Genomic DNA, 53,719 nt, shown 5'->3' with positions numbered 1-53,719 from the left:
GTGACCGGCAGCATCATCCGCAGCGGCACCACCGCCACCCTGAAGCCGGCCGACAACCCCTCCGTCAAGGGACTGGTCTACCGCACCGGCTCCTCCGGGACGACGGGCGCGTTCTTCGCGACCAGCACCTTCGGCAGCGGGCGCGTCGCCGTGTGGGGCGACAGCTCGCCGGTCGACGACGGCACCGGCCAGTCCGGCAACACGCTGTACGACGGCTGGAACGACCCCGCCGGGACGAACGCGGCGCTCGCCCTCAACGCCACCGACTGGCTGTCGAAGGCGACCACCGGCGGGGGCGGCGGGGGTGGCGGCACCTGCACCGCCGGCCAGCTGCTCGCCAACCCGGGCTTCGAGTCGGGCGACACCTCCTGGACCGCCTCGTCCGGAGTCATCACCAGCGACACCGGGCGCCCGGCCCGCACCGGCTCCTCCAAGGCATGGCTGAGCGGTTACGGCGTCTCGCCCACACCGACACGCTCGCCCAGACGGTGACGATCCCGGCCGGCTGCACGACGGCCGCCCTCACCTTCCACACCCGCATCGACACGGCCGAGACCACCACGACGACCGCGTACGACACGCTGAAGGTCCAGGTCCTCGACAGCGGCGGCACGGTGCTGTCGACGCTCGCGACCTACTCCAACCTCCACGCGTCGAGCGGTTACGTCCAGCGCTCCTTCAGCCTGGCCGGGTACGCGGGCCGGACCGTGACGCTGAGGTTCACCGGCACGGAGGGCTCCACCCTCCAGACCTCCTTCGTCATCGACGACACCGCGCTGACCGTGGGCTGACGCCCACCCCGCGCACCCACGACGGCACCGCACCACCCGCCCCCGAGAAAGGACCCCCCATGTCCGTTGCGCAGATAGGCAGATGGAAGGTGTGGGCAGCGCTGTCCGCCGCCCTCGTCGGCCTCACGCTCCCCACCCTCGCCGCGACCCCGGCGAGCGCCACGACCACCGCGTACGACAGCACGTACTACAAGAACGCGGTCGGCAAGACCGGAACCAGCCTGAAGTCCTCGCTGCACACCATCATCAGCAGCCAGAGCAAGATCTCGTACGACGCGGTCTGGAACGCGCTGAAGGTCACGGACCAGGACCCGAACAACACCGCGAACGTGATCCTGCTCTACAGCGGCACCTCGCGCAGCAAGACCCTCAACGGCGGCGCCGTGGGCAACTGGAACCGCGAGCACGTGTGGGCCCAGTCGCACGGCGACTTCGGCACCGCGGCCGGCCCGGGCACCGACCTGCACCACCTGCGCGCGGCGGACGTCCAGGTCAACAGCATCCGCGGCAACAAGGACTTCGACAACGGCGGCAGCGCGGTCAGCGGCGCGCCGGGCAGCTACACGGACAGCAACTCCTTCGAGCCGCGGGACGCGGACAAGGGCGACGTGGCCCGCATGATCCTGTACATGGCCGTCCGGTACGAGGGGGACGACGCCTGGGCCGACCTGGAGCCCAACGAGTCGACCAGCAACGGCAGCGTCCCCTTCATGGGCCGCCTGTCGATCCTGAAGCAGTGGAACGAGCAGGACCCGCCGAGCGCGTTCGAGGAACGGCGCAACGACGTCATCTACACCAGCTACCAGGGCAACCGGAACCCGTTCGTCGACCACCCGGAGTGGGTCGAGGCGATCTGGTAACCCCGGATCGGGCGCACGCCGGGCCCCCAGGGTCCGGCGTGTCCGCTTGGACGTTCCACCGAGCCGGTCCGGCATCCCTGGTCCGGACAGCGCATTGCCTCCGGGGGCACGACGGGCCTGGAATGCCCGGGTAACCGGCACCCCCGAAGGAAGCACATGACCTCCCTGCTTGACGGCTGCGAGCCCTGGCCCGAGGAATTCGTCGACCACTACTGGGCCGCCGGGCACTGGCGCGGCAACACGCTCGACAACCTGCTGCGCGGCTGGGCCCTGGACCACGGTCCGCGCACCGCGCTCGTCCACGGCGACACCCGTCTCACGTACGCGGCGCTGAACCGGCGCGCGGACCGCATGGCCGCCGGGCTCCGGCTGCGCGGGCTGCGGCGCGGTCAGCGGGTCGTGGTGCAGCTGCCGAACGTGCCCGAGTTCGTCGTGGCGGTGTTCGCCCTGCTGCGCGCCGGGGTGGGTCCCGGTCCTCTGCCCGATGACGCACCGCACCCCGGAGATGTCCCGCCTCGCGCGGCTCACCCAGGCGGTGGGCTACATCGGACCGTCGACGTACGAGGGCTTCGACCACACGGCGATGGCCGCGGAGATCGCCGCCCAGGACCCCTTCCTGCGCCGGGTGTTCACCTACGAGCCGCCGGGCACCGCCTCCCCCTACGGCGGCGGCCTGACCACCGACCCGGCGGGCTGCCACTACAGTCCGCTGGACTCGATCGACGCCCCGCCCGAGCCGGCGCTCGCGCAGGGCGCGGACCAGGTGGCGCTGCTCCTGCCGTCGGGCGACCGGCTGGTGCCGCGCACCCACGACGACTACGCCTACCAGGCGCGGGCCGCCGCCGAGCTGGTGGCGCTGACGCGGGACGACGTGTACCTGGCCGCGCTCCCCGCCTCGTCCAACTTCGCCTTCGGCTGCCCCGGCATCCTGGGCACCCTCACCGCGGGCGGCACCGTCGTGCTGACCGACACCGCGGACCCGGCGGAGTGCCTGCCGGTCATCGCGCGGGAGCGGGTGACCGTGACGTCGGTGACCCCGTCCATCGCCCGGAGCTGGCTCGACGCGCACTCCTCGTCCGGGACCGCCGCCGACCTGAGCAGCCTGCGCCTCGTCCAGATCGGCGGGGCCCCGCTGCCCCGGCCGACGGCCGAGCGCGTGGCCCCCGAACTGGCCTGCCGCCTGCAGCAGGTGTTCGACCTGCCCGAGGGCGTCCTCGTCCTCACCCGCCCCGACGACCCGGACGAGACCGTGCTCACCTCGCACGGCCGCCCGCTCTCCCCCGACGACCGGCTCCGCATCGTCGGCGCCGACGGCGAGGACGTGGCCGACGGCACCCCCGGCCACCTCCTGGCCCGCGGCCCGTACACCCCCCGCGCCCACTACCGCGCGCCCGCCCCGGAGGCCTTCACCCCGAACGGCTACCTCCGCACGGGCGCCACCGCCCGCCGCACCCCGGACGGCAACCTGGTCGTGACGGGTCGGGAGGGCTGACGACCCGTCCCGTCAGGCGCCTTCGACGGCATGCTCCTTGAGGAAGGCCCCGGCATGGGCGGCGGCCTCCTCCGCACTCCCGTGGAGCACCCCGTCGACGGCCGCACCGGACACCCCGTCCGCCCCCTCCCCGGCCCAGCCCCAGCCGCCGGACGGCTCCTGGACCAGCCGGGCGGTCCCGCCGAAGAGTTCGAGCGTGCCGGCGCGGGCCCCCGGACGGCTGACGGCGTCGGGCCACTTCTTGCGGGCACCCTGCCGGGTGATCCCCCAGACGGCCCCCATCTGCTCATAGCTGGCCCCGTACGACCCGGCGGTCGCGGCCGCCTCGGCGGCCAGCCGCCTGACCTCCGCGTCCACCACCTTCCACGCGGCCAGCACGGACAGGGCGACGTCGACGGGCTCCGCGTCCCACATCCGCTCCACGGAGAGCCCGGTCTCCCGGGACCGGATGGCCGAGGCCAGCGGGTTCAGGGCGTCGTACAGGGCCTTGTCGAGTGCGATCTGCTCTTCTCGGGTGATCTCATGCAGCACCATGCGACAACCATAGTTCACGTGGCCGCGTTTGGAAACTAAAGTTGTCACGACTGACTCGGGGGTACGCGTCATCGGTGGGGGGCCATGCGGGTGATCGGGCCGCCGACCTCGTGACCGTTGGCGCGGCGTGCGATCGTTCCGCCCGGGGAGGCGAGACAGTGGACGCGCTTTCCGGCCGGACCGACCCGCGGCTCCGCCGACGTCGGCAGCCGGGTGTGGCACCGCCCGACCAGCCACTCGTCCGCAAGGGGACGCATCGATGACCGACACCACCACGTCCTACCGCGATCTCCGCGCCCTGGTGATCAACTGCACCCTCAAGCGGTCGCCGGAGCGCAGCCACACTCAGGGGCTGATCGACATCAGCACCGGCATCATGGAGCGCCAGGGCGTTCAGGTCGAGGTGCTCAGAGCGGTGGACCTCGACATCGCGACGGGTGTCTGGCCGGACATGACGGAGCACGGGTGGGATACGGACGAGTGGCCGGTGATCTACTCGCAGGTGATGGCCGCCGACATCCTGACCCTGGCGGGGCCCGTGTGGCTGGGAGACAACTCCTCGGTCATGAAGAAGGTGATCGAGCGCCTGTACGCCTGCTCGTCGATCCTCAACGAGCGCGGCCAGTACGCCTACTACGGTCGGGTGGGCGGCTGCCTGATCACCGGCAACGAGGACGGCGCCAAGCACTGCGCGATGAACGTCCTCTACAGCCTCCAGCACCTCGGATACGTCATCCCGCCGCAGGCCGACGCGGGCTGGGTCGGCCCGGCCGGTCCCGGCCCTTCCTACCTCGACGAGGGCTCGGGCGGGCCGGAGAACGACTTCACCAACCGCAACACCACGTTCATGACCTGGAACCTGCTCCACCTCGCCCGCGCGCTCAAGGACGCCGGCGGCATCCCGGCCCACGGCAACCAGCGCTCGGAGTGGGACGCCGGCTGCCGGTTCGACTTCGAGAACCCCGAGCACCGTTGAGCGCGGGCCGCGACGGCCGGAGGCCCGGTGGCCCGTCTCCGAGTCCCGTCCGGCGGGCGCAGGTGACTCGTTCCCCCACGGCCTGAGGGCGGGCTCCGGGCATGCCTCTCGTGTGCGTCGCCGCGCCAGGGCTTCAGACGAGGTCGCGGTGGCGGCCCACCGTGGTGGAGAAGAGGTAGAGCGGGGGCAGGAAGGCGGCGGCGCAGACGGTCCAGAGAGCGGTGTGGGCGCCGGTGAAGGTGGCGAGGAGTCCGGCGGCGAGCGCACCGAGCGGCAGCGCGCCCCAGGACACGAAGCGGACCGTGGCCATCACGCGGGACAGCAGCTCCGGGGGCGACTGCGTCTGCCGGTAGGTGCGGGTGGTGATCGAGCCGATGACGGTGCCGAAGGCGAAGCCCGCGTTGCCCAGGGCGAACCAGTACGCGTCCCCCGCCGACGTGGTGAGCGGGGCGAGCAGGAGCAGCGCGCCGCCGGCCAGGTCGGCCGCGATGACGCCCCACGCGGTACCGAGGCGGGTGGTCACCCGGACCGCGACGGCCGCGCCGGCGAGGGCGCCGACCCCGTCCATCGCGAGGACGAGGCCGAGCTGCACGGAGTCGAGACCGGCCTCGCGGACCAGATAGAGGGGGGTGAGGGCGACGAGGGCCGCGTTGAGGAAGTTGGCGGCGGTCGCCCAGATCATGCAGGGCCGCATGACCGGGTGCCCGGTGACGTACCGCCAGCCCTCGCGCATCAGCCGGAGCGCGCCCTCGCCGGTGCGGGGCGCGGGGCGGCTCTCGGGGAGGGTGCGCAGGAGCACGGCGGAGGCCAGGTAGCTGGCGGCGTCCACGACGAGCGCGCCGACCGGGCCTGTCGCGCCGATCAGGACGCCGCCGAGGGAGGGGCCTCCGGTGTCGGTTACGGCGTGCGTGCCCGACATGACGCTGTTGCGGGCGGCGAGCTGCCGGGCCGGGACGACGGCGGGCAGGAAGGTCGAGTTGCCGATGTCGAACAGCACGGTCGCCGAGCCGGTGACCAGCGCCGCGAGCAGCAGGTGCGGATACGTGAGGGTGCCGATCCACCAGGCGAGCGGCAGCGACCCAAGGGCCGCGAACCGTACGAGGTCGAGCGAGACCTGGAGTCGGCGCAGCGGTACGCGCTGGGCGACGACGCCCGCCGGGAGGCTGAGCAGCAGCCAGGAGACCTGCCCGGCGGCGGCGAGCAGGGCGACCTCGAAGGCGGTGGCGTCGAGGACGGTGAGGGCGACGAGGGGCAGGGCGAGGGCGGTGACGGCGGTGCCCGCGCCGCTGACGGTGGCGGCGGCCCAGAAGCGCCAGAAGACGCCCGGCGGCGAGGTCTCCCGCTCGTCGTCGCGTCGGTCGTGCTCCGGGATCGCTCGTGTCCCGCTCATACGGCGCCCACCCCCTGGGTCTCGTTAGTCTCTTTTCGGAACTCACTTGTTCCGGGTGAGTTTCTATCGGGAACCGACCTGATGGCGCAAGATGGTCACGATGAGCGGCCGCCGTGCGCGGAGGAGTGGAGACGCTGTGATGAGGTCGGTTCCCGAGCGGGACGCGGCGTGCGCGATCGCGCACGCCGCGACGGTGGTCGGCGACTGGTGGAGCCTGCTCCTGATCCGGGAGACCGCGCGCGGGCACCACCGGTTCGACGCACTCCAGGAGGAGCTGGGCATCTCCCGGAAGGTGCTCACCGAGCGCCTGGCGCACCTGGTGGAGACGGGGGTCCTGGAGAAGGTTCCGTACCAGGACAGGCCGGTGCGGCACGAGTATCGACTGACGGAGAGCGGCCGGGGGCTGCTGCCGGTGCTGCTGTCGATGCAGGACTGGGCGGACCGCTGGGTCTTCGGCGACGGCTCACTCAGCGGCACCGCCGACGCGGCCGGCGCGGAGGCGCGGCGCGTCGCGGGCCTGGCGGGCGAGCGGCTGCCGCGCCTGGAGCTGCCAGGCCATCAGGACGGCGTGCCGGTGGACCCGGTGACCGGCGGCGCGGCCACCGTCCTGTTCTGCTATCCGGCGACCGGGACCCCCGGCCCCCTGCCGGACGGCTGGTCGGGCATCCCCGGCAGCATCGGCTGCACGCTGGAGAACCGGCTCTTCCGAGACGCGTACGAGGACTTCCGCTCGGCGGGCGCGGAGGTGCGCGGCGTCAGCACCCAACGCCCCGACGAACAGAGGGTGTTCGCGGTCGAGGAGGGCATTCCCTTCACTCTCCTCTCGGACGTCGACCTGCGCCTCGCCGCCGCCCTGCGACTGCCCACCTTCCGCGCCGGGCAGCTGCTGAGGCTGAAGCGGGCCGTCCTGGTGGTGGACCGCGACCGCGTGGTGCGGCACACGCGCTTCCCGGTGACGGACATCCCGGCGGCGGTGGACGAAGCGCTGACGGAGGTGCGACGCCTGGCAGCGGAGGACTGACGACACCCCCCACGGGCCCCTGCCCGGCCCATCCTCGCCCATGGACGGAGGACCGGCCAAGGCCCCCGATCGACTCAGGGGAGAAACCCAGGTCAGCGCACCCGGCCCCGGGACCTTCAGCCGGGTCGACGGGGCCTCAGGCCGAGAAGAGGAGGCGCATCGCCACCGCGCGGTAGTGGCGCACGTGGTGCAGCGCGTGCTCCGCCGCCGCGTCCGCGTCGGCCGCCGCGACCGCCTCGTACAGCAGGCGGTGCTCCTCCCACAGCGGCCCGGGGTCGTCCACCTGCTGGAACAGCCAGCGCAGCCGCCCCTCCAGCGATTCGAGGGCGGTGACGAGCAGTTCGTTGCGCGACATGCGCACGATCTGGCCGTGGAACGCGGCGTTGGCGCGCGAGAGTTCCTCCGGGCCGCCCGAGTCGGTCGCGGCGCGGGCCCGTGCGAGCAGCCGGGCCAGCACGTCGAGCTCGGCGAGCGTACGGCGTTCGGAGGCCCGGCGGACGGCCAGGACCTCCAGGGCCTCGCGCATGTCGAAGAGGTTCTCGACGTCCTGCCGGGTCAGCTCGCGGACGACGATCCGGCGCTGCGAGACGGTCTGCAGGAAGCCCTCGCCGATGAGGATGCGGATGGCCTCCCGCACGGGGACCCGCGAGACCCCGAAGTCCTCCGCCACGTCGCGCTCGACGAGCCGGTCACCGGGCTTGAGCCGGCCCGTGATGATGCGGTCGCGAAGCCCCTCGCAGACCTGGTCGCGGAGCCAGCCGCCCTCGGGGGCGGTCGCACCCGGCCCCGTGTCCGCGGGTGCGCGCGCGCCCGCAGGTGCGCCCGCGCCCGCTCCTGCGTCCGTGCCCATGTCCGCGCCTGCGCCTGTGCCCGCACCAGCACCAGCACCCTCGTCCATGCCCGGCACCGTCCCGGTCATACGTCCTCCCGGTGTTCAGGGCTTACCGTATGCCACCCGCGCCGCCCCCACCGGCCCAGCCCCGGCACCCTCCACCCTCCCTGACCTCCCGTGATCCACTTGACGTGCACACAGAGGACACTTAGCTTCGCCTTACCTAAGTTCGCCCCGCCCTCCGTACCCGTCAGCCGAAAGGCTCCCGCCATGCCGAGAACCCTGCCGCACCCCGTCCGCACCGGCGGCACCGCGACGGCCGACGCGGCAGCACAGCACGAGCTCACCCCCGGCTGGCTGCTCGCCGCGGTCGGCGCGCTCGCCGCCGCCCTCCTCGCCGCCTCCCGCTGGACCTCCGGGCACGTGCACGCCGGCGTCACGCTCCAGACCGCGGCCAGGTTCCTGCACGTGGCGAGCCTGGTCGTCGGACTCGGCGCGGTGCTCGCGGTCGACTGGCTGGCGGTGCTGTGGCTGACCGGGCGGCGACCGCTCGCCGGCGTCCTCGACACGGCCTGCGCCCTCCAGACCCCGATCTGGGCCGGTCTCGGCGGACTCACCGTCACCGGCCTCTTCCTCCGCCCCGACCTCGGCTCGCCGCTCACCCTGGTCAAGCTGGGCCTGGTGCTCGCCGTCACCCTCAACGGCCTGTACGCGCACCGCCTCGGGCAGCTCCTGGAGCGGTACCGCGGCGAGGGCGAGGTACCGCGCCGGCTGTTCGCCCGCTCGGCCGCCGCCGCGACCGTCAGCCAGGCCGGCTGGTGGGGCGCGAGCTTCATCGGCTTCCTCAACAGCCAGTCCTGACCCCTTCGACCGGGCCTGCCCCCTCCTGACCCCCTTTCACCGGCCCCGGTCCGGCCCGGTTTTGGATTGACGGACGATCATCCATACGATCCTGCGATGATCACGAGAAAACGGCTGGCGACCGGGGCCTGCGGCGCGCTGCTCGCCGCCCTGGCCGTCGGGCTCCTCCCGACGAGTGCCGCGGCCGACGACGGCCCGACGGCGACGGACTCCCCCAAGGAATCCCCCAAGGTCGAGCTGGTGCTCGACGTCAGCGGCTCGATGCGGGCGCGCGACATCGACGGCCAGTCCCGCATGAGCGCGGCGAAGCAGGCCTTCAACGAGGTCCTGGACGCGGTCCCCGAAGAGGTGCGGCTCGGCATCCGCACCCTCGGCGCCGACTACCCCGGCCAGGACCGCCAACGCGGCTGCAAGGACACCCGGCAGCTCTACCCGGTCGGCCCGCTGGACCGCACCGAGGCCAAGACCGCGGTCGCCACCCTCGCCCCCACCGGGTGGACGCCCATCGGTCCGGCCCTGCTCGGCGCCGCCGAGGACCTCAAGGGCGGCGAGGCCACCAAGCGGATCGTGCTCATCACCGACGGCGAGGACACCTGCGCCCCGCTCGACCCCTGCGTGGTCGCCCGGGACATCGCCGCCAAGGGCATCCACCTGGTCATCGACACCCTGGGGCTGGTCCCCGACGCCAAGACCCGCCGCCAGCTGATGTGCATCGCCGAGGCCACCGGCGGCACCTACACCTCCGTGCACCGCACCGAGGAGCTCTCCGGGCGCGTGCGGCAGCTGGTCGACCGCGCGGCCGACCCGGTCGTCACCCCCATCGCCGCCCAGGGCGCCGAGCGATGCGCCGACGCCCCGACGCTCAAGCCGGGCCTCTACACCGACCGTCAGGTCATCGGGCGGCACCGCTGGTACCGCGTCGACGTCCTCCCCGGCCAGGAGCTGCGCGCCTCGGTGAGCGTCTCGGCCGACCGGGCCGTCAACGACGACTACGGCGTGCTGCTGCGCGCCGTCACCGTGCACGGGCGCGAGATCGTCCGCGGCAGCGAGGCGGGCGACGGGCGCACCGACGTCGTCTCGACCGGCCTGCGCTATCCCAAGGCCGAGCTCGACGAGGGCTTCGGAGACGGCGACGCGAAGCCGGCCGCCGAGGTCGTCTGCCTCCAGGTGAGCAACTCCTTCTCCGCTCCCCCGTCGGTGAAGACCACCCCGGGCATGCCGGTCGAGCTCGCCATCGACGTCGTCGACGGTCCCGCCTCGTCCTCGGACGTGGCCTCCTTCGGCCTCGGCCGCGGCTGGTGGCTGCTCGGCGCGCTGGCGCTCGCCGGCTTCCTCGGCGGTCTGCTCTGGGGCTGGCTGTCCCGTTGGCGCGTCGCGGTCTGGAGGACCCACTGATGCCGATCACCCCGCGCACCTTCGGCCGCCTGACGGCGGGCCTCGCGCTCGCGGGCGCCGCCCTGCTCGGCCCGGCCGCCCCGGTCGGCTCCGCCGACACGCCCACGCCGAGCCCGAGCGCCTCGGCGACGGAGGCCGGGCCGACCGAGGCCGGCACCTCGTTCCGTACCGCCGCCTTCTTCCGGCAGGGCCAGGAGGCCACGGCGCAGGCGTCCACGGGTGACTACCTGTACTGGGTGTTCCCCGCCGACTCCGGCCAGCGGCCGACCGTCTCGGCGACGGTCACCCTGCCCGAGGCCGCCCTGCGGCACGGCTCCTCCGCCTGGCGGATCGACGTGTACGACGGGCTGCGCAGGCGCCAGCCGTGCATGTACGGGATGCAGAACCGGGTCGCGGGCAAGGAGGCGGCGACCGTGCAGCTCGCCTGCACCCTGCGTCCGGTCCGGGCCGCCGCCGACACCTGGTCGAACGACCCGCTGCCCGGCAGCTACTTCGTCCGCCTGACGGTGACCGGGCTCCCCGAGGAGGACCTGGGCCAGCCGTTCTCGGCGCGGCTCGCTGCGACCTCCCTCGACAAGGGCGGGGCGTACGCGACGGACGGCTCCCTCTCGGTGCCGCTGGTGCCGGGGGCGAGCACGCCGGAGACGGTCGAGGCCCGTGCGCCCGAGGACGGCTGGTCCTCGGGCTGGTGGTCGGACCGCTGGATCTGGACGGCCGCGGGCGGCGTGCTCGCCGCCCTGGCGGGGATCGGCGGCTACGTCCTGACCCGCGGCTCGGGCCGCCCCGGCCGGGTCCCTCCGGCCGCCTGACGCTCCTCCGGTCGCCCTTCGGCCCCCGCCGCCCGTCCACCCTCCGGTGGCGGGCGGCGGGGGCCTCGTGCCGTCCGCGGTCAGAACCCGCCGGGACGCACCAGCCCCGTCTCGTACGCGTGGACGGCGGCCTGGGTGCGGTCGCGCAGCGAGAGCTTGGTGAGGATCCGGCTCACGTAGGTCTTCACGGTCTGCTCGGCGACCACGAGCCGGCCGGCGATCTCGGCGTTGGACAGGCCCTGGGCGATGAGGGTCAGCACCTCGGTCTCCCGCTCCGTCAGGGCACCCACCCGGTCCATGAGCGGGGCCCGGGGCACCGGGTTCAGCCGGGCGAACTCGGCGATGAGCCGCTTGGTGACATTGGGGGCGAGCAGCGCGTCACCGCGCGCCACGACCCGTACCGCCTGGGCGAGTTCCTCGGCGGAGGCGTCCTTCAGGAGGAAGCCGGAGGCACCGGCGCGCAGCGCCTCGTACACGTACTCGTCCAGGTCGAAGGTGGTCAGGACGAGGACCTTCACGGTGGCGTCGGCGGGCGCGGTGAGGATGCGGGTGGCTTCGAGACCGCCGGTGCCGGGCATGCGGATGTCCATCAGGACGACGTCGGGGGCGAGTTCGGCGGCCTTGGCGACGGCGTCGGCGCCGTCGACGGCCTGGCCGACGACCTGGATGCCGGGCTCCGCGTTCAGGAGCACGGTGAAGCCCTGTCTGACCATCACCTGGTCGTCGGCGATGAGCACCCGGATGTCGTGGCCGGAGCCGCTGCCGTCGGTCATGAACCGTCCTTCGTACGGGGTGGGGAGGGGAAACCGGAAGGGGAAGGGGAAGGGGAAGGGGAAGGCGAAGGAGTGGGGGTGGGGGCGAGGAGCGGGGCGGGCAGGGTCGCCGTGACGTCCCAGCCGCCGTCGGGGGTGGGGCCGGCCGCGAGTTCGCCGCCCAGCATGGCCGTGCGTTCCCGCATGCCGAGCAGCCCGTGGCCGGGCTCCCGGACCCCGCCCGAGGGTACGGGCCCGGGCGGGCGCGTCGGGGTGGTGTTGGTGATCCGCACCGTCAGTCCGTCGGCGTGGTAGTGCGTGGCCACGGCGGCCCGGGCGCCGGGCGCGTGCCGCATGGCGTTGCTCAGCGCCTCCTGGACGATGCGGTACGCGGAGAGTTCGGTGCCCGGGGAGAGCGGCCGGGGTGCGCCGACCGTCTCCGCGGTGACGTCGAGGCCGGCCGCGCGGACGTTGGCGAGGAGTTCGCCGAGCCGGTCCAGGGTGGGCTGCGGGGCGTGCCGTACGCCCGCCTCGGCATCGTCCGCCGACCCGTCGCCACGCAGGACGCCGAGGACGCGGCGCAGTTCGGTGAGGGCGTCGACGGCGTTCTGCCGGATGCCGGCGAGGTTCTCGCGGAGCTCCGGGGACGGGTTCTCGACCAGGTGGGGGGCGACCTGGGCCTGGATGGAGATGACGGACATGTGGTGGGCGACGACGTCGTGCAGTTCGCGGGCGATCCGGCCGCGCTCCTCCAGCAGCGCGCGCCGGGCGCGCTCCTCGGCGGTCAGCTCCTCCTGCTCGACGAGCCGGGTGCGCGAGACGCGGGTGGCGCGCAGGGAGGCGCCGACGACGGTGGCGGTGGCGAAGGCGGTGGCGCCGGACCAGAGCGTCGGCAGGTGCGGGACGCCGCTGGGGGTGAGGGCCCCGATCCCGGTGAGCAGGGTGATCCCGAGGGCGGCGGCCGCGGCGACCGGCCGGACGCGCAGGGAGAGGAGCAGCATCACGAGGGTGTGCAGGGCGATGACACCGGCGTTCCAGGGCCACTCGGCGCCGAAGACGGAGGAGGCGACGTTCGCCGACACCATGAGCGCGGCCGTGGAGAGCCACCAGCCGGCGGCGGGCCGGGAGAGTGCGAGGACGGGGGCGGCGCACTGGGCGACGGCGAGGAGGGTGACGCTGCCGGGGGTGGGGTCCATGTACCGCGTGTAGAGGTTCAGGTTCCACACGCCCAGCAGGACGGTGAGGAGCACGAGGTGGGCGTGCGGCAGCCAGTTGAGCCAGCGGTTGCGCGGCAGCGGGTCGCGGCGCGCGGTCCACAGGTCCGCCCGCACGATGCCCGGTGCGGCGCGCAGGGCCCCTTCCCACCGTGTGGCGTCCTTCACCGTGCTCCCCCTGGCGTGTGCGTGGTCGTGTGCGTGTGCGTGGTCGTGTGCGTGTGCGTGGTCGTGCGCGTGCGCGTGTGCGTGGTCGTGTGCATGGTGCGGATGGGCGGGAACATCGAGATCGTGGTGCGGATCCGCGGGAATTTCAAGATCGTCGTACCGTCGCCACAGCCTAGGCACGTCGCGCCTCCTCCCGTACGCCGGGCCGCCGGACCGAAGGGCGGGCCCGCCGCGCGGTGTTCCGCTCGTACGCGTGGAACGCGGCCCCGCAGACCGCCAGGGCGCACCCGAACAGGGGCAGCCAGCCGAGCCGGGCGAGGACCCAGCCGTAGCCGTCCGGGACGGTGTGGAGTCCGGTCAGCGGCCCGTGGCCGAGGAACCCCGCCGCGAGGAGTCCGCCGGCGGTGACGGCGATCATCGCCGTCTGGTGCCAGAGGAAGACCGTCATGGCGCACAGGTTGAGCAGGGCGACGGCCGCCCACGCCGCGGGCCGGCGCAGGACCCGGCGGAGCGGGCCGAGCAGCAGCAGGGCGGCGCCGGACTGGGCGAGGCCGAAGGAGACGGCGGCGAGGGTGGGCGGGTTGAGGTTGGAGACGGGCGCCCCGGGCACGCCGACCATGGAGCCGGGGTAGCCGGCGAAGGCCACGAGGAGCCCGGTGGCGGCGGCCCCGCCGAGCAGCAGCGCCCAGGCGGCGCCCCGGGTCAGCGGGCCGCGGCGGGCGAGCAGGGTGCCCAGGCAGTACGGGACCAGCCAGCCCGCGGGCAGGTTGAGCCAGCCGAGCGCTTCGGGCCCGTCGAACCCGAAGCGGACCACGTCGACGTGGAGGACGACGGCGAGCGGCCACAGCGGGTGGATCCGGGCGACGAGCGGCGTGGCGGCGGTGAGCGCGGCGAGGACCAGCAGGAACCACAGCGGGGAGAGCACCAGTTTGCCGAGCGTGTGCAGGGTCTGCCAGGGCACCCCGCAGCCGAGCATGACGGCCGTCGCTGCGGTCCAGACGGCGAGCAGCGGGACCACCGGACGGAACAGGCGGCGCAGCCGGGCGGCGATCCAGCGCCCGTGGCCCTCGCCGCGGGCGCGGGCGGCGGCGTGGCCGCGGGCGGCGACGTACCCGCCGACGAGGAAGAAGACCGCGAGGGTCTGGAACACCCAGGAGACGGGGGTGAATTCGGGCAGGTGGCCGAGCGGGCTCTCGGCGCGCAGGGTGCCGCTGTCGGTGACCAGGGCGGTGACGAGCCAGTGCCCGAGGACGACGCCGAGGATGGCGAGACCGCGCAGCGCGTCGAGGGCGCGGTCGCGCCCGGGCGGGGTGGCGGCCTCCACGCGGTCGGTGAGGGCCCGGAGGGAGGCGCGCGCGGAGCCGCGGGGGGTGCGGGCGGGCTCAGGCATGCCCGGGCTCCCGTCCGTCGGTGATCCGCGCGATGTTCGCCAGGGATACGGAGCCGGCGACGAGGTAGTCGCTGTGCCCGCCCCCGCCCGCGTCGAAGGTGCGCGCGCCGAACCCGGGGTCCAGGGGGTCCGCGCCGAAGCCGAGTTCGGAGCCGGGCAGCAGCGGGAGGCGGACGTGCGGGACGTCGCCGATCCAGTCGGCGGCGCCGCGTCCGGCCCAGACCGCGGCCCGGGTGTGCAGGTCGGCGACGGAGTCGGAGCCGGTGCCGGGGCTGCCGTAGAGGACGAGGGCGTCGGCGGGGAGACCGGTGGCCGCGCGGGCGCATACCGCGGAGCCGTAGGAGTGGCAGAGCAGGGTGATCCGGGCGCCGGGCTTCGCCCTCCGCAGCTCGTCCACGAAGGCGCGGAGCGCGGGGGCCGCCTGGTCGGCGCGGCCGGGGGTGAGCGAGGCGGTGCTGCCGGTGGCGGGGGTGCGGTAGCCGAGCCAGGCCACGACGGCGGCGCGGGCGCCGAGTCCGTCGCGCAGCTCGTCGTGCAGGGCGACGGCGCCGGCCCGGAAGCGTCCGTAGCGGTCGAGGTCGGTGTCGGCACCGGGGACGAGCACCGCGATCCGCTCGGCCCCTGCGAGGTCGCCGACGACCTCGGCGGCGCGGCCGCCGTCCCGTCCGTCGAAGAAGAGGAAGCTGCGGCGTGCCGCGGCCATGGCGTGCAGCGAGACGGCCCGCTTGTGCGCCCCGTACTCCTCCGCGCTCCGCTCCGCCGCCCGCACCGCCTCCCGCCCGGCCGCGTACCGCGCGGCGAGCTCGGCGGACGTGGCCGAGACCAGCGGGACGACCTCTGCCGGGGCGGGCGCGGGCACGTCCGCCGGCCGGGCGGCCCCCGCGACCGGCACCGCGACGGCGGCGGTGACGAGCGCGGCGAGCAGGGTGCGGCGCAGTCGTCCGGGAGAGGGTGCGCGGCGGGGGCCACGCGGGAGGGGCGCCATGGGAGTTCCTTCCGTACCGGGGTTCGATCCGGTCCCGAAACTAGGCAGCGCGTCCTGTGGTCGGCGTCCCGCCGGGGAGCCAAACCCCGGGGTAGCTCTCAGGTATGACGGGTAGTCCGCGAGGCTCCGGACCTCCCCCTCCCGGAGTGCGCCCGGCGACGGGCGGGGGCCTGACAGCCGTGGGGCCCGGCGGGTAGCGTCACCCCCATGACCGACGAGATCACGGCCAGGGCGGGCAGAGAGTTCTACACCTTCGACGGCCGGATCCTGGAGATCTTCAGCAGCCACCCCAAGCGGTTCCACATCCGGAACACGGACCTGCGGGTCACGGGCCCCGACCGGAAGGGGCGGCGGACCGTCGAGGTCTTCACCGGCCCGCCCGAAGCCCGGGCGACGCAGCACACCTGGCAGCTCTCGGCCGAGGAATGGGAGCGGGCCGAGGGGCTGGAGGCGCTGTTCGAAGCGGTACGGGCGGCCGTCGCGGCGAGCCGGGAGCACGGAGCCTGAGGGGTTCCGGCGAGCGGGAGGACAGCGGACCGCGACGTCGGCGGACCGTGACGTCGACGCACCGTGACGTCGACGCACCGGAAGGTCAGAAGGCGCCCTCGCGCCGGTACCGCCACGGATCGTCGAGGATCGCCCGCAGCCACGGGGCGCGGGCGGCGGGCAGGCGTGCCAGCGTGTGCTGGAAGACGTGCAGGTCGGGCCGGAAGCGGCAGTGGGCGCGCGGCAGGGCCGGTTCGTCGCGGAGCACCTCGCGGGGCATGCCGCCCGACTGCGGGAGGCGCGCGTCCCGTTCGGGGGCGACCAGCCATCGCCACACCCCGAACGGCAGCGGCACGACCCGGGCCGCGGCCCCGGCCGGTCCCTCCGGGCGCCACGCCTCCCCCGTCTCCGGATGGGCCGGTACGAGGAGGACGTCCGCGTCCGCGTCGGGGGCGGGCGCTCCCGGTCCGGCCAGGACGGCACGGACCGCGGGCGGACCGGGAGGGACCAGGGCGTCGAGGGTCCGCTGGAACACCTCGGCGGCCAGCCCCTCGGGCACCTGCACCGGCCGGCCCCGCCCGGAGACCAGCAGGTGGGCGAGCGCCCGGCCCACGGCGGCCTCCCAACGCGGGCTCCACCGCCACTGGGGCTGCTCCACCATGCCCATGGACCACCGCCCGATCGCTTCGACCGGTGGCGTGCCCGAGCCCAGCGCCGTCAACGCCGCCCACGGCCGCGGAGCGGTGTCGGCGCCGTCGACGGGGTGGCGGCGCACCGCGTCCGGGGCGAACCACACGGCCTGCCAGAGCGAGCAGTCGTCGATCCGGCTCGCCACGGGGAGGCCGCAGTCGACGCAGGCCATGTTGGGGCCGTCGCCCCAGTCGAGGCCGCAGCAGTAGCCGCCCGCCCGCTCCGGAATCAGGCGGGTGCCGCGGGCGTCGCCCGGCGCGATGACGATCGCTCCCGGCACGCCGTCGGAGACGTACGGCACGGGTGCGTGGAAGCCCCGGGCCGCCGCCTCGCCCGGGCCGAGCTCCTCCCAGGGCCGCCAGGGGCGCCCCCAGGGCTCCGGGTCCACGGCGAACGTGCCGGGTTCCATGAGCACGGGGAGCTGGACCCCGTTCCCGTAGGCCTGGCGGGCGTGAGCGGGCAGGACGACCTCGGCCAGGGCGTCGGTCAGCGGGGCGTCGCACCCCGCACACACGATGACGAACAAGCTTCCTCCGTCGGCGGAACGGAGGCATCGTCGCATCCGTCGGCGGGCGGCTCATCAGGTTTTCCGCTTCACGGACCCGCCGTCAGTGACCCGCCGTCACGGAACCGCCGCATCACACCCGCCCTCACGGACCGCCGTCACGGAACCGCCGCATCACACCCGCCGTCACGCGCCCCGTTCCCGCTCGTACCGCAGCAGCACCACGCCGTTCGGGAACGCGCGCGTGGTGTCGAGCCGGAGGTCGGCGGAGGAGTCCATCGGGGTGAGGAGCGGGGTGCCGCGGCCGATCACCACGGGGTGGACGTAGATCTGGTACGCGTCGATCAGGTCGTGTTCGCGGAAGCTCGCGGCCAGGTCGGCGCCGCTGAGGGACAGGTCCCCGCCGGCGGCGGCCGCCAGGGCGCGGACCTCGGCCGGGTCGACGCGCGGGACCACGGTGGTGTTCCAGTCGGCGTGCTCCAGGGTGGTGGAGTAGACGTACTTCGGCATCGAGCGCCAGATCCCGGCGAACTCCCGCTCTGCGGGCGAGCTCGCCGGGTCGGCGTCCGCGGTGGGCCAGTAGTCGGCCATCAGCAGGTGGGTGCGCCGGCCGCTGATGAAGCCGCCCATGCGGGCCAGCTCCGCGTTGAAGTGGAGGTGCAGTTCCTCGTCGACGCGGTGCCAGTCGATGTCGTGGTCCGGCCCCTCCATGAAGCCGTCCAGGGAGACGGAAGCGAACAGAACGATCTTTCCCGGCATCGGCGGCACGCCCTCTCGTTCGGGAGGGCCCCGGCCGCGTCAGACCATGCGGCGGGCCCCCTCCTTGATGGCCTCACGGATACGGTTATAGGTTCCGCAGCGGCAGATGTTGCGGATCTGGTCGAGATCGGCCTCGTCGACCTCGCGGCCGGCCTCGTGGGCGCGCCGTACGGCCGCCACGGCGGTCATGATCTGGCCGGGCTGGCAGTAGCCGCACTGGGCCACGTCGATGTCGAGCCAGGCCTCCTGCATCGGGTGGAGGTCCCTGCCGACCGTGGCGGGCAGGCCCTCGATGGTGGTGACCTCGTCGGCGGGCGCGAGGTCCTTCACCGGGACGGAGCAGGGCGTGAAGGCCCGGCCGTTGAGGTGGCTCGTACAGGCCTGGCAGACGCCGACCCCGCAGCCGTACTTGGGGCCGGTGACGCCGAGGACGTCCCGGAGCACCCAGAGCAGGCGGACGTCGTCCTCGACCTCCGCGGTGACGGCCTTGCCGTTGAGGATGAAGGTGTGCTGGGGCACGGTGGTTCCTGTTCTCGGTCGGGGTCGGAGGGTCAGAGGGCGCGGGCGCGGCCGTCGGTCGGGGCGGCGGGGATCGGCGGGACGGTCGGCAGCGGTGTGAACGCGAGCGGCTCGTCGTGGTTGACCGGGAAGCTGGTCGGCATCGTGCCGGTGGCCCGGCCGTAGGCGCAGGCGACGGCCGCCGCGGCGGCACCGACGGCCAGCTCGCCGGCGCCGCCGGGCCTGTCGCCCGTCGGGGGCATGACGATGATCTCCAGCTCGGGCGGGGTGTTCCACTGCCGGGTGTAGTAGTAGTTGTCCCAGCTGCTCTCCTGGAAGTGCCCGTCCTTCAGGTGCAGGCCGGAGGTGAGCGTGAGGGCGATGCCGTCGATGATGCCGCCCATCATCTGGGCCTCCAGGCCGCGCGGGTTGACGGCGAGGCCGACGTCGACGGCGCACACGACCTTGGTGACGCGGGGGCCGGTATAGGCGTCGCGCACCCTGCGGCCGGTGGTGGCGGGCCGGCAGTCGATCTCCGCGAGCACGGCGACGAAGGCGTGGTACTCGGGATGGACGGCGATGCCCTGCGCGGTGCCGGGCGCCATCTGCCGCCCCCAGCCGCCCACTTCGGCGACCTTGTCGAGCACGGCGCGCGCCCGCTCGTCCTTCAGCAGCCGGCGCCGGAACGCGAGGGCGTCCTGCCCCATCCGCCGGGCGAGCTCGTCGAGGACGAGCTCCTGCGCGCAGCGCACGTTGGGCGAGTAGATGTTGCGCATGGAGCCGGTGTTGAAACCGGTGTCGACCTCGTTGAGGAGCTGGGTGGTCACCCCGAGGTGGTACGGGCTCGCCTGGGTGAGCTGGAACATCGTCTCGGAGAACGCCAGGTTCGCGACCGGCAGTTGCGCGGCCTCGGAGGTGATGATCTCGCCGATTCCGTGCCCGAAGTCGGTGGCGACGGAGGTGTGCCGCTGCTCGTACGTGAGGACCTCGCCCAGGGCGTACGTGGCGCGTACCCGGGAGGTGGCCATCGGGTGCGTACGGCCCTGGCGGAAGTCGTCGGTGCGGTGCCACATCAGGCGGACCGGCTTGCCCAGCGCCTTGGAGATCTCGGCCGCCTCCCCGGCGGCGTCGTGGAACAGCTTGCGGCCGAAGGAGCCGCCGCCCTCGGTGACGTGGACCGTGACGGCGCCGATCGGCAGGCCGAGCTGGAGCGCGATCTTCTCCTGGGCGACGATCGGCGACTTCAGGCTCGCCCAGATCTCGGCGGAGCCGGGACGGACGTCGGCGACGGCGCAGTTCGTCTCCAGGGCGCCGTTGCTGGCGAAGGCGAAGGTGAAGCGGGCGTCGACCGACTTGGTGAGCAGGTCCAGCGGCGGTACGACGAGCGGCAGTTCGGCCCTGCGGAGCTTCTGGAGGACGGTGGCGTCGGAGGCCCCCTCGGCCGTGCCGGGGCCCCAGGTGACCTTGAGCGCGCGGACGGCGTCGATGCACTGGCCGAAGGTGCGGCCCCGGACGGCGACTCCGGTGGAGACGGCGACGACGTCGGTGATGCCGGGCATGGCCTTCACCGCGGCGAGGTTGTCCACCGAGCGCACGGTGCCGTTGATCGTCGGCGGGCGGCAGACCATCGTGGGCAGGGCGCCGGGCACCTGGACGTCCATCGCGAACTTCTTGCGTCCGGTGACCGCTTCGAGCGCGTCGACGCGTCCCCGCCCGGTGCCGATGACCCGGAACTCCTCCGGGTCCTTGAGCGTGACGGAGACCTGGGTGTCGGTGAGCGCGGCGGCCTTCGCCGCGAGTTCGCCGTAGGTGAGGCGCACCCCGGCGAGGGAGGTGATGACGCCCGCCTTGGCGGTGAGGGTGCCGACGGCCTCCCCGAGTTCGAGGGCGGCGGCCCGCAGCAGCCGGCTGCGGGCGACGGCGGCGGCGACGCGGATCGGGGTGAAGGTGGAGATGGTGGTGTTCGAGCCGCCGGTGAGCTGGTTGAAGAGCAGCTCGGGGCGGGCGTCGGCGAGCGTGACCCTGACCCGCTCGACGGGCAGGTCGAGCTCCTCGGCGATGATCATCGCGGTGGAGGTGGTGATGCCCTGGCCGACCTCCGCGCGGGGCAGCGCGAAGCGGGCGGTGCCGTCGGGGTCGATCCGGATGGTGATGAGGTTCGCCGTCGGGAGGGCGGCGTGGGTGAGCATGTCGTTCAGGTCGTAGATGTCGGCGGGCCCGGGCAGGGACGGCACGACGGCCGGGACCGCGGCCTCGGCGTTCGCGGGCGCGAGCACGTCCGCGCCGACCTGGGCGGCGACGGTGAGCGTCGGCGCCGCCAGTACGTACCCGAGGAAGCGGCGCCGGCCGATGCCGCGGGGCGGCGCGGCCTCCTGCTCGTACTGTGCGGCGCGGTCCTGCGCTGTCATGCGCTGCCCTTTCGGTGAGGGGTGGTGAGGGGTCATGGGTCAGGGGTGCGGGACGGAGAGGGGCGTGCGGGGTGCGGGGGGGGCTGGGGCGGAATCGTGCTGGGCGTGCTGGGTGCGGGAGGGCGTGCGGGACGGACGGGGCGGGCGCGGAGGGGGATGCGCCCAGTGGATCATCACCCGTTCGGGCCAGCCGCGGGGCCGGAACGCTCCTGCTTTCACCCGGGGCACGCCAAGCTCTCACGTCCCCTCAGGGGAATAGCGGGCGGGGTCCCTCCGTTGCGGACTCCCATGACGGCGAACCGCGCCACCCGCTCGGAAGGAACCACGACATGAAGATCGGCATCATCGGGGCAGGCAACATCGGCGGCAACCTCACCCGCCGCCTCACCGCCCTCGGACACGAGGTCGCCGTCGCCAACTCCCGCGGCCCGCAGACGCTCGCCGCCCTCGCCGAGGAGACCGGCGCGACCCCCGTCACGGTCACGGAGGCCGCCCGTGGCGCGCGGATCGTCGTCGTCACCATCCCCCTGAAGGCGATCCCGGACCTCCCGTCGACCGGTCTGTTCGACGGGGCGGAGGAGGGCTTCGCCGTCCTCGACACCGGCAACTACTACCCGCGCGAGCGCGACGGCCGCATCGCCGCCATCGAGGACGAGGGCCTCACCGAGAGCCGCTGGACCGAGCGCCACCTGGGCCACCCGGTCGTCAAGGCCTTCAACGGCACGTACGCCCAGGACATCCTCGACCGTCACCGCCCGGCCGGCGACCCCGAGCGCATCGCGCTGCCGGTCGCGGGCGACGACGAGCAGGCGAAGAAGGCGGTCCGCGAACTCATCGACGAGCTCGGCTTCGACACCGTCGACGCCGGCGGCATCGACGACTCCTGGCGCCAGCAGCCCGACACCCCCGTCTACGGCCTCCGCGGGGGCGTCGAGGAGGTCGAGCGCGCCCTGGCGGAGGCGTCGCCGGAGCGGCCGGAGTCCTTCCGGGGGTGACGGGCGCGACGGCGCACGGGCTCCGAAGCATCGGGCCTCAGGCTCCGGGCCTCGGGCTCCGGGTTCGGAGCTCGGGCCTCGGAGCTCGGGCCTCGGAGCTCGCGGTTCGGAGCTCGCGGTTCGAGGCTCGCGACTCGGGGGATCCGTCGGGGCCCGGGCCGGGGCGGGCCATGACTCCTGCGATCATGGACGCGTACGCCGACACCGCCCTCGTTCGTGATGCGGAGTGATGCTGCCGTGAGTCCCGTCCCGCCGGACCCGTCGACGCTCCACCCGATGCCGGAACAGCCGCGCGTGGTCCTGCTGAAGCCCCTGGTGACGTCGCCTCTGATCGAGATCGGCGCGTACTCCTACTACGACGACCCGGACGAGGCGACGGCCTTCGAGACGCGCAACGTGCTGTACCACTACGGTCCCGAGAAGCTGGTCATCGGAAAGTTCTGCGCGCTGGGCACCGGGGTGCGGTTCCTCATGAACGGTGCCAACCACCGGATGGACGGCCCCTCGACCTTCCCGTTCCCCATCATGGGCGGCAGCTGGGCCGAACACGTCGACCTCATCACCGGCCTCCCCGGCCGCGGCGACACGGTGGTCGGCAACGACGTCTGGATCGGCTACGGCGCCACCGTGATGCCCGGTGTCCGCATCGGCCACGGCGCCATCGTCGCGTCCGGCGCCGTCGTCGTCGACGACGTCCCCGACTACGGCATCGTCGGCGGCAACCCGGCCACGCTCATCCGTACCCGCTACAGCGAGTCCGAGGTCGCCCGGCTGCTCGCCCTGGCCTGGTGGGACTGGCCGGTCGACCACCTCACCCGGCACCTGCGCACCGTCATGTCCGGCACCGTCGAGGACCTCGAAGCCGCCGCGCCGAGCACGTGACCGTCGCCGCCCGTGGCGGGCGGCGGGGGATCCGGGCGCGTGCGCGAGAGAGCCGAGTAGGGTCCCGATCCATGATCGATCCCGCACGCCTCACCGCCACCCGCACCTCCTACGACACCGTCGCCGCCTCCTACGAACGGCTGCTCTCCGACGAGTTGGCGGGCAAGCCGCTGGACCGGCTCATGCTGGCGGCCTTCGCCGAGGAGGTACGGGCACGGGGTGCGGGTCCGGTCGGGGACCTCGGGTGCGGGACGGGACGGGTGACGCACCACCTGCGGGAGCTCGGGGTGGAGGCGTTCGGGGTGGACCTGTCGCCGGGGATGATCGCGGTGGCCCGCGCGACCTACCCCGGGCTGCGGTTCGAGGTCGGTTCGATGACCGGGCTCGACCTCGCGGACGGGTCACTGGGCGGGGTGCTGTCCTGGTACTCGACGGTCCACATGCCGGCCGCCGCATTCCCCTCGGTCCTCACCGAGTTCCGGCGCGTACTGGCGCCCGGCGGGCCGCTGCTCCTCGCGTTCAAGGCGGGGGACGGGTGCGTCCGGCTCGAGCAGGCGTACGGCCACGAGGTCGACCTCGACGTCTACCGCCACCCCGTCGACCGCATCGCCTCGCTGCTCGCCGACGCGGGCTTCGCCGTGACCGCGCGCCTGGTGCGGGAGCCGGACCCGGCCGAGACGACCCCGCAGGGCTTCCTGCTCGCCCACCGGGTCGACTGACCCCACGCGCCCCGCGCGGTCGCGAGCGCCCTGCCCCCGCAGCCCCGGAGCTGCGACCGGGACAGCCGCGCCCGCTGTCCGCCGCCCGCGATCAGGGCGTTCACCGACACCATCGGGTCTCCCCCGGCGGTCCGCGCCACCAGCGCGCCGACCACCAGCGGCAGCAGCGCGACCGCGAGGGCCGAACCGGTGGCGGTCGCCGTGGCGGTGACGTTGCGCAGGGGGCGGGGGCCCTGGGTGCCGGGGCGCGGGGTGAGCGTGTTCATGGCGACAGTTCACCAGCACGGGCGGGGGCTGAGCACCGTACGAGGTACTCAGTCGGAGGGGCACCGGGTACTCATCCTCGGCGCTCGACCCCGACCCCTGGCCGGCGGAGGCCCCGAACATCGTGCGCGACCTCGCCGAGGACGGTTCGACGATGCTCCTCGCCACCCGCGAGACGGGCTTCGCGAAGGCGGCGGCCCACCGGGTGTGCGTCCTCCACCAGGGCACTGTGCTCGAACAGGGCCCGCCGGAAGGGATTTTCGGCGACCCTCGGGAAGAACGCACCAAGGCGTTCCTGCGACGCATCGTGGAGGCGGGACGACTGTGACCCTCACGTCCGCACACCCTGTCCTGGTGATCCAGCACGAGCCCGACACCGGACCCGGCCTGGTCGGCGAGCGGCTCCGCGAGGCCGGACTCGACCTGCGGGTCCACCACCCCTGGCGCGGCGAGGAGTTGCCCGCCGACCTGTCCGGCTGGGCGGGTCTGCTCGTCCTCGGCGGCGCCCCCAACTGCGAGGACGACGCGGCCGCGCCCTGGCTGCCCCGCGTCCGGCGGCTGATACGGGAGGCCGTCGGCGCCCGCCTCCCGGTGCTCGGCATCTGCCTCGGCGGCCAGATACTCGCCCACGCCCTCGGCGGCCGGGTCGTCCGCCGCCCACAGGGGCCCGAGGTCGGGGCCGTACCCCTGCGCCGACTGCCCGCCGCCGACGCCGATCCGGTGCTCGGCGCGGTGCCCGAGGGGGCGCTCGCGGCGCAGTGGCACTGGGACCAGGCGGAGACGCTGCCGCTCGGCGCGGTACCGCTGCTGACCGGCGACGACTGCCCGTACCAGGCCTTCCGGATCGGGCCCCGGGCGTGGGGCGTCCAGTTCCACCCCGAGGTCCTCTCCGGCGCGATCGCCGACTGGGCGGACTCCGACGGGCCCGCCGTGCGGGCCGTCGGCGGCGACCCGGACGGTGCGGTCGCCTCCGTACGGGAGGCCGAGCCCGGGCTGCGGGCGGTCTGGGGGGGCGATGGCCGAGGCCTGGGGCACCGTCGTGCGGGAGGCGGCGGAGGCGGAGGGCATCCGCGTTCCGGTGGTGGCGCCCGGCGCGCGCGAGCGCCCGTGAGGGCGAACCCCGGGGCGCGGGAATGATGGGATGGTCCGTGCGCACGCGTCCGTGTGCGCACGGACCGCAGTGAGGAGCAGTGCCGCCCATGGCCGACTACCGGATCGAGACCGTCCGCACCGGATACCGCACCTGGACCGCCCGCAACGACCGGGGGGCCGAGGTGAGCATCGGGGCCGCCGACGACGCGGACGCCCAGCCCTCGTTCACGCCGGTGGAGCTGCTGCTCGCGGCGATGGGCGGGTGCGGCGGCATGGTGATCGACCGCACGGCGCGGGCCGTCGACCACGACGACCTGCGGATCGTGGTGAAGAGCGTGTCCGGTCCCGAGGACGACGGCCGGATCGGGCGGATCCGGGTCAGCTACGAGTTCGAGCTGCCGGACAACAATCCGCGGGCGGCGGACGTGTTCGCCCGCGGGGTACGGCTCACCCACGAGAAGTTCTGCACGGTGAGCCGCACGGTCGAGCACGGCGCGGAGGTCGAGGCGATCCTGCCGGACGGCACGGTCGGCTTCCGGGCCGGATGAGCCCCCGGGGCCGGATGGGCCCCGGGGCCTGTTCGGCCGGGTCGCCCGGTCCTCCGCGCTCGATCCCCCGCACGGCTCCGGCGGGGTTGGTTCCGCTCGGTGCGGAAGGCTCCCGGGACGTCCGCAACCGCCCCCGGCTACTCCTCGATGGCCCCACCGATCCGGCGCAGGTGCCGGCGGAAGGTGTACGACGGGTCCTGGGCGCGCTGTTCCAGGTAGACGTCGAAGCGGGTCTGGTCGCGCAGGGTCTGCCCGGCCCGGATCAGCCGGGCTTGATTCCGCTCGGTGCGGAAGATTCCCTCGGCGGTGTCCAGGACGGCCTCGGCGCGGTCCGCGGCCACGAAGAGCACGCCGTCGTCGTCGGCGAACACCACGTCGTCCGCGCCGACCGTGTGCGCGCCGACCCGGGCGCTGCTCAGCGCCTCGGGCCCGCGCGGGTCGAGGCGCACCGGGCCGGGCGCGTGCGCCCCGTACGAGAAGACCGGCAGGCCGATCTCGACCAGGTCGGTGGTGTCCCGGTGCAGCCCCCACACGACGACGGCCGCGATGCCGACCGTTCCGGCCTCCAGGACGGCGAGGTCCCCGACGCAGGCCTCGTCCGTGCGGCCCTCGTTGTCGATGACGAGGACGTCGCCCGGGGCGGCCCGGGTGTAGGCCTCCAGGAAGACGTCGACGCTGCCGTAGTGCCGTACGGGCAGGGCCCGGCCGGCGATCCGGCGGCCGGGGAGCACGGGTCGGATCCCGGCGGGCGCGGCCCGCAGCGGCTCCCCGAGCCGGACGCAGGCGTCGGCGATCAGCGGGGTGGCGAGCTCGGCGAAGCGCTTCCGCAGGGCGGCGGGGGCGGTCACGGTGGGGTGCTCCCTTCGACGGGGTTGGGGGGTCCGGATGCTAGCGGAACGGGTGTACCGGGCGGGCCGGGAAGGCCGGTGCCCCGGTGTCGGCCCGTGCCGGAGATCGGGGGGCGCGGTACGGTCGCACGGGTGCCGGAAGGCGCCGGGTACCGGAGGGCGGCGGCCGGCGGGGCCGGAGCCCGCAGGCCGACACCGAGGGGGAATCCACCGTGATCGTCATCGCGCACCTCAGCGACATCCACGTCGACGCGTCACCGCGCAGCCGCGAACGGACGCGCGCCGTCATGGAGTTCCTGGACTCGCTCCCGTACGCCCTCGACGCGGTGATCGCCACCGGTGACCTGGCCGACCACGGCGAGGAGTCCGAGTACGCGTGGATCCGTGAGCACGTGCTGGCTTCCCGGCACCCGGTGCTGACGTGTCCGGGCAACCACGACCGCAGGGACGTGTTCCGGCGCGTCCTGCTGGGCGCCGGGCCGGCGGCCCCGGAGGCGCCGGTGAACCAGGTGCTGCGCGCGGACGGCTTCGTCCTGGCGCTGTGCGACTCCTCGGTGCCGGGGAAGGACGAGGGCTTCCTGGAGGAGGAGACGCTGGACTGGCTGGCGGAGGAGCTGGCCCGGACGCCTGCGGACGTGCCGGTCTTCGTGGGCTTCCACCACCCGCCGGTCGCGCTGGGGATCCCGTTCGTGGACGGGCTGCGCCAGTTCGGCGAGGAGCGCCTCGCGGCGCTGGTGCGGCGCCACCCGAACGTCGTCGCGCTGCTGTGCGGGCACGCGCACACCGCCGCGGCCACGGTGTTCGCGGGCCGGCCCCTGCTGGTGGCGCCCGGCGTGGTGTCGACGGCGAAGCTGCCCTGGGAGCAGGACGGCGGTGCGCGGGACTACGTGTACAGGGACGAGATGGCGCCGTCCCTGGCCTTCCACGTCTTCGAGGCCGGCCGACTGACGACCCACTACCGGAGCGTGCCGCCGCGCTGACGGAGCCCTGACCGGATGCCGCCGTCGGCACTCGCCGTCGGCACTCGCCCCGCCCCGTGCCCTCGCCTCACTCGCCCCGCCCCGTGCCCTCGCCTCAGTCGATCCGCGGCGAGGGTTCCACCGGCGGCGGCTCGGGCGAGTAGCGGGCCCCGTGGGCGTTGAAGTGGGCCAGGTGGTAGGTGACTCCGGAGCGCCGCAGCTCCAGGGGCGGGGGGTCGGAGACCAGGAAGGGCGTCAGCCGGGGCTGATCGTCCAACCGTGCCTTCATGGCGGGGGTGTTCCACTCCCTCGCCAGCTCCTCCGCCCATTCCCGCTGCCGGAGCAGGTCGGAGTCCGGGAGCTCCTCGTCGCGCTCCAGGTCCCACAGCGCCCGGAACAGGGCCGTGCTGTAACAGGTGCGGACCCGGAGGTTCGTCAGGAACCGGCGCTCGATGATGATCCGCATGTACCGGCGGCTGTTGCGCCGGTGCCGTCCGACCACGACGACGGAGCCCGTCCCGATCGGATTGAAGATCCACACCTTCGCCCCCGGCGCGAAGTGGCGCAGCCCCTGCCGGATCTCCAGCCCTCCGTCGCCGTGACTGGTCTCCTGGGCGACGTTGGCCACGACGAACACGCCCAGCGCCTGCGGTCCGGATTCCTCTGTCATGGACACCATGATCGCCCGGAACGAGGGCTCGCGGCACCCGCATTTTCGAGGCAGGGGCGGGCACCGCCCGCCCCTGCCCCTCCGCGCGCTCAGCCCAGCCAGATCTCGCGGACGCCCTTCAGCGGGTCCTCCGCCACCTCGGGCGTGGCGTTCCAGAGCATCGTGGCGCGGCCGGTGGACGTGTACGCGGGCCACTGCTCTCCCGGATTCCGCTCGGAGACGAACGAAACCCAGGCGCGGTGCACGGCGTCGGCCAGATCCTGCGGCGGGTTGTCGCCCGCGGCGGCCGTGACGCCCTCCGCGTCGAGCAGGTCGAAGGCGTAGGGCAGGTCGAGGCAGTGGAAGGACTGCCCGTTGACCGGCGAGGTCCAGTCGAACTGGTAGAGCCAGGTGGGCTCGCCGCGCTCCGCGCGGGCGTCCGCGACCGCGAGGGAGGGGGCGCGGAAGGTGGCGTCGGTGAGGGCCTGGCCGAAGAGACCGGCCGGGTCGGCGTCCGCGTACGCCGTCGAGAAGGCGCCGGCCCGGACCTCGTCCAGGCCGAACCCGCCGAGCAGCAGGGGCAGCGGGACCGGCTCGCCGTCGGGGCCGGCGGTCGGCGTGGGCATCATGTTGAACTCGTGGGCGGTGAAGCCCAGCATCAGCGGTACGCCGGCCCCGGCGCCGCCGGTGGTGAGCGCGTCCAGGACGGGCTCGGGGATCAGCTCGCCGTCGGCGAACGGCACGAGGGAGAGCAGGGGCGGCAGTCCCTCGCGGTCGCGGTCCGGTCCGGGCTCGCCGAGGCGGTCCTGGAGGGCGAGGATCTCGTCGTCGCCGAGGTCCCGGAGGGCGGCGGCGGTGGCCGGGAGGCCCGTACGGGCGGTGAAGAGGCGGGCGACGGCGCGGGCGACCTCGGGACCGTCGGGGCGCATGACGGCGCCGGAAACGGAGATCGCGCCGCGGAAGAGGTCCCGGGCGGAGGGGACGGCGAGCAGGGTCTGCACGGCGCCGCCGCCCGCGGACTGGCCGGCGATGGTGACCTTGGCGGGGTCGCCGCCGAAGCGGGCGATGTTGTCGCGGACCCACTCCAGGGCGGCGATCCAGTCCCGCACCCCGCGGTTGTCGGGCGCGTCGTCCAGGTGGAGGAAGCCCTCGATGCCGAGGCGGTAGCCGAGGGAGACGAGGACGACCCCGTCGCGGTTGAAGGCGGCGCCGTCGTACCAGGGGCTGGCGGCGGAGCCCGCGACGTAGCCGCCGCCGTGGATCCAGACGAGGACCGGCAGGGCCGCGTCGGCGTCCGGCGCGGGGGTGAAGACGTTGAGGTTGAGCACGCCGTCGCCGGGGATGGAGGGCTCGGGGATGGTGGTGACGTCCGCGAACGGGCGGCGCTGGGCGGTCGGTCCGTACGCGGTGGCGTCCAGCGGCTCGGTCCACGGCTCCGGCGGGACGGGCGCGGCGAAGCGGAGCGGGCCGACGGGCGGCTGGGCGTACGGGATGCCGAGGAAGCGGCAGCTTCCGTCGGCCCGGCGCTCGCCGCGGACCGGGCCGCGGGTGGTGGTGACGAGGGGCGGGGTGGTGCCGGTCATGGAGGGCTCCTGTCGGGGCTCGGTGCGGTTCACTTGACGCTCTTGATGGGCTTGATGGCGAGGGCGCCGACGAAGACGACGGCGATCGCGAAGACGAACAGGGCGCGGTATCCGGGCGTCTTGTCGGTGCCGTCGGAGAAGAGGCCGATGATCCCGGCGGCGACCAGGGGGCCCAGGGCCTGGGGGACGTTGGTGGCGATGTTGAGGATGCCGAGGTCGCGGCCCGCGCTGTCGCCGGCCGGCAGGACCTCGGTCATCAGGGCCATGTCGAGGGACATGTAGGTGCCGAAGCCGATGCCGGCGAGCAGCGCGTACACGTACATGGCGGTCGTGGTGGGGCTGATCAGGGGGACGGCCATGGAGGCCGCGAGGATGACCGCGGCGCCGCCGACGAAGACCTTGCGGCGTCCGGTGCGGTCCGAGAGCCTCGCGGCCGGCAGGGAGCCGGCGAAGGTGCCGACGAGGGTCAGGACGGCCATGAGCGACTGGGTCCGGTCGACGTCGGCCCCGTCGAGGCCGACGTAGTCGGTGAGGGCGTAGCGCTGGTACATCAGCACGCCCCAGTAGCCGAAGACGAAGACGACGCGGGCGAGGAAGGCCCAGGCGAAGTCGGGATGCTTGCGCGGGGAGACCCAGAAGCCCTTGAGGAAGGCGCCGAGCGCGAAGGGCTCGGGCTCGGCGGTGACCGGGGTGTCCTTGTTGACCAGGACGAACGCGAGGGTGACGACGAGCACGCAGGCCGCGAAGACGGCGTAGCCCAGGCCGATGCTCGCGGCGAAGCCGGCGCCGATGACGACGCCGAGGGTGGCGCCCACCTGGCTGCCGACGCCGATGAACGCGGAGAACATTCCGAGGCGTTCGGCCGGAACGCGGTCGGCGAGGATCGCGGTCATGGGGGCCTGGATCACGTTGAGCAGGACCTGGACGGCGACCCACATCAGGGTGAGCCAGAGCAGGCCGGTGACCTGGCCGATGGCGAGCAGCGCGAGGGTCGAGGCGACGGCGCCGAGCGCCATCCAGGGGGTGCGGCGGCCGAAGCGGCCGCGGGTGCGGTCGGAGAGCGCGCCGGCGATCGGCTGGACGAAGAGGGTGACGATCGAGGAGGTCATCGTCACCATCGCGAGGCTGGACTCCTTGGAGTCCGGGGCGATGGCCTCGACCTGGATCGGCAGGAGGACGCCCAGGAGACCGGAGTAGGCGATGTAGAGCGTGGTGAAACCGGCCAGCATCGACCACAGGAGGGTCGTGGTCCCCGGGGTGCGGGCCGGTGCGGGTGCGGCCTGCGGGGAGGTCTGGGTGGACATGGCGGGTGCTGCCTTCCTGGCCGGGCCGCCTGCTTGCCGGGCGGTTCCGTCGGCCTCGTCGGCCTCGACTCCTTCGTCGGGGACGTCCACAGCGTCTGGCCGGAAACCATTTACGTCAATGCTCGAAATAAAATGGTGACGCGTGTCACTTACTCGTGTCATCATACGGCGCTCCCCCGTGTCCCAGCCCTTGTCGGGGAGAATCACGGAGTGCCCGCACCACCTGCCGACTCCGCCGCCGTACGCCGTCTCAACCTGTCCCGCGCGCTGCGCCGGCTCGCCGACCACGGCCCCGGCTCGCGCAGCGAGGTCTCGGCCGCGACCGGGCTGGCCCACGGCTCGCTCACCGCCCTCACCGCCGACCTCATCGACCGCGGTCTGGTGCGGGAGGCGGGGCTGGCCCCGGCGGGCGGCCGCGGGCGGCCCCGCCGGACGCTGGAGTTGGTGCCGGGGCGGGTGCTCACCCTCGCGGTGCGGATCACCCGCGAGCGGCTGCAGGTGGCGGCCGCCGACCTCGCGGGCGAGGCCGTGTACCGCGCCTCGCTCCCCCACCGCACCCCGCACGGCGACCCGCTGCCCCTCGCCCGCGCCGTCGCGGACGCGCTGCGCGAGGCCCGGGCGGCCGCGCTGGCCGTCCCGGGGGCGCACCTGTGGGGCGCGGTGATGGCGATGCCGGGACCGGTCCACGAGCACGACGGGCACGGTCCCGACGGTGTCGGCGGCGCCCGGGCGTTCAGCACCGACTTCGGCTGGCGGGGACCGGTCGACCTGGCGGGGCTCGTACGCGCCGAGCTTCGGCACGGGGGGCCCGACAGCGGCCCCGGCGGGCACGTCGGCCCCGGCAGCGGCCTGGACGGCGGCCCGGGCGGAGGCCCGGACGGCGGCGCCGCGGACGCCCCGGACGGCCCCGAAGTCGGCGCCGCGGAGCTCCCGTTGGTGCTCGTCAACGACGCCAACCTGGCCGCGCTCGCCGAGTACCGGGCCCTGGCCCGGCGGCGCACCGTGCCGCCGCGCTCCCTCGCGTACCTCAAAGCCGACATCGGCGTCGGGGGCGGGCTCGTCCTCGACGGGCGCATCCACACCGGCGGCCACGGAGTGGCGGGCGAACCGGGCCACATGCCCGTCGCCCTCGACGGGCCGCCGTGCGCCTGCGGCGGCCGCGGCTGCCTCGCCCTGTACGTGGGGCCCGAGGCGCTCACCGACGCGGCCGGGCTCGCCGGGCTGCGCGCCGTCGAGGGCACGGACGCGGCCCTGTCGGCCCTCGGCAACGCCCTGGAGGCCGGGGAGCGGAGGGCGCTGGACGCCCTCGACGCCGCCGGCGAGGTGCTGGGCGCGGCCGTGCTCGCCGTCACGAGCCTGCTCGACGCCGACGAGGTCGTCCTCGGCGGCTACCTCGCCGACTGGCACCCGTGGCTGCGGCGAGGCCTGGAGGCCCGGCTCTCCGGCCGCCGCGCCTTCGCGGACCGGCTGGTCCCCGAACCGGTCCCGGGCGCCCTGGGCGCGGACGCGGCGCTGGCGGGCGCGCTCACCTACGGGCGGGACGCCGTGCTCGACGACCCGGCGGCGGTGCCGGTGCTGGGGACGGCGCCGGGGACGGTGCTGCCGGCGAGGGGCACGGCGGCCGACGGATGACGGATGACGCCGTGCGGCGGAGGCCGGCCGCGCCCGGTTGCCCGCTCCCCCGCGGGGGAAGGCTGCCGGTGTGAACGTGAGTCCCGAGGACCTCCTCGGAGCCCTGGTCGTGGCGTCCGGCGCCGTCCTCGTCGCGGCGGGCGTCCGCTGGAAGGGGCGGGCCGTGCGCCCGCCGGCGCCGCGTCGGGCGCGGCGGGCCGCCTGGCAGAACTACGTGCGGGCGCTGACCCGTTCGGCGGAGTTGGCGATCGCCTCCGCACGGGGTGCGGCCGGACGGGGCGAACCCGCCATCGTCACCGTCGAGTCGGTCGTACGGCTGGCCCACGAGCGCTTCGGGTACGAGGAGGTCAGCCGGGCGCACGCGGCCGCCGCGCTGCGCCACGCGTACGAGCGCGGCCGGTGCGCGGCGGACTGCATGACGGACGCCTACAGCTCGATCCAGTAGCGGCGCTTGAGGCCGAGTTCGGTGGAGCGGACGTCCTCCAGGACGCCGCCGTTGCGCACGATGGTGCGCGCCGAGGCGGTGTTGGTGTCGTCGCAGGTGAGCAGGACCCGGGTCATGCCGAGGGCCCGGGCCTCGGGGAGGACGGCGGCGAGCGCCCAGGTGGCGAGGCCCCGGCGGCGGGCGGAGGGGCGGATGCTGTAGCCGATGTGGCCGCCGGCCCGGAGGAGGAAGTCGTTGAGCTCGTGCCGCAGGTCGATCGCGCCGAGGTAGGTGTCGTCCTCGACGATCCACCAGTGGGTGGCGTGGACGCGGCCCTCGGGCTGGGGGCGGGCCGGGTCGGACTGTTCGCGGAGCCGGCCCACCCAGGAGGCGAAGACCTCGGGGACGGCGAAGGCGTGGTCCGCGGAGAGCCGCATCCCGGAGCCGTCCTGGTTGGCGCCGGGACTCCATTCGGCGTGGGCCTCGAGCCAGGAGGTGTGGAGTCGCGCGGTGGGGCTGATCAGCTGCGGCATGCGGCGACGATAGCAGCGGCCGGCACGCACTCCACCAGGAGTTTCTTCCTCTCGGAGCGGAACGGACGGAAGAACGTCCGGGCGACCGGGGGCCGCTACTCGCCCGTCTCGCCGTCGATGCGCTCGCGCAGCAGGTCGGCGTGCCCGTTGTGGCGGGCGTACTCCTCGATCATGTGGGCGAGGACGTAGCGCAGCGAGAAGACCTCCTCGCCGAGGCGTCCGGTCACGTCGAGCGACGCGGCCGCGTCGACGATCGCGCGGGCGCGCCCGCACTCCTCGCGCCAGACCGCGAAGGCCTCGTCGACGTCGGCGTCGTCCACGTCGAAGTCGGCCCGGTCGGTGGAGCCGGCCGGGGTCCAGGGGCTCCGGCTGCTCTCGCCGTTGATCACGTTGACGAACCAGCCGCGTTCGACCTCGGCGGCGTGCCGGACGAGGCCGAGGAGCGAGAGTCCGGAGGGACTGATCGCGCGGTCCTTGAGCTGGTCCGCCGTCAGCCCTTCGCACTTCATCGCCAGCGTGTCCCGCTGGAAGTCCAACATGGCGGTGAGGGTGGTGCGTTCGTCGGCGGTGAGGGGCGGCTGGATCCGGCGATCGGTGAGTGTCATGGCCGCATCCTGCCAGCGGCAGCGGGCCGGCGGCCCGGATTTTCCGGGCCGTCGGCCCCCCACCTGCCCCCCTTGCCCCGCCCGTTCCCTCACCCTGGGGCCCCGCCACTGGGGCCCCGCCCGTCACTCGAAGGCGGCGGCCGCCGCCTTCAGGGCCTCGGCCACGGCCTCGGGTGCGTCCGGTCCCGGCGGTCCGGGGCGGTAGGTAACCGAGCGGAGCTTCCCCTCGAAGCGGAAGGAACCCCGGCGTTCGTACAGCGGCCAGGACACGGGCGACTTGCGGTCGATGCCGATGCTGATGCCCTGGAAGGGCGCCATGCCGATCAGCTGGTGGACGCTGTCGGGAGCGGCCCGCCGCTCGCCGTCGACGGTGACCGTGAAGCGCCAGCGCAGGCCCTCCTCGGCGGTCGCGGCGAGCAGGATCTCGTGGGCTCCGGGGGCCAGCGGACCGGCGTCGGTCTCGTGGAGGTCGCCGTACTCGTTGTACGCGAGGACGAGCCGGCCGTGCTCGACGTACAGGCTGTAGCCGCCGCCCTGGTCTCCGTGCGAGACGAGCACGCCGTCGGCGGACTCGTCGACGGCGACGGCGATCTCGAAGGAGCGCTGGGAGATCAGCCGGGAGGAGCGGTAGCGCTCCAGTTCGGGAGTGCCGGGGAGCAGGGTGAGGGGGCGGGCGAGGCGCTGTTCGGCCGGGTTGCGGCGGGCGAGGGCCCCGCTGTGGTCGGGGAGCGGGAAGACGCCGTTGCGCCACGCGGCCTCCTCCCAGGCCTTGGACAGCTCCGCGACCAGGTCCGGCCGGTGCGGGGCCAGGTCGCGGATCTCGGTGGGGTCGGCGCGGATGTCGTAGAGGGCCCACTCGGAGTCATCGTAGGGGGCACCGGGGCGGTGGAGGGTGACGAGCTTGTGGCCGTCGCGGTAGTGGCTGCGGTTGCCGGTCATCTCGCAGTACTGCTCGGGGTGGGTGGAGTCGTGGGCGGGGTCGGCGAGGACCGGGGCGAAGCTCGTGCCGTCGGGTTCCTGGAGGGGGATGCCTCGGCGGGCCTCGGGCCGGGTGATGCCGGCGAGTTCGAGGAGGGTGGGGGCGATGTCGGTGACGTACTGGTACTGGGGGCGCAGTCCGCGGGCGAGCCGTCCGTCGCGGGCGCCTTCGGGCCAGGACAGGACGAAGGGGACCCGGACCCCGCCGGCGTAGGTGTGGCCCTTGTAGAGCCGGAAGGGGGTGTTGGAGGCCATGCCCCAGCCGCGCGGGTAGTGGACGAGGCTGCGCGGTCCGCCGATGAGCTCGGGGTCGCGGTCGACGTCGGGGTCCCAGTCGCCGGGCAGGCGCGGGTGGTGGACGAAGCGGCTGAAGTAGGAGCGGGTGCCTTCGGCGCCGCCCTCTCCGGTGCCGCCGTTGTCGGAGGTGAAGACGATGACGGTGTTGTCGAGTTCGCCGAGGGCGTCGAGGGTGTCGGTGAGCCGGCCGAGGTTCTGGTCGATGTTGTCGACGAGGGCGGCGTACACCTCCATGTAGCGGGCGTAGAGCCGCTGCTGCTCCTCGGTGAGGGAGTCCCAGGCGGGGACGTCGAGCCCGGCCTCGCTGTTGCGTGCGGGCAGTTCCGTTCCGAGCGGAAAGATCCCGGCGGCGAGCTGGGCGGCGAAGCGCCGCTCGCGCAGGGCGTCCCAGCCCTCGTCGTAGCGGCCCCGGTGGCGGGCGATGTCCTCGGGCTTGGCCTGGAGGGGGCCGTGGACGGCGTTGTGGGCGAGGTAGAGGAAGAACGGCTTGTCGGGGTCGTGGGCGCGCAGCGACGTCACCATGGAGATGGCCTGGTCGGTGATGTCGTCGGTGTAGTAGTAGCCCTCGGGGAACTCGTCGATGTCCAGCGGGCTGTTGTCGCGGACGAGCTGGTGCGGGTGGAAGAGGCTGGTGAGCCCTTCGAGGACCCCGTAGTACTGGTCGAAGCCCTTCCGCAGCGGCCAGTTGCGGCGGTCGTCGGCGGCGTTGGAGGCGGAGTCGCGGACGAGGTGCCACTTGCCGACCGCGTAGGTGGCGTAGCCGGAGTCGTGCAGGAGTTCGGCGAGGGTGGGGATGTCCTCGGCGACCTCCATCCCGTATCCGGGGAATCCGGGGTCGGCGTTGGCGACCATGGCGTAGCCGACGCGGTGCGGGTTGAGGCCGGTGAGCAGGGCGGCGCGGGCCGGTGAGCACAGCGGCATGGTGTGGTAGTTGGTGAGCCGGACGCCGTCCTCGGCGAGGGCGTCGAGGACGGGGGTGGGGATCTCGGAGCCGAAGGGTCCGATGTCGCTGAAGCCCAGGTCGTCGACGAGGACGACGACGATGTTGGGGGCCTTGGCGGGCGGCGCGGGGCGGGCGGGCCAGGCGGGTTCGGACTCGGCGAAGGTGCGGCCGACGCGGCCGGGGAAGCCCTCGTACGGGTCGCGGCGGGTGCTGGTGGTCATGCGGGGAGGTCTCCGGTGAGTGAGCGGGCGCAGCGGAAGCCGCCGTGGCCGGTGGAGGAGTCGGGCGTGTTGTGGGAGCGGGCGGCGACGCGGTAGCGGTTGCAGTAGGAGTCGTGGCAGAGGTAGGAGCCGCCGCGGATGACGCGTTCGACGGGCCCGCCGAGCGGGGACGGGGGCGCGAAGGGGTCGGAGCACCACTCCCACACGTTGCCCGAGGTGTTGTGCAGGCCGTGGCCGTTGGGTGCGTAGGCGGTGACGGGCACGGTGCCGGTGCGTCCGCCGGGTCGGTCGGAGTGGTGCGGGAAGGTGCCCTGCCAGATGTTGCACCGTTCCTGCCCGTCCGGGGCGAGGGCGTCGCCCCAGGGGTAGCGGGCGCCGTCGAGGCCGCCGCGGGCCGCGTACTCCCATTCGGCCTCGGTGGGCAGCCGGAGGCCGGCCCAGTCGCAGTAGGCGGTGGCGTCGTCGTGGCTGATGTGGACGACGGGGTGGTCCTCGCGCCCCTCGATGCCGGAGCCGGGCCCTTCGGGGCTGTGCCAGGCGGCGCCTTCGACACCGAGCCACCAGGGGGCGTTCGCCACCCGGCCGAGGACGTGGGGCTCGGCGGCGGGGTGGAGCAGCAGGTGGAACACGTAGGAGGAGCCGTACCGTTCGGCGTCGGTGCGGTGTCCGGTGTCCGTCACGAACCGCGCGTACTGCGCGTTGGTGACCGCGGTGGTGTCGATGGCGAAGGGGGCGACGGTCACCTGGCGGACGGGTCCCTCCCGGTCGGCGGGGTGGCCCTCGCCGACCGGGTCGCCCATCGCGAAGGTGCCGCCGGGGAGTTCGGCCATGGGCCGCACGGGCGTGTGCCGTCCGGTCCTTCGTATCTTCGGGAGCGGAAGGAATTCCGTGGCCCGTGCCCCCTCCCCCGTGCACGGGCGGCCGGGCGAGCAGCAGGCGCTCATGCGACCGCCCCCGCGGTCAGGAGCGGTGCCGCCGGTACGGGTTCGGGGGCGGCGGCCAGCAGGGCGCGGGTGTACGGGTCGCGCGGGTGCTCGCAGAGCTCGTCGGCGCTGCCGGTCTCCACGATCCGGCCCTGGTGCATGACGGCGATGCGGTGGCTGACCTGGCGGACGACGGCGAGGTCGTGGGCGATGAAGACCAGGGCGAGGCCCAGGTCCCGCTGGAGGTCGGTGAGCAGACCGACGATCTGGGCCTGGACGGAGACGTCGAGCGCGGAGACGGGTTCGTCGCAGATCAGGACGGCGGGTTCGGGGGCGAGCGCTCGGGCGATGCCGATGCGCTGGCGCTGGCCGCCGGAGAAGGAGCGGGGCCTGCGGTCGGCGACGGCCGGGTCCAGGCCGACCAGCGCCAGAAGTTCGGCGACCCGGCGCCCGCGTTCCGCCCGGTCGCCGAGGCCGAAGGCGCGCAGCGGTTCGCCGACGGTCTCGCCGACGGTCATGCGGGGGTCGAGGGAGGCGTACGGGTCCTGGAAGACCATCTGGACGCGGCGCCGTACGGCGTGCAGGTCGCGGCGGGAGGGGCGGGTGACGTCCCGGCCTTCGAGGAGCAGCCGGCCGGCGTCGGCGGGGTGGGCGTGGGCGAGGACCCGGGCGAGGGTGGACTTGCCGGAGCCGGACTCGCCGACGATGCCGAGGGTCTCGCCCGCGGCGAGGGTGAGCGACACGTCGTCGAGGGCGGTGAAGGAGCGCCGGCCGCGGCGCCCGTAGGTCTTCCGCAGCGACTCGGCCGCGAGGACGACGGCCCCGGGCTCCGGCCGGTCGATGCGGACCGGGGGCGGGGGCGGCGGCAGGGGCTCGGTGCGCTCGGTGGCGAGCACGCAGGCGACGCGTACGCCGGGGTCGAGCGTGACCGTGGCGGGGGCGGCCGTGCGGCACCGGTCGGTGACGAAGGCGCAGCGGTCGGCGAAGGCGCAGCCGTCGCCGAGGAGGGTCGGGTCGGGCGGGTTGCCGGGGATGCCGGTCAGCCGGGTGCCGGAGGGGGCGGAGAGCCGGGGCACGGCGGCGAGGAGACCCGCGGTGTAGGGGTGGCGGGGCCGGGTGAGGACCTCGGCGGTGGGGCCGTCCTCGACGACGGTGCCGCCGTACATGACGAGGACGCGGGAGCAGGCGCGGGCGACGACTCCCATGTTGTGGGTGATGAGGACGAGCGCGGTGCCGGTCGTGCGGCCGAGGTCGGCGAGCAGGGTGAGGATCTGGTCCTGGACGGTGGCGTCGAGGGCGGTGGTGGGTTCGTCGGCGAGGAGGATGTCGGGTTCGCCGGCCAGGGCCATGGCGATGAGGATGCGCTGGCGCTGGCCGCCGGAGAACTGGTGGGGGTGGTCGTCGAGGCGGCGGGCCGCGTCGGGGATGCCGACCAGGTCGAGGAGTTCGCGGGCCCGTGCCCGGCGGGCCGCCCGGTCCCCGTACCGGTGGGCGCGCAGCACCTCGTCGAGGTGGTTCCCGGCCGTGAGGACCGGGTTGAGGGCGGTCATCGGGTCCTGGAAGATCATGCCAATGCGCGCCCCGCGGACGGCCCGCAGCTCGGACTCGCCCGCGGTGGTGAGTTCCCGCCCGTCGAGACGGACGGAGCCCGCGGTGATCCTGCCGGTGCCGGGGAGCATGCGGAGCAGGGCGAGGGCCGCGGTGGACTTGCCGGAGCCGGACTCGCCGACGACGGCGAGGGTCTCGCCGCGCCGCAGGGTGAAGGAGACGTCGCGCACGGCCCGCAGCGTGCCGCCGTCGGGGGTGGTGAACTCGACGTCGAGGCCGCTGACTTCGAGGAGCGGGGCGGACGCCGGCTCGGGTACCGGGTGGGTCATCGGCGGGTCTCCCGGTTCAGGGCCTCGGCGATCAGGGAGAGGCCGAGGACGAGGACGGTCACGGTGATCAGAGGTCCCGCGGCGAAGTGCGGGGCCTGGGCGAGGTAGGGCATGGACTGGCTGAGGACGGCTCCGAGGGTGGGTTGCGGGGGCCGTACGCCGACGCCGAGGAAGCTCATGGCGCCCTCGATGAAGACGGCGACGGTGAGGGAGACGGCGATCTGCACGACGAGCGGGTCGGCGGCGTTGGGCAGGATGTGGCGGGTGAGGATCCGGCCGGGCGCGGTGCCGCCGACGCGGGCGGCGGTGACGTACTCGCGTTCCCGCTGGACGAGGATCCCGGTGCGCAGCAGCCGTCCGAAGGCGGGGATCTCGGCGAGGGCGATGACGAGGATCACGGGCAGCGGGCCGGGGCCGAGGACGGCCGTGACGGCGAGCGCGAGGATCAGCCCGGGGAAGGCGAGGACCAGGTCGAAGGCGCGCTGGACGAGCGTGTCGGCGGCGGGGTGGACGGCGGCGAGGAGCGCGGCGAGGCAGCCGAGGGCGGCGCCGAGCGGGACGGCGACGGCGATGATGCCGAGGTCGGCCCGGATGCCGTAGAGGAGGCGGGCGAGCAGGTCGCGGCCCAGGTCGTCGGTGCCCAGCGGGTGGCCCGGGGTGCCGGGTCCGGCGAGGGACAGGGCGCTCTGGTCGGTGGGGCCGTGGCCGGCGAGGAGCGGGGCGAGCAGGCCGGCGGCGACGACGAGGCCGACGAGGACCAGGCCGGTGCGGCCGCGGGCGGTGCCGAGGGCGGCCCGGTAGGGGTGGCGGGGCTTGCGGGCGGGGGGCCGTCCGGGCGGCGCGGAGGCGGATCCGGCGGGCGCGGGCGCGGGTGTGGGCGTGGTCAGGGTCATGGCGGTCACTCCCACCTGATCCGGGGGTCGAGCCAGGCGTGGACGAGGTCGGTGAGGAGCTGTACGAGGACGAAGACGGTGACGAGGAGGAGCAGCAGGTCCTGGACGACGGGGTAGTCGCGGCGGACCAGGGCCTGTTCGGCGAGCTGGCCCAGGCCGGGCCAGGCGAAGATCGCCTCGACGAGGACGGCGCCGCCGAGGAGGTGGCCGGTCTGCATGCCCAGGAGGGTGACGACGGGCGGCAGGGCGCCGGGCAGGGCGTGCCGCCACAAGATGCGGCGGGGGGGCGATGCCGGCGGCGGTGGCGGTGCGGACGTGGTCCTCGGTGAGGGCGCGTTCGATGCCGTCCTTGAGGTAGCGGCCGAGGACGGCGGCGCTGGGCAGGGCGAGGCAGAGGGCGGGCAGCAGCAGGTACTGCACCCCGAGGTCGGGGGCGGTGAGGATCGGGACCCGGCCGCCGGGCGGCAGGACGCCGAGGACGACGGCGAACAGCAGGACCAGCAGGACGCCGGAGACGAAGGGGGGTACGGCGAGGGCGGCCGTGGTGACGATCCGCACCGCCCCGCGCAGCCAGGAGCCGCGGGCGGTGGCGCCGAGGACGCCGAAGGCGCCGCCGAGGAGGACGACGAGCACCAGGGCGCCGAGGGTGAGTTCGACGGTGGCACCGAGTCCGTCGGCGATGAGGTCGGCGGTCTGGCCGCCGATGGCGTACGACGGTCCGAGGTCGCCGGTCACGAGGCCGCCGAGCCAGTGGACGTACTGGCTGAGCAGCGGGGCGTCGAGGCCGAGCCGGGCGCGGATGGCGGCGACGGTCTCGGCCCTCGCGTCGGGGCCGGCCAGGGAGCTGGCGGGGTCGCCGGGGACGAGGCGGATCAGGGTGAAGACGAGGAAGGAGGCGAGGAGGAGGACGAGGAGGGCGGAGGGGACCTTCCGCAGGAGGTGGCGGCGCACGGGTCAGCCCGCCAGGTAGGCGTCGTCGAGGTTGAGGTAGGAGAACTTGTTGAGGGTGACGCCGTGCAGCGTGGTGGAGGCGACCTGGACGTTGCCGCGGATGACCAGGTCGATGATGAAGGCCTCGTCGAGCAGGATGTCGGAGATCCGGCTCTGCTGGGCGTTGGCGGCGGCGCCGGTGGCGCGGCTGGTCCAGGCCTCGCGGACGACGCGGGTGTAGGCGGCGGAGCGGAACTTCGAGGTGTTCTTGGCCTCGTTGAAGGGGTACGCGCTGACGGCGAGGGTGGAGGGCTGGACCTGCGCGAAGCCGTGGCCCATGGTCCACAGGGCGGGCATGTTCTGCGAGATCAGGTTCTTCTGGGCGGTGGCGGGGTCGGTGGGCTGGAGGGTGACGTCGACGCCGACCTGCTTGAGGTCGTACTGGATCGACTCGGCGAGGGCGGTGTCGCCCGGCAGGCTGATGTGGAGCAGCGGGAGCCGGAGCCTGGGGTGTCCGGCGGCCTTGAGCAGCTCGCGGGCCTTGCCGGGGTCGTACGTGTAGTGGGTGCGGCCGGTCTCGGTGAACGCGGGCGAGGACTTCGGCCAGGGCGCGGCGGAGTCGAGGCCGTAGCCGCCGAGGGCCTGCTTGAGGAGGCGCTCGCGGTCGACGGCCCAGGCGAGGGCCTGGCGGACCAGTTTGTCGTCGAGCGGGGCGACGGTGGTGTTGACGCCGAGGTAGTAGGCGCCCGCGCCGGTGTCGTAGCTGGTGACGGTCAGGTCGGGGTTGTTCTTGACGATGGCGAGGCTCTTGCCGGGGACGTTGAAGGAGAGCTGGGACTGGCCGGTGCGCAGGGAGGAGATGAGGGCGTCGGCCTGGGGTATGACGCGGAGTTCGACCCCGTCGAGGTAGGGGCGGCCGGGCTGCCAGTACGTCTCGTTGCGGGTGAGGCTGAGGCCGGTGCCGGGGCTCCACTTGGCCAGCTTGAAGGGTCCGGTGCCGATGAGCCGCTTTCCGGTGACGGCGTCCTCGACGCTGTTCCGGTCGGTGATGATCATGAACTCGAAGAGGTCGAAGAGGTTGTTGACCGGGTGGGCGAGGCGGAGGGTCAGCTCGTGGTCGCCGCGCTTGTCGAAGCCCGTGACGGCGGCGGCGGTGGCTCTCAACTGGGCGGCCCTGAGAGGGTTCTGCAGGTTCTTGACGGCGAAGACGACGTCGTCGGCGGTGAAGGGGCGGCCGTCGTGGAAGGTCACTCCGGTGCGCAGCTTGAGGGTGATGCTGCGGCCGTCGGGGGCGTAGTCCCAGGAGGTGGCGAGCTCGGGCTGCGGGCGGAGCCGGTCGTCGTAGCGGGTGAGGGTGTTGAAGACCAGCCGCTGCTGGAGGGACTGGCCGCTCTGGGAGAAGAGCAGACTGGGGGTGAAGTCGCTGTTGACGGCGACGGTGACCGTGCCGCCCCGGCGCGGTCCGGCGGCGGCCTTCGGGTCGGTGGCGCCGGACTCGGAGACGGCCGAGCGGCAGCCGGCCAGACCCAGCCCCAGGAGCAGGGTTCCGCCGCCCGCGGCGCGCAGGGTGGTGCGACGGGAGGGGGTGCTGGGCGTGGAGGGGTACAGCTCGGCCATCGGGTGCCTGCCTGTGGGTGGGAAGGAGAGAGATCCCCGGGACCTGGATGGGCCCTGGCGCCGAATTACTTCCGCTGCGGGAGAAACAAACCCCTGGCAGCGGAGGGGCACTCGGGACCGGGACGGGTACAGGGGGACCGGGAAAGGGATCGGGATCGGGATCGGGTGGGTCGATCAGGTGGATCGATCGGGTGGGTCGATCAGGTGGGCCGATCAGATGGGCCGACCACTTGGATCGACCCGGTGGATCGACCCCGTGGATCGACCCCGGGCGGTGATCAGAGAAAGCAACGAGGGGAAGCGATCAGGAGAAGCGCCAGAAGGCGCGCTCAGGAACGAAGGCCGTTGCGGCCGTTGTGGCCGTTGCCGCCGTTGCGGCCGGTCCACGAGCGGCGCGGCGGTCGTGGGACGGCCGAAGCCCGGAGGCCGAGCGGCGGGCACGCGACGGCGGGCCGAACCCGACGCGTCCGGTCGGCCGGAGCCCGGGGGAATGCGGAGGGTGCGGAACGGGCCGCTCAGAGGCGGACGGCACAGACCGCGCTGGCCTGTCGACAGAGGTCGACGTGCCTGCGGCAGATGAGGCGCATGTCCGGATTCACGGGAGCAATATGGCAGCGGCTTCGCGGCCGGGTCAACCGGGCTTGTCCGCATTCTGAGAATGACTCAGCCTTGCACCCCCCGCCCGGACAGCCCCTCGAGGCCCTGAAGAGGGTTCCTGAACAGCGGATTCAGCAGAACCGTGCCCGCCGCGACAGGCAACGTGGCGGGTCCGGCATGTGGACTGACGATCCGTTCGGGATCGTCGCAGACGTGCGAGAGGTCCACCGCGGCGCCCCGGATCTCCTCCAGGTAGTCGGGGTTGAGGACGCTGGCCTGCTCGGTGACCACCACCAGATCGGGGTTGAGGACGTCGAGCAGCAGGGCGACGGCCCGCCCCACCGCCCGGGCCCGTTCGCGCAGCAGCCGGTCGGCGCGCCGGTCGCCGGCCGCCGCCGCGTCCACCACCAGGAACACGTCCGGATCGGGCACGAGCCCCCGGCGGTACGCCGTCTCGGCGACCCAGGTGTTGGACGCGGTCGCCTCCAGGCAGCCCGAACGGCCGCACGGGCAGGGCGTGGTGGAGTCCGGTACGGGCAGGTGGGCCACGTCGCCGGCGGCCGATCCGGGCCCCTGGTGGACGACCCCGGCGATGCCGAGCGCGGCGTCGACCACGTTGCCGATGAAGAGGTGGACCAGGCTGCGGCGCGCCTCGGGGCGGCCGAAGAGGATCTCCGACTGGGCGATCGCCCGCGCGTGGTTGTCGACCCGTACGGTGCGTCCGCCCAGACCCCGGGTGAGCTCCGCGCCCAGCGGCCGGTGGTACCAGGCGAGCGCGTCGTGGCGCATGACGTGTCCCCGGTCGGGGTCGACCCAGCCGCCGACGGCCGCGCCGACGCCGAGCAGCGGGCGCCCTTCGACGTGCTCGTCGAGGAAGCTCCGCAGCTCCCGGGCGACGATGCCGGGCAGGACGCGCGGGTCGGCCCGGTCGTGGCTGAGGGTGCGCCGGGCGAGCAGCCGGCCGCGCAGGTCCACCAGGCCGAAGGAGGAGGCGGGGACGCCGAGATGGACCCCGCCGGCCACCGGGCCGCCGGTGGCGCCGAGGTGCAGATCGACGGGGATCTGCGGGCGGCCCACTCCCCCGCCCTCCCCCTGCTCGGGCAGTTCGCGGAGCAGGCCGTGCCCGAGCAGGTCGGTGGCCTGGCGGGAGACGGCCGCGGGGCTGAGCCCGGAGAGCCGGGCGATGGCGCTGCGGGCGACCGGACCGTGGTCGAGGACGGTGCGCAGCACGGTGGCGGCGTTGGCCTCGCGCCGGCCGTCCCCGGCCATGCGGGGCGGGTGGGGGGTGAAGGTCATGAAGGCCTCGTCTCGGGAGTGCTGCTCAGTATTGCGAGGGCGTGAAATCCCCCGGCGCCGCCGCGGGCGTCCGCGAGTGGCCGCGCCGTGCCGGTCGCCGGCTCCCGCCGCACCGGGAAAAGCCCTGGTCACCATGGGTATGGCGAAGTCCGGTGGGCGGCTGCCCGGTGCCGGCGGGGAGGCCGATTCAACCACCACGGGCCGATCTCCGCCGAGCCTGTGGATCGTTGACGGTCCGCCGGGAACGCTGCGATGGTCCTGGACATCGCCCCGCCGCACCGTCCGGCTCTCTCCGGTGCGCACCTGTGGCGCCTGCCGGTCTCCCGGTGTCCGCCCTCTGGCGCCCTCATTACTTCCCCTGCGAAATTAACTCCGCACCCCGTCCCGAAGGGATCCGTCATGTCGACCTCGACCGCCCCCACGACCGCCTCGGCCACCGACACCGCCCCGGCTACCGACACCGCCGCGCACACGACCGCGGCCGGCGACGCGGCCACCGCGCTCACCGTCCGGAAGGTCGGCGGCCGGATCGGCGCCGTCATCTCCGGCGTGCGGCTCGGCGGCGACCTCGCCCCGGAGACCGTCGCCGCGATCCGGGCGGCCCTCCTGGAGCACAAGGTCGTCTTCTTCCGCGGCCAGGACCACCTGGACGAGGAGGCGCACGAGGCCTTCGGGCGCCTGCTCGGCACGCCGGTCGCCCACCCCACCGTGCCCTCGGCCGACGGCCGCTACTCCTTCCCGATCGACTCCGACTACGGCGGCCGGGCCAACCAGTGGCACACCGACGTCACCTTCGTCCCCGCCTACCCGGCCTTCTCCATCCTGCGCGCCGTGGTCATCCCGCCCTACGGCGGCAACACCCTGTGGGCCAACACCGCCACCGCGTACGAGCGGCTGCCCGAGCCGCTCCGGGTCCTCGCCGAGGGGCTGCGGGCGGTGCACTCCAACGACTACGACTACGCGGCCCTGCGCCCCGACACCCTGCCCGAGCAGCTGGTCCGCTTCCGCGAGGTGTTCGCCTCGACGAAGTTCCTCACCGAGCACCCGGTCGTGCGCGTCCACCCCGAGACCGGTGAGCGGACCCTGCTGCTCGGCAACTTCGTGCAGCGCATCAGCGGCCTGACCGGCGCCGACTCGCGCGCCCTGGTGGACCTGTTCCAGTCCCACGTCGAGCGCCCGGAGAACACGGTCCGCTGGCAGTGGCAGGTGGGCGACGTGGCCATCTGGGACAACCGCGCCACCCAGCACTACGGCGTGGACGACTCGGACGCCCACGACCGCAAGCTGCGCCGGGTGACCATCGACGGCGACGTGCCGGTCGGCGTCGACGGGCGGTCCTCGGTGCTGCTCGCGCCCGAGGGCGTGCCCGACCCGGCCTTCGGCATCGCGTCCGGCGCCTCCACGGCGCAGCCCGCCGCCTGATGCCGCCCGCCGCCGCCCGGCCGAGCGTCGTCGTCGTCCTCACCGACCAGCAGCGGTGGGACACCACGGGCGCGCACGGCAACCCCGCAGGGGTGACACCGGAGTTCGACCGGCTGGCCCGCGAGGGCACGCTGGTCGAGCAGGCCGTCACGCCCAATCCGGTGTGCGCGCCCGCCCGTGCCGCCCTGCAGACGGGCCGCTATCCGACGGCCACCGGGGTGTTCCGCAACGGACTTCCGCTCGGAGCGGAACTCCCCACGCTCGCGGGGGCCTTCGCCGAGGCCGGCTATGTCACCGGCTACATCGGCAAGTGGCACCTGGCGGGCGAGGACAACCCCGACGGCCCGGTCCCGCCCGGCCGGCGCGGCGGCTACGAGCACTGGCTCGCCTCGGACCGGCTGGAGTTCACCTCCGACGCGTACCGGACGGTGGTGTACGACGAGGAGGGCGAACCGGTCCGGCTGCCGGGCTACCGCTCGGACGCCCTGGTCGACGCGGCGATCCGGTTCGTCGCCGACCACCACGAGCGCCCGTTCCTGCTCTTCCTCTCCCTCCTGGAGCCGCACCACCAGAACGCCACCGACGACTACCCGGCGCCCGCCGGATACCGGGAGCGCTACGAGGGCCGGTGGCTGCCGCCGGACCTGGCGGCGCTCAGTCCCGGCGCCGCCCAGGGCGGCGCACACCGCCATCTCGGCGGCTACCTGGGCCAGATCAAGCGGGTCGACGAGGGGGTGGGCCGGCTGCGGGACGCGTTGCGCAGCCTGGGCATCGAGGACGACACGCTGCTGGCCTGGACCGCCGACCACGGTTCGCACTTCCGAACGCGCAACGGCGAGTACAAGCGCTCCGCGCACGAGGCCTCGGTCCGGGTGCCGTTCGCGCTCACCGGGCCCGGCTTCCGCGGGGGCGGCCTGATCCGCCACCCGGTCTCGACGGTGGACCTGATGCCGACGCTGCTCGACGCGGCGGGCCTGAAGGTCCCCGAGGGCGTCCAGGGCCGGTCGCTGCGCCCGCTGGTGGGCGGCGGGACCGACCCCGAGCGGCCGTACTCGGTGTTCGTGCAGATCAGCGAGGACGTGATCGGCCGGGCGGTGCGCACCGAGCGGTGGAAGTACGTGGTGACGGCCCCGCCCGGCCCGGATCCCTGGCGGCAGCCGGGCGCCGACCGCTACCGGGAGAGCGAGCTCTACGACCTGGCGGCCGATCCGTACGAGCTGGAGAACCTGGCGGGCCTCACCTCCCACCGGCGGGTGGCCGACGGGCTGCGGGACGCGCTCGCCTGCTGGCTGCGCGAGGTGGAGGGGGCGGATCCGGTGATCGAGGCGGCGCAGCCGCGCACGCTCGAACAGCGCTCCCCGGACTCCTTCGCGCACGGCCGGGTGCCGTGGGAGGGGGTGCGCTTCGGGCACGCGTGACCGCTCCGCCGGAGCACCTCCCGCGGGCCTCCGGCCCCTCCCCGCGGCTTCCCGGGCCCTGGAGGGTCAGGAACCTGACGGCACGGCGTAGTCGCCGAAGCCGACCCAGTCCAGTGCCACGCAGGGTTCGTCGCCGAGCACCCAGGCGTCGTGTCCTGGCTGGATCTCGTAGAAGTCCCCGGGGCCCAGTTCGGCGCTGTCGCCGCCGTCCGAGACGACCTTGATGCGCCCGCTGACCACGTAGCCGACGTGGTGCGCCTGACAACTGTCGGTGCCCGCGATCGGCTTCACGTGCTTGGTCCACTGCCAGCCGGGTTCGAACACGGCCCTGCCGACCTGGCCCTTGTCCGTGTTGAGCAGGTCCAGCCGGCCCATGCCCCCGTCGAAGGGGCGGGTCTCGTCTGCGGAGTCGAAGCTCCTGGAAACGATTCCGGTCATCGTCGTCCGCCTCCCGGCGGTGGAACATGAGAACCCCGAGTCCACTTCCAGGCTACGCCGTGGCCGTGAACCGTGGCCGTAAACCGCGTTGCCGACCAAGATCGGCAGGGGTTAGCGTGGGCGTATGACTGCCGGGTCGGCCGTGAGCCGTGATCGAGTAAGGCACCCGGCCGTGGCGTGAGTGCCGCCGGGTGGTGGGCGCGGGGTCCGCCGCGGCCGTCCCTCCCGTACCGCGCGTACGGGGTAGGAGACCGTCGACAGCGCTTGCCCTGTGAAAGAAGGACCCCCCCCATGGCCGTTGAGCTCAACCACACCGTCGTGTACGCCCGTGACCGTCAGGTCTCCGCCGAGTTCCTCGCGGAGGTGCTCGGCCTCGCGGTCGGCGCCCCGATGGGCCCGTTCCTGCCCGTGGACACCGGCAACGGCGTCACCCTGGACTACTACCAGCAGGGTGACGAGCCGTTCACGCCCACCCACTACGCGTTCCTCGTGCCGGACGACGAGTTCGACACGATGATCGACCGGCTGGAGCGGATGCGGGTGACGTACTACGCCGACCCGAACCACACGGAGCCGGGCCGGATCAACCACCGTTACGGCGGCCGGGGCGCCTACTTCGACGACCCCGACGGCCACAACATGGAGATCATCACCCGCCCGTACGCGCGCCGTTGACCACGATCGGCAGCCTGGCGAGCCGCCGGACGAAGAGGCTCGGCACGTAGCCGGGGGCGTCGTCCGCGGGCAGGGCGAGGTCGCTCGTCGCCGCCAGCAGGAGGCGCAGGGCGACCACCGCCTCCAGGCGGGCCAGGTGGGCGCCGAGGCAGAAGTGGATGCCCCGCCCGAAGGCGGTGTGTCCCTTCGGGCCCGGCCGGTCGAGGTCGAGGGCGTCGGGTTCCGGATGGGCCTCCGGGTCCCGGTTGGCCGCGCCCCACAGCAGCATCAGCCGCGCTCCGGCGGGGAGGCGCACCCCGCCGAGGACCGCCGGGCGCGTGGTGATCCTGAAGTGGCCCCGGAACGGGCTCTCCAGGCGCAGCGCCTCCTCCACCAGCCGTTCGACCGCCGCCGGGTCCTTGCGCAGCCGGTCCTGGAGGTCGGGGCGGGCGGCGAGCAGCCGGACGGCGCTGCCCAGCAGGCTGGTGGTCGACTCGCTGCCCGCGATGACCAGTTGGAGCAGCATGGCGGTGGCCTCGTCGGCGGCGAGTTCGCCGCGGGCGCGGGCGGCGACCAGGGTGTCGACCAGGCCGCCGGCGGGAGCGTCCTCGGCGGCGTCCAGCCGCGTGCGGAGGTAGCCGAGGAAGTCGGCCATGTCGGCGCCGAGGCGGAGCATCCGGTCGGCGTCGGCGTGTCCGGAGAAGAGCTCGACGCCGGCGTCCGCCCAGGCGGTGAGCCGTGCGGCGTCGGCGTCGGGGAGCCCGAGGACGCGGGCGATGACGAGCACCGGGAGCGGCGCGGCGAGCCCGGCCATCCAGTCGCCTCCGCCGCGCTCGACCAGGGCGCCGATCCGGGGTGCGGCGATCTCCTCGACGGCGGCGCGCCAGGACTCGACGGAGCCGCGGCCGAAGGCGTGCCGGACGATCGCGCGCTGGCCGGTGTGGGCGGGCGGGTCGGCGGTGGCGAGGACGTCGGGTCCCGTTCCGCCGGCGTCGAGGAGGGCCGGGCGGCCGTCGTCGCCCGCGAAGAACAGTCCGGTGAGCCTGCTGGAGTAGGTGGCCGGGTCGTCGAGCACCTCCAGGATCTGGGCGTGCCGGGCGACCAGGTGCAGTCCGGCTCCCGGCAGGTGGTGGACGGGGCCCGCGGCGCGGAGCCGGGCGTAGAGGGCGTGCGGGTCGTCGAGCGCCGCGGGGGTGAAGACGTCCTCGGCCAGATCGGGGGCACGCGTCATGGGGCCTCTCCAGGGTCTGCGGTCCGGGCGGGCAGGCGGGCGGGCGGGCCAGGGACGGAGGATGAGGGACGGCGCGCGACAATTCAAGGGGCAGCGCATATCGATGCGGCGACTTTCTTGACCTTTCCTTGATCTCTCCGCGGTCTTCTCCCGAATTTTTGTTGAACATTCCCCGTCTTTGGTGGTTCCCCGCATATCCCGGCGCCGATTTCTGTGCGGATCCCTTATCGGGCAGATCTACACATAAAGACCAGATAAGCGCACAATGAAACCGCGGCCCCGATGCCGCAAGCGCGGTCAGACGTGCATGACGCCAGAAGGAGGCGAGTCGTATGGCCGACGTCTCTCACCGTCCCGGTGATATCAGCGGACACCCCGACGCGGGAGAAATGCGGGACCGTTATGCCCGCATGATGCAGACCCGTGGCGTGACGGCGGTCGAGGAGCTGGTGATCCTCGCCGGCCTCTACGCCGCGGTCTCCGGGTGGACCGTCCACTTCGCCGCCGCAAAGCCGGAACTGGCCATCAGCAACCTGATCGTCGGCATCGCACTCGCCGGCCTCGGGCTGTGCATGTCGATGGCCCCGGAGCGGTCCCAGGACCTCAACTTCGTGGTCCTGCTGCTCGGCGCATGGCTGATCGTCTCCCCGTGGGTGGTCTCCCGGGACGCCGGTACCGGCGCGATCCTCAGTAATGTGATCACCGGCGCGTGCGTCTGTCTCTTCGCCCTCACCGCGGGCGGACTGCTCATGAGCAAGAGAAGGACGTGATCTTGATCCTCTCCCCGGAACGGCGTCGCCCTCTCGCACGAGAAGGCGACGCCGTTCACTTTCGTCGCGCCCGTATCTGTGAACGGCCACCACCCGGTAACGGATTGACCCCCATGGTTTCGGCCACATAAGTTCTGCGTAAAGCTAGCTCCACGGGGGCAGGCTCCCGCTCACCATCGCAGTCCTTGGGGGGACTAAGTGAACTGGTACCTCGACGTTCTCAAGAAGTACGCCGTATTCACCGGCCGGGCACGGCGCCAGGAATTCTGGATGTTCGTCCTCTTCAACCTGCTCGCGGCGATCGTCGTCGTGATCATCGACGCCGCCCTGGGCACGTACCCGCTGCTGTACGCGATCTACGGCCTCGGCGTGCTCCTGCCCAGCCTCGGCGTGACGGTCCGCCGCCTGCACGACACGGGCCGCTCCGGCTGGTGGATCCTGATCGACCTGGTGCCGCTCGTCGGCGCCATCATCCTGATCGTCTTCCTCGCCACCGAGGGCGAGGCCCAGCAGAACGCCCACGGCCCCAACCCGAAGCTGGCCCCGGCCCACTGACGGTCGGTCCACCGACGGCCCCGGTCCACCGACGGCCCCGGTCCGCTGACGGCCCCGTACGCCGAAGCCCCCGCGAGCATCCGCTCCGGGGGCTTTCCGCGTGCATAGAGCCGGTACGGCGCGTTTCACCGCACCGCCTTGTGCACGATGGCGCAGGACCCGCCCCCGCGGCCCCGCCTAGCCTCGCCGACACGGAGCGCGACAGCAGCAACGAGGGGCGGTACCACCGGTGAACTGGCTCATCCACGACTACCGCGAGAGCGATCTCGCCGCCGTCGTCCATCTCATCGACACGACGGCCGAACTCGGCCAGGAGTCGGTCTTCTCGCTCGCCGAGTGCATCGGCGCCCTGACCTCCCGCCAGCCCGCCGTCGTCGCCGTCCACCAGGGCACGCCCATCGGCGCCGCGCTGGCCTGCGTCGCCGGCGAGCGCGCCTGGGTCATGCGGATCGCGATCTCCTCGGCATGGCGCGGCCGCGGCCTGGCCAGCGCGCTCCTCGTGGAGCTGGAGCGGCGTCTGGTGGCGGCTCGGGTGGGCCGGATCGCCTACGTGCTCCCCGAGGAGGAGCTGGTCGGCGAGGGACTGCTCAACGCCGGGTACACCCGGCAGCCCGCCGTGGCCTACTTCGAGAAGGTCGAGCCCCTGCACGGACCCGCCGCGAACCTCCTCGACGACCTCGGCGGACGGCTGCTCCCCGCCGACCTGTGGGCGAAGGTCGCCGGCATGGAACGCGAGAAGGACCTGATCGAACGGCGTGTCGTGCTGCCGCTCGCCGAGCCCGAGCGGGCCGCCCGGCACGGCGTCAGGCCGCCGCGCGCCCTCGGGCTCTTCGGGCCGCCCGGCACGGGCAAGACGACCTTCGCCCGGGCCATCGCCTCCCGGCTCGGCTGGCCGTTCGTGGAGATCCTGCCGTCCCGGCTCGCCGACGAGGGCAACCTGGCGGCCGCGCTGCGCTCCGCCTTCGCCAGGATCGCCGAGCTGGAGCGGGTGCTGGTCTTCATCGACGAGGTCGAGGAGATCGCCCCCGTACGCACCGAACCGGTGCAGCCCGGCGGGACGCACGGCGTGACCAACGAGCTCCTCAAGCTCATCCCGGGCTTCCGGGAGCGCGACGAACGGCTGCTGGTCTGCGCGACCAACTCGATCCGCTCCCTCGACCCGGCCTTCCTGCGCCCGGGGCGCTTCGACTACCTGATCCCGATCGGTACGCCGGACAAGGCGGCCCGCGCCGCGATCTGGTCCCGCTACACCGACGCCCGGCCGGACGTCGACGTGGACGAACTCGTCCTCGCCAGCGAGCTGTTCACCCCCGCCGACATCGAGCACGCGGCCCGGATCGCCGCGCAGAGCTCCTTCGAGCGGGATCTCGTGTCGGTCGGCACCCGCACCGGGGACGAGCCGGCGCCGGGCGCGACCACCCAGGACTACCTGGACGCGATCGGCCAGTGCCGCCCGACGGTCACCCCCGAGATGATCACCCAGTTCGAGTCCGACATCACCACGCACGCCCGGTTCTGAGGGGGCGGCCGCCGTCCGGCGGCGTGCCTCAGGCGCGCCGCCGCCGGTACAGCACCTGCTGCGCCTCCCACTCCACGAAGGAGTCGGTGTGCGTCATGCCCACGGCCTCCAGAAGCCGCCGCGAGGGCGTGTTGGCCTCCTGGGTGACGGCGACGACGCTCGGCGCGTCCCCCAGGGCCCGCTCGACGGCGGCGGCGACGGCCTCCCGGGCGTAGCCCCGACCCCAGTGCTCGGGCAGGAACTGGTAGGACACCTCCGTCTCCCCGTCCCGCGCGCCCGGCGCCACCGTGACCAGGCCGAGGACGACGCCGTCGACGGTCCGCTCCACGGCGTGGAAGCCGGGCGCCCCGACGATCCGCCGTTGCCGGATGCGCACCACGGAGTCGATCACGGGCCCGCCCAGGTGGCGCCGTACCTCGGGGTCGGTCCACAGCCGCGTCACGGCCGGCAGGTCCCGGGCCCGTACGGGGCGCAGGACGAGCCGCTCGGTGCGGAGGGGGGCGGGTGTAGGGGCCATACATCGATGATGCCAGGCCGGGCGGCACGCCGGAGCGGGCTCCGCCCCGGGTCCCGGGGGAGGCGGACGTCATCGCCTCTCCCCCGGCCCGGTGCGAACCTCAGACGCAGCGTCCGTTCATCCAGTTGGTGAGGCCCGGCGTCCACGAGGTGGCCAGACGGGTCGCATCGGCGTCCAGCGCCCGCTGCCAGGAGGCGTAGTTGCCGGAGGCCGGCGGCGGCGGCTCCTGCCAGTCGACGACGTCGTACCAGTCGGGGAGGCCGGTGAGGGCCGCGGAGAGGCCTGCGGCGTTGATCCGGCTCCGGAGCTCCGTATCCAGCTGCGTGTCATGCGTGTAGATCATGATCTCCTGGGACGCGATGCGCTCCGCGATCGGTGCGAGCACCTCGTTCCAGGCCGTCTCCCGGACCGACGCGTCGCTGCTGAGGAGAGCCTCCTTCGTTTCCACCTTCAGCTCCACCAGCACGACCATGCCGAGGCGCTTGGCGCTGTCGAGCCACTCACGGAACGTGTACACGGTCTCACCCGTGTAAGGGCCGCGCGTGATGGTGCGTCCGTCGAGCGGGTTCGGCCCGCTCGCCCACGTCAGCTCCGAGATGGAATCGGATGATCCGGACAGCCCGTACGTGGTCCTGTTGTGCCACATGACGGCCTTGCCGCCGTTCTTGGTCAGCCGCAGGTCGGCCTCCACCCCGGCCGCGCCCCAGCTCTTCTCCTGGGCCAGGCCCCTGGGGTGGTTCGCCGCACGGATCTGGTCCTCCTTCCAGCCT

General features: G+C 73.9%; 50 protein-coding genes and 3 pseudogenes (1 of these 53 running past the window's edge). 25 read left to right on the top strand and 28 right to left on the bottom strand.

Annotated features, from left to right (window positions below):
• The 4 genes and pseudogenes from ABD981_RS06660 to ABD981_RS06645 all read left to right on the top strand — a co-directional run.
• Positions 1-791, top strand: a pseudogene (locus ABD981_RS06660) (hydrolase); the annotation flags it as partial.
• A 59-nt stretch (positions 792-850) separates the two neighbouring features.
• The gene (locus tag ABD981_RS06655; RefSeq protein WP_046905804.1) at positions 851-1,651 is read left to right on the top strand and encodes an endonuclease I family protein; all 801 of its coding nucleotides are present in this window, start codon (positions 851-853) and stop codon (positions 1,649-1,651) included.
• Between the two features lie 156 nt (positions 1,652-1,807).
• Positions 1,808-2,071, top strand: a pseudogene (locus ABD981_RS06650) (AMP-binding protein); the annotation flags it as partial.
• A gap of 64 nt (positions 2,072-2,135) precedes the next feature.
• Complete coding sequence (locus ABD981_RS06645; RefSeq protein ID WP_345528314.1) at positions 2,136-3,143, top strand: AMP-binding protein; 1,008 nt, start codon at positions 2,136-2,138, stop codon at positions 3,141-3,143.
• 12 nt (positions 3,144-3,155) lie between these two features.
• Here ABD981_RS06645 and ABD981_RS06640 read toward each other — a convergent pair whose 3' ends face one another.
• Positions 3,156-3,677: a hypothetical protein gene (locus ABD981_RS06640; protein ID WP_046905806.1), complete on the bottom strand. Its 522-nt coding sequence runs from the start codon at positions 3,675-3,677 to the stop codon at positions 3,156-3,158.
• A gap of 259 nt (positions 3,678-3,936) precedes the next feature.
• On the opposite strand from ABD981_RS06640, the gene ABD981_RS06635 reads away from it, so the two are divergent.
• Positions 3,937-4,653 carry a flavodoxin family protein gene (locus ABD981_RS06635; RefSeq protein ID WP_046905808.1) on the top strand — a complete coding sequence of 239 codons (717 nt, stop codon included), beginning with the start codon at positions 3,937-3,939 and terminating at the stop codon, positions 4,651-4,653.
• Between the two features lie 133 nt (positions 4,654-4,786).
• On the opposite strand, the gene ABD981_RS06630 is transcribed toward ABD981_RS06635, so the two are convergent.
• Positions 4,787-6,043, bottom strand: coding sequence for an MFS transporter (locus ABD981_RS06630; protein ID WP_046905809.1), 1,257 nt, complete (start codon positions 6,041-6,043; stop codon positions 4,787-4,789).
• Positions 6,044-6,182: 139 nt separating this feature from the next.
• Between ABD981_RS06630 and ABD981_RS06625 the strand changes: the two genes are divergently transcribed.
• Complete coding sequence (locus tag ABD981_RS06625) at positions 6,183-7,064, top strand: winged helix-turn-helix transcriptional regulator (RefSeq protein ID WP_046905810.1); 882 nt, start codon at positions 6,183-6,185, stop codon at positions 7,062-7,064.
• A 136-nt stretch (positions 7,065-7,200) separates the two neighbouring features.
• On the opposite strand, the gene ABD981_RS06620 is transcribed toward ABD981_RS06625, so the two are convergent.
• The gene (locus ABD981_RS06620; protein WP_123954138.1) at positions 7,201-7,914 is read right to left on the bottom strand and encodes a GntR family transcriptional regulator; all 714 of its coding nucleotides are present in this window, start codon (positions 7,912-7,914) and stop codon (positions 7,201-7,203) included.
• A gap of 252 nt (positions 7,915-8,166) precedes the next feature.
• Between ABD981_RS06620 and ABD981_RS06615 the strand changes: the two genes are divergently transcribed.
• The 3 genes from ABD981_RS06615 to ABD981_RS06605 all read left to right on the top strand — a co-directional run bounded on the left by ABD981_RS06615 (position 8,167) and on the right by ABD981_RS06605 (position 10,961).
• The gene (locus ABD981_RS06615; protein WP_123954139.1) at positions 8,167-8,757 is read left to right on the top strand and encodes a hypothetical protein; all 591 of its coding nucleotides are present in this window, start codon (positions 8,167-8,169) and stop codon (positions 8,755-8,757) included.
• Between the two features lie 96 nt (positions 8,758-8,853).
• Positions 8,854-10,152: a VWA domain-containing protein gene (locus ABD981_RS06610; protein WP_046905811.1), complete on the top strand. Its 1,299-nt coding sequence runs from the start codon at positions 8,854-8,856 to the stop codon at positions 10,150-10,152.
• Positions 10,152-10,961: a hypothetical protein gene (locus ABD981_RS06605; RefSeq protein WP_046905812.1), complete on the top strand. Its 810-nt coding sequence runs from the start codon at positions 10,152-10,154 to the stop codon at positions 10,959-10,961. Before ABD981_RS06610 ends, ABD981_RS06605 begins: the two co-directional genes overlap by 1 nt.
• Positions 10,962-11,041: 80 nt before the next feature.
• On the opposite strand, the gene ABD981_RS06600 is transcribed toward ABD981_RS06605, so the two are convergent.
• The 4 genes from ABD981_RS06600 to ABD981_RS06585 all read right to left on the bottom strand — a co-directional run bounded on the left by ABD981_RS06600 (position 11,042) and on the right by ABD981_RS06585 (position 15,470).
• Positions 11,042-11,734 carry a response regulator gene (locus ABD981_RS06600; protein ID WP_046905813.1) on the bottom strand — a complete coding sequence of 231 codons (693 nt, stop codon included), beginning with the start codon at positions 11,732-11,734 and terminating at the stop codon, positions 11,042-11,044.
• Entirely contained in the window at positions 11,731-13,095 is a 1,365-nt protein-coding gene (locus ABD981_RS06595; protein ID WP_123954140.1) for a sensor histidine kinase, read from the bottom strand. The genes ABD981_RS06600 and ABD981_RS06595 overlap by 4 nt, the downstream gene beginning before the upstream one ends.
• A gap of 172 nt (positions 13,096-13,267) precedes the next feature.
• Positions 13,268-14,485: an acyltransferase family protein gene (locus ABD981_RS06590; RefSeq protein ID WP_046905814.1), complete on the bottom strand. Its 1,218-nt coding sequence runs from the start codon at positions 14,483-14,485 to the stop codon at positions 13,268-13,270.
• Positions 14,478-15,470 (bottom strand): alpha/beta hydrolase, encoded by a 993-nt coding sequence (locus tag ABD981_RS06585; RefSeq protein ID WP_046905815.1) that lies wholly within the window; start codon positions 15,468-15,470, stop codon positions 14,478-14,480. Before ABD981_RS06585 ends, ABD981_RS06590 begins: the two co-directional genes overlap by 8 nt.
• Before the next feature lie 207 nt (positions 15,471-15,677).
• Here ABD981_RS06585 and ABD981_RS06580 point away from each other — a divergent pair, with 207 nt between their 5' ends.
• Positions 15,678-15,977, top strand: a complete 300-nt coding sequence (locus ABD981_RS06580) for a hypothetical protein (protein WP_046905816.1) — start codon at positions 15,678-15,680, stop codon at positions 15,975-15,977.
• Between the two features lie 85 nt (positions 15,978-16,062).
• On the opposite strand, the gene ABD981_RS06575 is transcribed toward ABD981_RS06580, so the two are convergent.
• From ABD981_RS06575 to ABD981_RS06560, 4 genes are all read right to left on the bottom strand, one after another.
• Entirely contained in the window at positions 16,063-17,172 is a 1,110-nt protein-coding gene (locus ABD981_RS06575) for a hypothetical protein (protein ID WP_046905817.1), read from the bottom strand.
• Positions 17,173-17,337: 165 nt separating this feature from the next.
• Positions 17,338-17,910, bottom strand: coding sequence for a dihydrofolate reductase family protein (locus tag ABD981_RS06570; protein WP_046905929.1), 573 nt, complete (start codon positions 17,908-17,910; stop codon positions 17,338-17,340).
• 39 nt (positions 17,911-17,949) lie between these two features.
• Complete coding sequence (locus tag ABD981_RS06565; protein WP_046905818.1) at positions 17,950-18,429, bottom strand: (2Fe-2S)-binding protein; 480 nt, start codon at positions 18,427-18,429, stop codon at positions 17,950-17,952.
• Positions 18,430-18,461: 32 nt separating this feature from the next.
• Positions 18,462-20,816, bottom strand: coding sequence for a molybdopterin cofactor-binding domain-containing protein (locus ABD981_RS06560; protein WP_046905819.1), 2,355 nt, complete (start codon positions 20,814-20,816; stop codon positions 18,462-18,464).
• On the opposite strand from ABD981_RS06560, the gene ABD981_RS06555 reads away from it, so the two are divergent.
• The 6 genes from ABD981_RS06555 to ABD981_RS06530 all read left to right on the top strand — a co-directional run bounded on the left by ABD981_RS06555 (position 20,792) and on the right by ABD981_RS06530 (position 25,316).
• Positions 20,792-21,811: an NADPH-dependent F420 reductase gene (locus ABD981_RS06555; RefSeq protein ID WP_345528303.1), complete on the top strand. Its 1,020-nt coding sequence runs from the start codon at positions 20,792-20,794 to the stop codon at positions 21,809-21,811. The genes ABD981_RS06560 and ABD981_RS06555 overlap by 25 nt on opposite strands.
• Before the next feature lie 219 nt (positions 21,812-22,030).
• Positions 22,031-22,693: a CatB-related O-acetyltransferase gene (locus ABD981_RS06550; protein ID WP_046905822.1), complete on the top strand. Its 663-nt coding sequence runs from the start codon at positions 22,031-22,033 to the stop codon at positions 22,691-22,693.
• 71 nt (positions 22,694-22,764) lie between these two features.
• The gene (locus ABD981_RS06545; protein ID WP_046905823.1) at positions 22,765-23,412 is read left to right on the top strand and encodes a class I SAM-dependent DNA methyltransferase; all 648 of its coding nucleotides are present in this window, start codon (positions 22,765-22,767) and stop codon (positions 23,410-23,412) included.
• A 388-nt stretch (positions 23,413-23,800) separates the two neighbouring features.
• Positions 23,801-24,004 (top strand): ATP-binding cassette domain-containing protein, encoded by a 204-nt coding sequence (locus ABD981_RS06540; protein WP_046905824.1) that lies wholly within the window; start codon positions 23,801-23,803, stop codon positions 24,002-24,004.
• A gap of 26 nt (positions 24,005-24,030) precedes the next feature.
• Positions 24,031-24,813, top strand: a complete 783-nt coding sequence (locus ABD981_RS06535) for a type 1 glutamine amidotransferase (RefSeq protein WP_345528301.1) — start codon at positions 24,031-24,033, stop codon at positions 24,811-24,813.
• A 62-nt stretch (positions 24,814-24,875) separates the two neighbouring features.
• The gene (locus tag ABD981_RS06530) at positions 24,876-25,316 is read left to right on the top strand and encodes an OsmC family protein (protein ID WP_046905825.1); all 441 of its coding nucleotides are present in this window, start codon (positions 24,876-24,878) and stop codon (positions 25,314-25,316) included.
• 137 nt (positions 25,317-25,453) lie between these two features.
• Here ABD981_RS06530 and ABD981_RS06525 read toward each other — a convergent pair whose 3' ends face one another.
• Entirely contained in the window at positions 25,454-26,146 is a 693-nt protein-coding gene (locus tag ABD981_RS06525; protein WP_046905931.1) for an RraA family protein, read from the bottom strand.
• A 230-nt stretch (positions 26,147-26,376) separates the two neighbouring features.
• Here ABD981_RS06525 and ABD981_RS06520 point away from each other — a divergent pair, with 230 nt between their 5' ends.
• Positions 26,377-27,144 (top strand): metallophosphoesterase, encoded by a 768-nt coding sequence (locus ABD981_RS06520; RefSeq protein ID WP_046905826.1) that lies wholly within the window; start codon positions 26,377-26,379, stop codon positions 27,142-27,144.
• 94 nt (positions 27,145-27,238) lie between these two features.
• Here the strand turns inward: ABD981_RS06520 and ABD981_RS06515 are convergent, their stop codons facing one another.
• From ABD981_RS06515 to ABD981_RS06505, 3 genes are all read right to left on the bottom strand, one after another.
• Positions 27,239-27,793, bottom strand: coding sequence for a hypothetical protein (locus tag ABD981_RS06515; protein WP_131723814.1), 555 nt, complete (start codon positions 27,791-27,793; stop codon positions 27,239-27,241).
• An 89-nt stretch (positions 27,794-27,882) separates the two neighbouring features.
• Positions 27,883-29,355, bottom strand: coding sequence for a carboxylesterase/lipase family protein (locus ABD981_RS06510; protein WP_046905828.1), 1,473 nt, complete (start codon positions 29,353-29,355; stop codon positions 27,883-27,885).
• A gap of 29 nt (positions 29,356-29,384) precedes the next feature.
• Entirely contained in the window at positions 29,385-30,659 is a 1,275-nt protein-coding gene (locus ABD981_RS06505; RefSeq protein WP_046905829.1) for an MFS transporter, read from the bottom strand.
• Between the two features lie 210 nt (positions 30,660-30,869).
• Between ABD981_RS06505 and ABD981_RS06500 the strand changes: the two genes are divergently transcribed.
• Complete coding sequence (locus ABD981_RS06500) at positions 30,870-32,291, top strand: ROK family transcriptional regulator (RefSeq protein ID WP_046905830.1); 1,422 nt, start codon at positions 30,870-30,872, stop codon at positions 32,289-32,291.
• 70 nt (positions 32,292-32,361) lie between these two features.
• A complete protein-coding gene (locus ABD981_RS06495; RefSeq protein WP_240495084.1) occupies positions 32,362-32,736 on the top strand; it encodes a hypothetical protein in 375 nt (124 codons plus the stop codon).
• Here the strand turns inward: ABD981_RS06495 and ABD981_RS06490 are convergent.
• The 9 genes and pseudogenes from ABD981_RS06490 to ABD981_RS06450 all read right to left on the bottom strand — a co-directional run bounded on the left by ABD981_RS06490 (position 32,718) and on the right by ABD981_RS06450 (position 44,425).
• Positions 32,718-33,248, bottom strand: coding sequence for a GNAT family N-acetyltransferase (locus ABD981_RS06490; protein WP_046905831.1), 531 nt, complete (start codon positions 33,246-33,248; stop codon positions 32,718-32,720). The two genes, ABD981_RS06495 and ABD981_RS06490, sit on opposite strands and share 19 nt — an antisense overlap.
• A gap of 95 nt (positions 33,249-33,343) precedes the next feature.
• Positions 33,344-33,853 (bottom strand): DinB family protein, encoded by a 510-nt coding sequence (locus tag ABD981_RS06485; RefSeq protein WP_046905832.1) that lies wholly within the window; start codon positions 33,851-33,853, stop codon positions 33,344-33,346.
• 123 nt (positions 33,854-33,976) lie between these two features.
• On the bottom strand, positions 33,977-36,292 hold the full coding sequence (locus ABD981_RS06480) for an arylsulfatase (RefSeq protein WP_046905833.1): 2,316 nt from the start codon (positions 36,290-36,292) through the stop codon (positions 33,977-33,979).
• Entirely contained in the window at positions 36,289-37,236 is a 948-nt protein-coding gene (locus tag ABD981_RS06475) for a formylglycine-generating enzyme family protein (protein ID WP_123954143.1), read from the bottom strand. Before ABD981_RS06475 ends, ABD981_RS06480 begins: the two co-directional genes overlap by 4 nt.
• On the bottom strand, positions 37,233-39,092 hold the full coding sequence (locus tag ABD981_RS06470) for a dipeptide ABC transporter ATP-binding protein (RefSeq protein ID WP_046905834.1): 1,860 nt from the start codon (positions 39,090-39,092) through the stop codon (positions 37,233-37,235). The genes ABD981_RS06475 and ABD981_RS06470 overlap by 4 nt, the downstream gene beginning before the upstream one ends.
• Positions 39,089-39,985: an ABC transporter permease gene (locus ABD981_RS06465; protein WP_046905934.1), complete on the bottom strand. Its 897-nt coding sequence runs from the start codon at positions 39,983-39,985 to the stop codon at positions 39,089-39,091. Before ABD981_RS06465 ends, ABD981_RS06470 begins: the two co-directional genes overlap by 4 nt.
• Before the next feature lie 5 nt (positions 39,986-39,990).
• Positions 39,991-40,936: pseudogene (locus ABD981_RS06460) on the bottom strand (ABC transporter permease).
• A gap of 3 nt (positions 40,937-40,939) precedes the next feature.
• Complete coding sequence (locus ABD981_RS06455; protein WP_046905836.1) at positions 40,940-42,532, bottom strand: ABC transporter substrate-binding protein; 1,593 nt, start codon at positions 42,530-42,532, stop codon at positions 40,940-40,942.
• A 663-nt stretch (positions 42,533-43,195) separates the two neighbouring features.
• Positions 43,196-44,425 carry an ROK family transcriptional regulator gene (locus ABD981_RS06450; RefSeq protein ID WP_046905837.1) on the bottom strand — a complete coding sequence of 410 codons (1,230 nt, stop codon included), beginning with the start codon at positions 44,423-44,425 and terminating at the stop codon, positions 43,196-43,198.
• 399 nt (positions 44,426-44,824) lie between these two features.
• Between ABD981_RS06450 and ABD981_RS06445 the strand changes: the two genes are divergently transcribed.
• Positions 44,825-45,847, top strand: coding sequence for a TauD/TfdA dioxygenase family protein (locus ABD981_RS06445; RefSeq protein ID WP_123954144.1), 1,023 nt, complete (start codon positions 44,825-44,827; stop codon positions 45,845-45,847).
• The gene (locus tag ABD981_RS06440) at positions 45,847-47,265 is read left to right on the top strand and encodes a sulfatase-like hydrolase/transferase (RefSeq protein ID WP_046905838.1); all 1,419 of its coding nucleotides are present in this window, start codon (positions 45,847-45,849) and stop codon (positions 47,263-47,265) included. The genes ABD981_RS06445 and ABD981_RS06440 overlap by 1 nt, the downstream gene beginning before the upstream one ends.
• A gap of 66 nt (positions 47,266-47,331) precedes the next feature.
• On the opposite strand, the gene ABD981_RS06435 is transcribed toward ABD981_RS06440, so the two are convergent.
• Positions 47,332-47,703 (bottom strand): cupin domain-containing protein, encoded by a 372-nt coding sequence (locus ABD981_RS06435; protein ID WP_046905839.1) that lies wholly within the window; start codon positions 47,701-47,703, stop codon positions 47,332-47,334.
• Between the two features lie 291 nt (positions 47,704-47,994).
• On the opposite strand from ABD981_RS06435, the gene ABD981_RS06430 reads away from it, so the two are divergent.
• Positions 47,995-48,378, top strand: a complete 384-nt coding sequence (locus ABD981_RS06430) for a VOC family protein (protein ID WP_046905840.1) — start codon at positions 47,995-47,997, stop codon at positions 48,376-48,378.
• Here ABD981_RS06430 and ABD981_RS06425 read toward each other — a convergent pair.
• Positions 48,353-49,588: a cytochrome P450 gene (locus tag ABD981_RS06425; protein ID WP_046905841.1), complete on the bottom strand. Its 1,236-nt coding sequence runs from the start codon at positions 49,586-49,588 to the stop codon at positions 48,353-48,355. The genes ABD981_RS06430 and ABD981_RS06425 overlap by 26 nt on opposite strands.
• Before the next feature lie 410 nt (positions 49,589-49,998).
• Between ABD981_RS06425 and ABD981_RS06420 the strand changes: the two genes are divergently transcribed.
• From ABD981_RS06420 to ABD981_RS06410, 3 genes are all read left to right on the top strand, one after another.
• Positions 49,999-50,358, top strand: coding sequence for an SPW repeat protein (locus ABD981_RS06420; RefSeq protein WP_240495085.1), 360 nt, complete (start codon positions 49,999-50,001; stop codon positions 50,356-50,358).
• 198 nt (positions 50,359-50,556) lie between these two features.
• Positions 50,557-50,913 carry a DUF805 domain-containing protein gene (locus ABD981_RS06415; protein ID WP_046905843.1) on the top strand — a complete coding sequence of 119 codons (357 nt, stop codon included), beginning with the start codon at positions 50,557-50,559 and terminating at the stop codon, positions 50,911-50,913.
• Positions 50,914-51,142: 229 nt separating this feature from the next.
• Positions 51,143-52,432 (top strand): ATP-binding protein, encoded by a 1,290-nt coding sequence (locus ABD981_RS06410; protein WP_046905844.1) that lies wholly within the window; start codon positions 51,143-51,145, stop codon positions 52,430-52,432.
• 28 nt (positions 52,433-52,460) lie between these two features.
• On the opposite strand, the gene ABD981_RS06405 is transcribed toward ABD981_RS06410, so the two are convergent.
• Both ABD981_RS06405 and ABD981_RS06400 read right to left on the bottom strand, forming a co-directional pair.
• The gene (locus tag ABD981_RS06405) at positions 52,461-52,949 is read right to left on the bottom strand and encodes a GNAT family N-acetyltransferase (RefSeq protein ID WP_046905845.1); all 489 of its coding nucleotides are present in this window, start codon (positions 52,947-52,949) and stop codon (positions 52,461-52,463) included.
• 100 nt (positions 52,950-53,049) lie between these two features.
• A protein-coding gene (locus tag ABD981_RS06400; RefSeq protein ID WP_240495086.1) for an FG-GAP-like repeat-containing protein crosses the window boundary here: on the bottom strand, positions 53,050-53,719 show its final stretch. The gene runs 1,169 nt beyond the window's last position; the window shows 670 of its 1,839 coding nt (coding positions 1,170-1,839); its start codon lies beyond the right edge, outside the window; its stop codon occupies positions 53,050-53,052.

The organism is Streptomyces showdoensis, assembly GCF_039535475.1.
Classification (GTDB): domain Bacteria; phylum Actinomycetota; class Actinomycetes; order Streptomycetales; family Streptomycetaceae; genus Streptomyces; species Streptomyces showdoensis.
This window is presented reverse-complemented; position numbering and strand designations above follow the sequence as displayed.

Bases quoted from the DNA above. Each gene is read 5' to 3' on its own strand.
- ABD981_RS06420 (WP_240495085.1), top strand. From the start codon at position 49,999: ATGATGCAGACCCGTGGCGTGACGGCGGTCGAGGAGCTGGTGATCCTC.
- ABD981_RS06630 (WP_046905809.1), bottom strand. From the start codon at position 6,043: ATGAGCGGGACACGAGCGATCCCGGAGCACGACCGACGCGACGACGAG.
- ABD981_RS06590 (WP_046905814.1), bottom strand. From the start codon at position 14,485: ATGCCTGAGCCCGCCCGCACCCCCCGCGGCTCCGCGCGCGCCTCCCTC.
- ABD981_RS06585 (WP_046905815.1), bottom strand. From the start codon at position 15,470: ATGGCGCCCCTCCCGCGTGGCCCCCGCCGCGCACCCTCTCCCGGACGA.
- ABD981_RS06580 (WP_046905816.1), top strand. From the start codon at position 15,678: ATGACCGACGAGATCACGGCCAGGGCGGGCAGAGAGTTCTACACCTTC.
- ABD981_RS06600 (WP_046905813.1), bottom strand. From the start codon at position 11,734: ATGACCGACGGCAGCGGCTCCGGCCACGACATCCGGGTGCTCATCGCC.
- ABD981_RS06515 (WP_131723814.1), bottom strand. From the start codon at position 27,793: ATGACAGAGGAATCCGGACCGCAGGCGCTGGGCGTGTTCGTCGTGGCC.
- ABD981_RS06645 (WP_345528314.1), top strand. From the start codon at position 2,136: ATGACGCACCGCACCCCGGAGATGTCCCGCCTCGCGCGGCTCACCCAG.
- ABD981_RS06445 (WP_123954144.1), top strand. From the start codon at position 44,825: ATGTCGACCTCGACCGCCCCCACGACCGCCTCGGCCACCGACACCGCC.
- ABD981_RS06530 (WP_046905825.1), top strand. From the start codon at position 24,876: ATGGCCGACTACCGGATCGAGACCGTCCGCACCGGATACCGCACCTGG.
- ABD981_RS06550 (WP_046905822.1), top strand. From the start codon at position 22,031: ATGCGGAGTGATGCTGCCGTGAGTCCCGTCCCGCCGGACCCGTCGACG.
- ABD981_RS06510 (WP_046905828.1), bottom strand. From the start codon at position 29,355: ATGACCGGCACCACCCCGCCCCTCGTCACCACCACCCGCGGCCCGGTC.
- ABD981_RS06430 (WP_046905840.1), top strand. From the start codon at position 47,995: ATGGCCGTTGAGCTCAACCACACCGTCGTGTACGCCCGTGACCGTCAG.
- ABD981_RS06545 (WP_046905823.1), top strand. From the start codon at position 22,765: ATGATCGATCCCGCACGCCTCACCGCCACCCGCACCTCCTACGACACC.
- ABD981_RS06480 (WP_046905833.1), bottom strand. From the start codon at position 36,292: ATGACCACCAGCACCCGCCGCGACCCGTACGAGGGCTTCCCCGGCCGC.
- ABD981_RS06405 (WP_046905845.1), bottom strand. From the start codon at position 52,949: ATGGCCCCTACACCCGCCCCCCTCCGCACCGAGCGGCTCGTCCTGCGC.
- ABD981_RS06505 (WP_046905829.1), bottom strand. From the start codon at position 30,659: ATGTCCACCCAGACCTCCCCGCAGGCCGCACCCGCACCGGCCCGCACC.
- ABD981_RS06655 (WP_046905804.1), top strand. From the start codon at position 851: ATGTCCGTTGCGCAGATAGGCAGATGGAAGGTGTGGGCAGCGCTGTCC.
- ABD981_RS06635 (WP_046905808.1), top strand. From the start codon at position 3,937: ATGACCGACACCACCACGTCCTACCGCGATCTCCGCGCCCTGGTGATC.
- ABD981_RS06605 (WP_046905812.1), top strand. From the start codon at position 10,152: ATGCCGATCACCCCGCGCACCTTCGGCCGCCTGACGGCGGGCCTCGCG.
- ABD981_RS06470 (WP_046905834.1), bottom strand. From the start codon at position 39,092: ATGACCCACCCGGTACCCGAGCCGGCGTCCGCCCCGCTCCTCGAAGTC.
- ABD981_RS06615 (WP_123954139.1), top strand. From the start codon at position 8,167: ATGCCGAGAACCCTGCCGCACCCCGTCCGCACCGGCGGCACCGCGACG.
- ABD981_RS06475 (WP_123954143.1), bottom strand. From the start codon at position 37,236: ATGAGCGCCTGCTGCTCGCCCGGCCGCCCGTGCACGGGGGAGGGGGCA.
- ABD981_RS06485 (WP_046905832.1), bottom strand. From the start codon at position 33,853: ATGACACTCACCGATCGCCGGATCCAGCCGCCCCTCACCGCCGACGAA.
- ABD981_RS06625 (WP_046905810.1), top strand. From the start codon at position 6,183: ATGAGGTCGGTTCCCGAGCGGGACGCGGCGTGCGCGATCGCGCACGCC.
- ABD981_RS06440 (WP_046905838.1), top strand. From the start codon at position 45,847: ATGCCGCCCGCCGCCGCCCGGCCGAGCGTCGTCGTCGTCCTCACCGAC.
- ABD981_RS06435 (WP_046905839.1), bottom strand. From the start codon at position 47,703: ATGACCGGAATCGTTTCCAGGAGCTTCGACTCCGCAGACGAGACCCGC.
- ABD981_RS06620 (WP_123954138.1), bottom strand. From the start codon at position 7,914: ATGGGCACGGACGCAGGAGCGGGCGCGGGCGCACCTGCGGGCGCGCGC.
- ABD981_RS06560 (WP_046905819.1), bottom strand. From the start codon at position 20,816: ATGACAGCGCAGGACCGCGCCGCACAGTACGAGCAGGAGGCCGCGCCG.
- ABD981_RS06570 (WP_046905929.1), bottom strand. From the start codon at position 17,910: ATGCCGGGAAAGATCGTTCTGTTCGCTTCCGTCTCCCTGGACGGCTTC.
- ABD981_RS06465 (WP_046905934.1), bottom strand. From the start codon at position 39,985: ATGACCCTGACCACGCCCACACCCGCGCCCGCGCCCGCCGGATCCGCC.
- ABD981_RS06610 (WP_046905811.1), top strand. From the start codon at position 8,854: ATGATCACGAGAAAACGGCTGGCGACCGGGGCCTGCGGCGCGCTGCTC.
- ABD981_RS06455 (WP_046905836.1), bottom strand. From the start codon at position 42,532: ATGGCCGAGCTGTACCCCTCCACGCCCAGCACCCCCTCCCGTCGCACC.
- ABD981_RS06490 (WP_046905831.1), bottom strand. From the start codon at position 33,248: ATGCCGCAGCTGATCAGCCCCACCGCGCGACTCCACACCTCCTGGCTC.
- ABD981_RS06425 (WP_046905841.1), bottom strand. From the start codon at position 49,588: ATGACGCGTGCCCCCGATCTGGCCGAGGACGTCTTCACCCCCGCGGCG.
- ABD981_RS06450 (WP_046905837.1), bottom strand. From the start codon at position 44,425: ATGACCTTCACCCCCCACCCGCCCCGCATGGCCGGGGACGGCCGGCGC.
- ABD981_RS06640 (WP_046905806.1), bottom strand. From the start codon at position 3,677: ATGGTGCTGCATGAGATCACCCGAGAAGAGCAGATCGCACTCGACAAG.